This is a genomic window from Psychrobacter sp. Sarcosine-02u-2, assembly GCF_002836335.1.
Lineage (GTDB): Bacteria > Pseudomonadota > Gammaproteobacteria > Pseudomonadales > Moraxellaceae > Psychrobacter > Psychrobacter faecalis.
Window position 1 is genome coordinate 1 of sequence record NZ_PJBX01000166.1, and the last position, 56878, is coordinate 56878.

42 protein-coding genes, 1 tRNA gene and 3 pseudogenes are annotated in these 56878 nt (G+C 43.6%); 27 read left to right on the forward strand and 19 right to left on the reverse strand.

The annotated features are described in order from the left end of the window. Positions 1 to 391 precede the first annotated feature (391 nt). Positions 392 to 1006 carry a BLUF domain-containing protein gene (locus CXF58_RS08810; RefSeq protein WP_227671156.1) on the forward strand — a complete coding sequence of 205 codons (615 nt, stop codon included), beginning with the start codon at positions 392 to 394 and terminating at the stop codon, positions 1004 to 1006. Between the two features lie 324 nt (positions 1007 to 1330). On the opposite strand, the gene CXF58_RS08815 is transcribed toward CXF58_RS08810, so the two are convergent. The 3 genes from CXF58_RS08815 to pyrC form a co-directional block, all read right to left on the reverse strand. Next, positions 1331 to 1406: transfer RNA gene (locus CXF58_RS08815), tRNA-Glu, on the reverse strand. A 353-nt stretch (positions 1407 to 1759) separates the two neighbouring features. Then, the gene (gene rnt / locus CXF58_RS08820) at positions 1760 to 2443 is read right to left on the reverse strand and encodes a ribonuclease T (RefSeq protein ID WP_228706582.1); all 684 of its coding nucleotides are present in this window, start codon (positions 2441 to 2443) and stop codon (positions 1760 to 1762) included. 293 nt (positions 2444 to 2736) lie between these two features. Then, on the reverse strand, positions 2737 to 3807 hold the full coding sequence (gene pyrC / locus CXF58_RS08825; RefSeq protein WP_102077270.1) for a dihydroorotase: 1071 nt from the start codon (positions 3805 to 3807) through the stop codon (positions 2737 to 2739). Between the two features lie 332 nt (positions 3808 to 4139). Here pyrC and CXF58_RS08830 point away from each other — a divergent pair, with 332 nt between their 5' ends. Continuing rightward, a complete protein-coding gene (locus tag CXF58_RS08830; RefSeq protein ID WP_068407105.1) occupies positions 4140 to 5378 on the forward strand; it encodes an argininosuccinate synthase in 1239 nt (412 codons plus the stop codon). A gap of 132 nt (positions 5379 to 5510) precedes the next feature. Here CXF58_RS08830 and CXF58_RS08835 read toward each other — a convergent pair whose 3' ends face one another. Next, entirely contained in the window at positions 5511 to 6803 is a 1293-nt protein-coding gene (locus CXF58_RS08835) for a hypothetical protein (RefSeq protein ID WP_102077242.1), read from the reverse strand. A gap of 155 nt (positions 6804 to 6958) precedes the next feature. Between CXF58_RS08835 and CXF58_RS08840 the strand changes: the two genes are divergently transcribed. Next, positions 6959 to 7498 carry a L,D-transpeptidase gene (locus tag CXF58_RS08840; RefSeq protein WP_102077243.1) on the forward strand — a complete coding sequence of 180 codons (540 nt, stop codon included), beginning with the start codon at positions 6959 to 6961 and terminating at the stop codon, positions 7496 to 7498. Between the two features lie 176 nt (positions 7499 to 7674). Here the strand turns inward: CXF58_RS08840 and CXF58_RS08845 are convergent, their stop codons facing one another. Both CXF58_RS08845 and CXF58_RS08850 read right to left on the reverse strand, forming a co-directional pair. After that, positions 7675 to 9399, reverse strand: coding sequence for a CYTH and CHAD domain-containing protein (locus tag CXF58_RS08845; RefSeq protein WP_102077244.1), 1725 nt, complete (start codon positions 9397 to 9399; stop codon positions 7675 to 7677). A 290-nt stretch (positions 9400 to 9689) separates the two neighbouring features. Next, the gene (locus tag CXF58_RS08850; RefSeq protein ID WP_102077245.1) at positions 9690 to 11276 is read right to left on the reverse strand and encodes an isocitrate lyase; all 1587 of its coding nucleotides are present in this window, start codon (positions 11274 to 11276) and stop codon (positions 9690 to 9692) included. Between the two features lie 744 nt (positions 11277 to 12020). Between CXF58_RS08850 and CXF58_RS08855 the strand changes: the two genes are divergently transcribed. Further along, positions 12021 to 13010 carry a LysR family transcriptional regulator gene (locus CXF58_RS08855; protein ID WP_068407091.1) on the forward strand — a complete coding sequence of 330 codons (990 nt, stop codon included), beginning with the start codon at positions 12021 to 12023 and terminating at the stop codon, positions 13008 to 13010. A gap of 373 nt (positions 13011 to 13383) precedes the next feature. Next, positions 13384 to 14772 (forward strand): NAD-dependent succinate-semialdehyde dehydrogenase, encoded by a 1389-nt coding sequence (locus tag CXF58_RS08860; RefSeq protein WP_102077246.1) that lies wholly within the window; start codon positions 13384 to 13386, stop codon positions 14770 to 14772. A 276-nt stretch (positions 14773 to 15048) separates the two neighbouring features. Here CXF58_RS08860 and purN read toward each other — a convergent pair whose 3' ends face one another. Beyond that, on the reverse strand, positions 15049 to 15750 hold the full coding sequence (gene purN, locus CXF58_RS08865; RefSeq protein WP_228706581.1) for a phosphoribosylglycinamide formyltransferase: 702 nt from the start codon (positions 15748 to 15750) through the stop codon (positions 15049 to 15051). Continuing rightward, on the reverse strand, positions 15750 to 16799 hold the full coding sequence (purM, locus tag CXF58_RS08870; RefSeq protein WP_102077247.1) for a phosphoribosylformylglycinamidine cyclo-ligase: 1050 nt from the start codon (positions 16797 to 16799) through the stop codon (positions 15750 to 15752). The genes purN and purM overlap by 1 nt, the downstream gene beginning before the upstream one ends. 374 nt (positions 16800 to 17173) lie before the next feature. Here purM and CXF58_RS08875 point away from each other — a divergent pair, with 374 nt between their 5' ends. From CXF58_RS08875 to CXF58_RS08885, 3 genes are all read left to right on the forward strand, one after another. Next, positions 17174 to 18280, forward strand: a complete 1107-nt coding sequence (locus CXF58_RS08875) for an AI-2E family transporter (protein ID WP_102077248.1) — start codon at positions 17174 to 17176, stop codon at positions 18278 to 18280. Between the two features lie 217 nt (positions 18281 to 18497). After that, positions 18498 to 19301 (forward strand): DnaA regulatory inactivator Hda, encoded by an 804-nt coding sequence (hda, locus tag CXF58_RS08880; RefSeq protein WP_068407080.1) that lies wholly within the window; start codon positions 18498 to 18500, stop codon positions 19299 to 19301. A 95-nt stretch (positions 19302 to 19396) separates the two neighbouring features. Then, complete coding sequence (locus tag CXF58_RS08885; protein WP_102077249.1) at positions 19397 to 20095, forward strand: DUF2057 family protein; 699 nt, start codon at positions 19397 to 19399, stop codon at positions 20093 to 20095. 159 nt (positions 20096 to 20254) lie between these two features. Here CXF58_RS08885 and CXF58_RS08890 read toward each other — a convergent pair whose 3' ends face one another. Both CXF58_RS08890 and CXF58_RS08895 read right to left on the reverse strand, forming a co-directional pair. Continuing rightward, entirely contained in the window at positions 20255 to 20743 is a 489-nt protein-coding gene (locus tag CXF58_RS08890) for a Dps family protein (RefSeq protein ID WP_102077250.1), read from the reverse strand. A 380-nt stretch (positions 20744 to 21123) separates the two neighbouring features. Further along, complete coding sequence (locus CXF58_RS08895; RefSeq protein ID WP_068407072.1) at positions 21124 to 21789, reverse strand: YcxB family protein; 666 nt, start codon at positions 21787 to 21789, stop codon at positions 21124 to 21126. Between the two features lie 533 nt (positions 21790 to 22322). Between CXF58_RS08895 and serS the strand changes: the two genes are divergently transcribed. The 3 genes from serS (at position 22323) to CXF58_RS08910 (ending at position 26407) form a co-directional block, all read left to right on the forward strand. Continuing rightward, positions 22323 to 23609, forward strand: coding sequence for a serine--tRNA ligase (gene serS / locus CXF58_RS08900; RefSeq protein WP_102077251.1), 1287 nt, complete (start codon positions 22323 to 22325; stop codon positions 23607 to 23609). Between the two features lie 279 nt (positions 23610 to 23888). Continuing rightward, positions 23889 to 25886, forward strand: coding sequence for a transketolase (gene tkt / locus CXF58_RS08905; protein WP_102077252.1), 1998 nt, complete (start codon positions 23889 to 23891; stop codon positions 25884 to 25886). Between the two features lie 314 nt (positions 25887 to 26200). After that, positions 26201 to 26407 (forward strand): hypothetical protein, encoded by a 207-nt coding sequence (locus CXF58_RS08910; RefSeq protein ID WP_102077253.1) that lies wholly within the window; start codon positions 26201 to 26203, stop codon positions 26405 to 26407. A 7-nt stretch (positions 26408 to 26414) separates the two neighbouring features. Here CXF58_RS08910 and CXF58_RS08915 read toward each other — a convergent pair. Further along, positions 26415 to 27696 (reverse strand): annotated as a pseudogene (locus tag CXF58_RS08915) (IS256 family transposase). A 169-nt stretch (positions 27697 to 27865) separates the two neighbouring features. Between CXF58_RS08915 and CXF58_RS08920 the strand changes: the two are divergent. The 5 genes from CXF58_RS08920 (at position 27866) to CXF58_RS08940 (ending at position 34997) form a co-directional block, all read left to right on the forward strand. After that, positions 27866 to 28276 (forward strand): cation efflux protein, CzcI-like, encoded by a 411-nt coding sequence (locus tag CXF58_RS08920; RefSeq protein WP_197707698.1) that lies wholly within the window; start codon positions 27866 to 27868, stop codon positions 28274 to 28276. Between the two features lie 48 nt (positions 28277 to 28324). After that, positions 28325 to 29650, forward strand: coding sequence for a TolC family protein (locus tag CXF58_RS08925; protein ID WP_102077254.1), 1326 nt, complete (start codon positions 28325 to 28327; stop codon positions 29648 to 29650). A gap of 1 nt (position 29651) precedes the next feature. Continuing rightward, complete coding sequence (locus CXF58_RS08930) at positions 29652 to 30881, forward strand: efflux RND transporter periplasmic adaptor subunit (RefSeq protein WP_025644120.1); 1230 nt, start codon at positions 29652 to 29654, stop codon at positions 30879 to 30881. Then, on the forward strand, positions 30871 to 34011 hold the full coding sequence (locus tag CXF58_RS08935) for an efflux RND transporter permease subunit (protein WP_102077255.1): 3141 nt from the start codon (positions 30871 to 30873) through the stop codon (positions 34009 to 34011). The genes CXF58_RS08930 and CXF58_RS08935 overlap by 11 nt, the downstream gene beginning before the upstream one ends. A gap of 86 nt (positions 34012 to 34097) precedes the next feature. Next, on the forward strand, positions 34098 to 34997 hold the full coding sequence (locus tag CXF58_RS08940) for a cation diffusion facilitator family transporter (protein WP_102077256.1): 900 nt from the start codon (positions 34098 to 34100) through the stop codon (positions 34995 to 34997). 27 nt (positions 34998 to 35024) lie between these two features. Here the strand turns inward: CXF58_RS08940 and CXF58_RS08945 are convergent, their stop codons facing one another. Further along, positions 35025 to 35729: an IS6-like element IS1008 family transposase gene (locus tag CXF58_RS08945; protein WP_019383564.1), complete on the reverse strand. Its 705-nt coding sequence runs from the start codon at positions 35727 to 35729 to the stop codon at positions 35025 to 35027. A gap of 63 nt (positions 35730 to 35792) precedes the next feature. After that, on the reverse strand, positions 35793 to 37073 hold the full coding sequence (locus CXF58_RS08950) for a cation efflux transmembrane domain-containing protein (RefSeq protein WP_102077257.1): 1281 nt from the start codon (positions 37071 to 37073) through the stop codon (positions 35793 to 35795). Positions 37074 to 37163: 90 nt separating this feature from the next. Here CXF58_RS08950 and cadR point away from each other — a divergent pair, with 90 nt between their 5' ends. Next, positions 37164 to 37556, forward strand: a complete 393-nt coding sequence (cadR, locus tag CXF58_RS08955; protein ID WP_000550240.1) for a Cd(II)/Pb(II)-responsive transcriptional regulator — start codon at positions 37164 to 37166, stop codon at positions 37554 to 37556. Positions 37557 to 37649: 93 nt separating this feature from the next. After that, positions 37650 to 37817, forward strand: a pseudogene (locus CXF58_RS08960) (IS6 family transposase); the annotation flags it as partial. A 19-nt stretch (positions 37818 to 37836) separates the two neighbouring features. On the opposite strand, the pseudogene CXF58_RS08965 reads toward CXF58_RS08960, so the two are convergent. After that, positions 37837 to 39079: pseudogene (locus tag CXF58_RS08965) on the reverse strand (IS256 family transposase). A 44-nt stretch (positions 39080 to 39123) separates the two neighbouring features. Then, positions 39124 to 39875 (reverse strand): IS5 family transposase gene (locus CXF58_RS08970; RefSeq protein WP_145989806.1). Its coding sequence is split into 2 segments (ribosomal slippage): positions 39124 to 39668 and positions 39668 to 39875, totalling 753 coding nucleotides; the frame shifts between segments, so codons are not numbered across the junction. Positions 39876 to 40383: 508 nt separating this feature from the next. On the opposite strand from CXF58_RS08970, the gene CXF58_RS08975 reads away from it, so the two are divergent. From CXF58_RS08975 to CXF58_RS08990, 4 genes are all read left to right on the forward strand, one after another. Beyond that, positions 40384 to 41631 (forward strand): FAD-dependent monooxygenase, encoded by a 1248-nt coding sequence (locus tag CXF58_RS08975; protein ID WP_180952561.1) that lies wholly within the window; start codon positions 40384 to 40386, stop codon positions 41629 to 41631. A gap of 107 nt (positions 41632 to 41738) precedes the next feature. Next, complete coding sequence (locus tag CXF58_RS08980; RefSeq protein ID WP_102077260.1) at positions 41739 to 43031, forward strand: FAD-dependent monooxygenase; 1293 nt, start codon at positions 41739 to 41741, stop codon at positions 43029 to 43031. A gap of 27 nt (positions 43032 to 43058) precedes the next feature. Then, positions 43059 to 43655, forward strand: a complete 597-nt coding sequence (locus CXF58_RS08985) for an OmpA family protein (protein ID WP_102077261.1) — start codon at positions 43059 to 43061, stop codon at positions 43653 to 43655. 52 nt (positions 43656 to 43707) lie between these two features. Continuing rightward, a complete protein-coding gene (locus CXF58_RS08990) occupies positions 43708 to 44397 on the forward strand; it encodes an OmpA family protein (protein WP_102077262.1) in 690 nt (229 codons plus the stop codon). Between the two features lie 36 nt (positions 44398 to 44433). On the opposite strand, the gene CXF58_RS08995 is transcribed toward CXF58_RS08990, so the two are convergent. Continuing rightward, complete coding sequence (locus CXF58_RS08995; RefSeq protein ID WP_102077272.1) at positions 44434 to 45345, reverse strand: LysO family transporter; 912 nt, start codon at positions 45343 to 45345, stop codon at positions 44434 to 44436. A gap of 223 nt (positions 45346 to 45568) precedes the next feature. Between CXF58_RS08995 and CXF58_RS09000 the strand changes: the two genes are divergently transcribed. Genes CXF58_RS09000 through CXF58_RS09010 form a run of 3 tightly spaced genes read left to right on the forward strand, consistent with a single transcriptional unit; the run spans position 45569 to position 50359 of the window. Then, positions 45569 to 48340: an alpha/beta fold hydrolase gene (locus CXF58_RS09000; RefSeq protein ID WP_102077263.1), complete on the forward strand. Its 2772-nt coding sequence runs from the start codon at positions 45569 to 45571 to the stop codon at positions 48338 to 48340. Beyond that, positions 48333 to 49535, forward strand: a complete 1203-nt coding sequence (locus tag CXF58_RS09005; RefSeq protein ID WP_102077264.1) for a patatin-like phospholipase family protein — start codon at positions 48333 to 48335, stop codon at positions 49533 to 49535. The genes CXF58_RS09000 and CXF58_RS09005 overlap by 8 nt, the downstream gene beginning before the upstream one ends. Before the next feature lie 8 nt (positions 49536 to 49543). Continuing rightward, on the forward strand, positions 49544 to 50359 hold the full coding sequence (locus CXF58_RS09010; protein WP_180952560.1) for an SDR family NAD(P)-dependent oxidoreductase: 816 nt from the start codon (positions 49544 to 49546) through the stop codon (positions 50357 to 50359). 7 nt (positions 50360 to 50366) lie between these two features. Here CXF58_RS09010 and CXF58_RS09015 read toward each other — a convergent pair whose 3' ends face one another. The 3 genes from CXF58_RS09015 to nadA form a co-directional block, all read right to left on the reverse strand. Continuing rightward, positions 50367 to 51260, reverse strand: a complete 894-nt coding sequence (locus CXF58_RS09015; RefSeq protein WP_102077265.1) for a phosphatidate cytidylyltransferase — start codon at positions 51258 to 51260, stop codon at positions 50367 to 50369. A 79-nt stretch (positions 51261 to 51339) separates the two neighbouring features. After that, complete coding sequence (nadB, locus tag CXF58_RS09020) at positions 51340 to 53241, reverse strand: L-aspartate oxidase (protein ID WP_102077266.1); 1902 nt, start codon at positions 53239 to 53241, stop codon at positions 51340 to 51342. 1 nt (position 53242) lies between these two features. Then, positions 53243 to 54382, reverse strand: coding sequence for a quinolinate synthase NadA (gene nadA, locus CXF58_RS09025; RefSeq protein ID WP_102077267.1), 1140 nt, complete (start codon positions 54380 to 54382; stop codon positions 53243 to 53245). 318 nt (positions 54383 to 54700) lie between these two features. On the opposite strand from nadA, the gene CXF58_RS09030 reads away from it, so the two are divergent. Together CXF58_RS09030 and nadC are read left to right on the forward strand one after the other, a co-directional pair. Further along, the gene (locus CXF58_RS09030) at positions 54701 to 55735 is read left to right on the forward strand and encodes an NUDIX hydrolase (RefSeq protein ID WP_102077268.1); all 1035 of its coding nucleotides are present in this window, start codon (positions 54701 to 54703) and stop codon (positions 55733 to 55735) included. A gap of 203 nt (positions 55736 to 55938) precedes the next feature. After that, complete coding sequence (gene nadC, locus CXF58_RS09035) at positions 55939 to 56799, forward strand: carboxylating nicotinate-nucleotide diphosphorylase (RefSeq protein WP_102077269.1); 861 nt, start codon at positions 55939 to 55941, stop codon at positions 56797 to 56799. Positions 56800 to 56878 lie beyond the last annotated feature (79 nt).

Genomic DNA, 56878 nt, shown 5'->3' on the forward strand with positions numbered 1-56878 from the left:
GCTAAGTATTTCACTATAAATTTTCTATTCTCAAGTTCTAAATTGAGATGACTCTTCTCATAGCATCCATTTTTCATCTTTATTTTTCTAAGATTTTAGACCGACTGTTGAATAAAAAAGCATTTATTTATGCTATATGTTGAATATAAATCTCATTAAAGCAACGTTTAGTATTAATAAGTAGTCATTTAAAATAAACATATATTGCTTTGATGACGAAATTAGCCTATGATGTAACCAACTTAATACAATTAATATAAACATTTATAAATCAATAATATAACAAGCCAATTTGTTACTTCTAAATGCCTTGTTGCTCTATTTTTTCTAAAATGAGTATGGTTGTCTTAGCTACATTTACCTGATAATAGGGAGAAGCTGATTGTCAACAGTGAATGATTCGACAAATCCAGTAACGCCAGATCTCTGCCAGCTTGTATATCTGAGCCACATTACGTCGACTGGTCTTGCAAGTGCGAGTACGCTTAATGACATCGCAGAGGTCGCGATTGAGCGTAATCAAGCCGATAACATTACCGGTATCCTTTGCTACGGCAATGGCTACTTTTTCCAATGTGTAGAAGGGTCAGAACAAGCGTTGACCAATCTGAAAAATCGCTTGTTGGTCGATGATCGACATAAAGATTTAAAAATATTGGATTTTTCGGCGATTGCTGAGCGCCGTTTTGCGGGTTGGTCGCTACGCTCGATCACTCTTGAGCGCTGGATGATGAATGAGCCAAAGCTAAAATCTTTTATGCCATTTAAGCCCCATACTTGGGAAGTTAATGGCTGGCAGCAATTTTTAGATATTCTGCAAGGTTATTATGAAGACCAAGAAAAGACTGGTGAGCTTGATACCCAGCCGATAAAATACAGTACGCTAGGGGTGACCTTAGGTAAAGTCGTCGGTCAGCATCAAGCGTTTTTCTTAATTCAAAGCGTCTTAGCGGGCTTAATCGTATTGGCGCTGCTTTGGTTGATGTTAGCCGATAAGATTTGGTAAATTGTTGTAAATAATTAGCGCATAGATATTTAAAAAGCCAGCATTCAGTGCTGGCTTTTTGCTGCGAGAGAATAATGTAAATCATGCTCACTTTATTTATGAGTATTTATAAATATTGATGAAAGACAGATATAGTCAAAATATTCTAAAAACGCTACGGTACTGCTGATATCAATATTAATTTTCACTTACTATAGATATTCGTGAAAAACAAATAGGTATAAAAAAACCCCACTCATATTTCTATGAGCAGGGTTTTGCTGGTGCGCTTATTAGTCTTATTGATGCTGTACAGCAAGTTTGCTAATAAGTGACGCCAAATAGTGGCGTCCCCAGGGGGATTCGAACCCCCGTTACCGCCGTGAAAGGGCGGTGTCCTAGGCCTCTAGACGATGGGGACTAGTAACAACGCTTCAGCTGCTTTCACCATTTATGCCGAAGTGGTGCGTATTTTAATGGCGACTGCGCTTGCTGTCAAGCCTTTTTCGACGTCTTTTTGAAATTAAGTATCTTTTTTTAAGCGCGCGCCGTGGATGTAGGTCTTTTCGCTTTAAATGATGCCGAATCCACAACGACGTACAAGCGCTAATGGTTAACGCCAGTAGCATGTAACCGATAATGGTTGCCCATAATTTAACCTGTGGTTCCATAGCAAAGTCCCTTTTTGTTAAGCTCACCTAATCCATAATAGGTGATTAGCTATAGATAACACTATTCATTGAGTTTAACAATGCAAAGGGCGTATGCTTTATTTTACTTGGCGTCGTCAGCGTTGCTATCGACAGTGCTGTTAGCGGCTGTCTCGGTATTGTTCTGCTCGTTATGGATAGCGTTCGCGAGCATCGGGTAGCTATTTAAAATATGACAAAACAGTTCAGCCGTCTTTTGGGTATCATAGAGCGCTGAATGCGCGTCATTACCATCAAAATCAAGCCCAGCAGCCTTACAAGCACGCGCGAGTACCGTTTGTCCGAATGCAAGCGCAGACAGCGTCACGGTATCGAAAACTGAGAAGTTGTGAAACGGATTATGGTTTTTGCTGTTGGTACGCAACACTGCCGCATTTAAAAACGCTAAGTCAAAATGGGCATTATGGCCAATCAAAACGCATTGACGGCAGTCTTCAGCGCGGCGTACTTCTTTTAAGCCTTTAAAAATACGGCGCAGCGCCGTTTTTTCATCTTCGGCAATGGCTTTACGCAGTGGATTATTAGGATCGATACCGGTAAAGGCAAGCGCGCTTGGCTCAAGATTTGCGCCCTCAAAAGGCTCGATATGGGCGTTAAATGCCTCTCCTGGATAAAATACACCCTGCTCATCAAGTAGTACAGGAATACAAGCAATCTCTAATAAGGCGTCGGTTTGCGCATTAAAGCCTGCGGTTTCGACATCGACGACAACAGGCAAAAACTTACGAAAACGCTCTTTTAAGCGCATGGGTGCTTGTTCATCTGTTGCGCCGTTACTATCGGCAGTAGCGCTTGAGGTAGTAGTAAGACAGGCATTTTCCGTATTAGCCAAATTGTTTCTAGGTAAGCCGGCATCATTTTGAATGGTCATATCAGGTTAAATCGCTTTTATCAGTCGTGCTGTGGTATTGAATGAAATAAACAATAAATATCCTATGATACGAGGTTTACTTTTGCTAAGCGAATTGGCGTTTTAGCAAAAGTGCAGACCTAGCATAGGATATGAAATAAATGCAGGCAAATAGCGTTATGTCACTGCTGTTAAGCTTTAATAGACCAAGGTAACGTCTCTCCCGCCAACAGCGGCTTTAATGACGCGCCATCAAAATAAGGGTAATTGGTCGGTACTTGCATCGGCGTGTTTATCAACGTGATGGTACTCTCATTTGCTGGCAAACCATAGAACTGGGCGCCAAAGCGGCTGGCAAATCCTTCAAGCTTATCGATTTTACCCACACTATCAAAAGCAGTGGCGTATAGCGGTAAGGCATTAGCAGCACTATAGCAGCCAGCACAGCCGCAAGCCGATTCTTTTGCGTTTGTTGCATGCGGCGCCGAATCTGTGCCTAAAAAGAATTTTGGATTGCCACTGGTAGCGACATCCAACAATACTTTTTGATGGCTTTCACGTTTTAAAATAGGCAGGCAGTAAAAGTGCGGCTTGATACCGCCAACCAATAAATGATTGCGATTAAACATTAAGTGCTGCGGCGTAATGGTCGCAGCAATTTGATTGCCTTGTTCTAAGACAAAGTCGGCGGCATCACTGGTGGTTATATGCTCTAGCACAATTTTCATCGTCGGAAATTTGACGATGATTTGTGCCAACACTTCGTCTAAAAAGCGCTTTTCACGGTCAAAAATATCGACATGGTCATGCGTGACTTCGCCATGGAGCAGTAGTGGTAGATTGTATTTTTCTAAGGCTTCAAAGACATCGACGCAGGCATTAATATCGGTGACACCGTCGGCAGAGTTGGTCGTTGCGCCAGCTGGGTAGAGCTTGACCGCTTGCACGATACCTGATTTTGCCGCCATTTCGATATCCTGAGCGGTGGTGTTATCAGTAAGATACAAGGTCATGCGTGGGTCAAAAGCTGCTTTACGCTCCGCACTCAAATCGCTTGCTGCTAAATGCTGCAGGATGCGCTCACGGTAGGCTTGCGCCGCATCGATATTTTTAACAGGCGGTACCAAGTTTGGCATACAGATAACGCGGTTAAAGCTTTGGGCGGCGTGCGGAACGGTAGTCGCCAACGCTTTATCGTCGCGCAAATGAATATGCCAATCATCTGGCTGCAGCAGGGTTAATTCTCTAATCGAATCGGTCATAGTATCATCGCGCTCTATATCTTTATACGGCAGTAAAAGGGAGTCTAGCTGAGCTGCTATCATAACAGATTTGCCTACTTGACTAAATATGCGGCGAAATATCTGTACATAAAAGCGTTATGATTTCGTTGATAAGTAACCAGCGCCTATGTATGCATTCATGCTAATTTTCGGTGAAAACCTAGCACCGAATGGCGCTGATACTTTTGCCGCTCGTAAATATGATGTACACTGAGCAGGCAATCTATTTTTTATTTATTTCATCCTATCCTGCGCATTTTTATTTCTCATTAAATGTATTCGATAATAAATTCTTATATTAGGAGTTATTCATGGCTCAGCTTGATCCAAAAAATATTAATAAAATCGTCTTGGCCTATTCCGGCGGTCTTGACACCTCAATCATCGCCAGATGGCTACAAGAAACCTATGATGCAGAAGTGATTACGTTCACCGCTGACATCGGTCAAGGTGAAGAAGTTGAGCCGGCGCGTGCCAAAGCTGAAGCGATGGGTATCAAGCATATCCATATCGAAGACTTACGTGAAGAGTTTGCCCGCGATTATGTGTTCCCGATGTTCCGCGCCAATGCCATTTACGAAGGCGAGTATCTGCTCGGGACTTCTATCGCGCGTCCTTTGATTGCCAAGCGTTTGGTTGAAATTGCTAAAGAGCATAACGCTGATGCTATCAGTCATGGTGCGACTGGTAAAGGCAATGACCAAGTACGTTTTGAGCTTGGTGCCGTTGCTTTATCACCTGACGTGGTCACCATTGCGCCGTGGCGTGAGTGGGATTTATCAAGCCGTGAAAGCTTGATGAAATATGCCGAAGAACATAATATCGCTATCGATTATGCCGGCAATAAGAAAAAATCTCCGTACTCAATGGATGCCAACTTACTGCATATCTCTTATGAAGGCGGCATCTTAGAAGACCCATACGCCGAAGCAGAAGACGATATGTGGCGCTGGTCAGTCAGTCCAGAAGAAGCACCTGACGAAGCGCAATATCTAGAATTAGAATACAAACAAGGTGATATCGTTGCGATTGATGGCGAAGCGCTTAAACCTTATGAAGTAATGATTAAGCTGAACGAGATTGGCGGCAAGCATGGCATCGGACGCTTGGATATCGTCGAAAACCGTTATGTCGGTATGAAATCACGCGGCTGCTATGAAACCCCAGCCGGTACCATTATGTTAAAAGCCCACCGCGGTATCGAATCATTAACCCTTGACCGTGAAGCGGCGCATTTAAAAGATGAGCTGATGCCACGTTACGCTAAAATTATCTATAACGGCTATTGGTTTAGCCCTGAGCGCATGATGCTACAAGCCTTGATTGACAAATCACAAGAATATGTCAACGGTACCGTACGCGTCAAATTATACAAAGGCGCGGTTAGCGTCGTCGGCCGTAAGTCAGACGATTCACTGTTTGATGAAAAAATCGCCACTTTTGAAGATGATGCCGGTGCTTATGATCAAAAAGATGCTGAAGGTTTTATCCGTTTAAATGGTCTACGTTTGGCGATTGAAGCCAGCCGTGGTCGTGATTTATCGAAGTAAGCATATTTTTTTAGATTGTTCTAAATAAAGTATGAATAAAAAAAGGCGCTAATAAGTTAGCGCCTTTTTTTTGGTTTTTTAAGGGTTGTTCAACTATTTTCGTCTACTTCAAAATTTATCTATGAATTATTCTTATTGAGACGCTTTTGGTTCTTCAGCGCCATCTTCATCATCGTCTACCATAACAATCGCCACATCTTGCTGTTGGCGCTCCTTGATAAGATCTTGCTCGATGACTTCTTCTGTGGCCAATTTGATACCGTCAGATTTTTGGCTTTGATATTTGAGCGCTGCTAGCCCGCCAAGTACGCCAATAACCGCAATAATGATTAGGATAACGGGATTTTTCCAGAGCGGTATAGGCGCGTCGTATTCAATCGGCTTTTCACTGGTGGTGGTCGGCGTATTGTCGTTATTGCCACCAATTAGACCTAAGCTTACCAAAGGTGGTTTTGGTGCGCTGGCAGGCTCGGAGGTAATTCTTAGGCGGTTGCGCTGCAAATATATTTCTGAAATTTTCGCCAGTTGCAACAGCCAACGCTGGTGCGGCAAGCTTATGGCTGACATTTCGGCAAACACCAATAAGTCATTGTATTTACCTTGTTGAGCATTGGCAGGTGAGCGCCCAATGACCTTTAAATAATTGCCCGTCGCTAGTTGCATGTCTTGGACAAGCTCATGGTTTTCAGTTTTAAACGTCGTCAACTCGTGCCAATAAGGGTCAAAAGCGGGCGGAGTATCAGCGAGCTGCGCTGTGCTCAATAAAGTACGTTCTGTGGTGTTTCTTACTTCTGTCTCTACATCTACTTTTAAGTCTGACTGTAAAGCAGTTTCTGTAGAAGTGGTTGTTTTTTCATTCTCATTAGGTTCAGCCCGCTTGGTAGATTCTAACGCTGGTTTATTGGCCACAAAGCGCTCGACGGATAAAAACTGCGGCTGCAAGGCGAACCATTTGTCCAGCTCCTCATTATCAAGCTGGCTATATTCTGCTAAAATCGCCAGTTCACGTAAGACAATCACGCATAAAGAGGTGAGTAGTATTTGCACTTGCGGTGACGTCGCCTCAATGCGCTCTGCAATGTAATCACTGGCTTTGATCACGCGCGCATTCTCATGAAAAATCGCATCGGCCACCTCTTGGCGATAATATAAAGTCGCATTGATGGTCGAAAAATTCATTGAATTATATCGTCTTAGTTCTTTGACGGCGGTACGAGTAAACAGTTTTTTACTCACTGCTTGGCCATCATTATGCTGCTGATAAGCAAGTAAGGCGCTGATAATCGCTTGCAAACTGGCATCCATCGCCAAACGCGCTTGCGGTAATGACAGCTTAGCCACGTCTGCCAATAATGACACCATCGGCTTGGTATCTTGATAGAGAAAATCATACATCGACACACGTGTCGGTGAAATAGTCGTCATAATCTGCTAGCATCAAAAAGTGTGCCCCTATATTACGGTGCCAAAAGCCTTGATACAATCCCTTAATAATAGAAAAACGCAAACATTTCGCTCACTATTTACTCTCAACGCAGTTGATAATAACCGCTGTAGATTTATGAGCGCTGGAAAATCTTATGACAAATAACGAAAGCTTTACCGAAGAGTTTAACGAAAATTCTGATGTGCGACTGGTTATTAACATTGCTCAGCAAACGTTAACGCTATATAAATACGATAAAGGAATGACTCAATATACGGTATCGACCGCTAAAAACGGTATTGGCAGCCAGCAAGATAGCGGCTGCACACCCCTTGGTAAGCACATTATCGCGGCAAAAATCGGCGGCAATGAACCCATGAACGCGGTATTTGTGGGACGCAAACCGACAGGCAAGGTCTATAGTGCAGAGCTTGGTAAACTGTATCCAGAGCGCGATTGGATATTAAGCCGTATTTTATGGTTACGCGGTCTTGAAGAGGGGTTGAATAAAGGCAGTAATGTTCACGGCGGCTGCGATACTTATCAGCGTTATATTTATATTCATGGCACACCAGACAGCGAACCAATGGGCGAGCCGCTCTCTCACGGCTGTATACGGATGCGCAATGAGGATATTTTGGAGTTATTTGAACAAGTGACCGAGGGCACAACTGTGACCATTATTGCTCGTTGATATTTACTCGAAAACACTATGCTTAGAAAACACTACGCTTAAAAAACATCATGCTTAAAAACATTACGCATAAAAAAAGACAACGTACCTGATGGTCGCTGTCTTTTTTTGAATTATGTAAAGGTTAAGTTAATTATAAGTAAGATACAGGGTCAAAAAGCCAGTTTTAGTTTTTATTACCAGAACTTATCCGCAGATTTAAGCTTAGCTAAGCGTTTTTTAGACTTTTTCTGTGTATCTATTAAAGAAGCATTCAACCAGCCTGCGCCGTACAAGGCATTCGAGTCTGTGCTCGCTTTATGTTGATAGCACTGCTGATAATAAGTGGTATCAAGTTGTTGCCTAAGCGCTTGCTGTACTTTTACGAGATGTTTTAGGAAGCGCTTACTTTTCTTTTTAGACTTTTTACTGTTGAGCTTTTTATTTTTGAGATTTTCATTGTTGATTAAGGGCGCTGCAAATTCACTAACGTAGCGCAATTTTTCAAGCTGTCGGTACAGTTTATACTGGGCTTGTTTTTCGTCCTTGGCTGGCAAATCTATATCCTTCGTCTGCAGACTTTGCGGCTCTCTACTTTCTAAATTAACGCCTTTTGATTTAACGCCTTCTAAGTTAATACTTTCTGAACTCACGCTCTCCAAATTGACACCAGTTAAATCTTTGCTATCCGCGTTAGCATTCCTAGCTTCATGGAGCTTACTCTCAGCTTTCAACAATTTTTTATAACGTTTGTCCAATGTTTTTCTAAGCTTATGAGCGGCGCGTTTATTCGCCTGTGGTTCAAGGTTGGGGTTACTCATGGTAAAGGCTATTAGCTCAAGCAACGTCAGTTGTAAATTATTGGCACGTACCGCATCGATAGGAGTGATTTTCGCCGCTTCAATTTCTGCCGACCAATCAACGCTTGGTGCCTCATGCGCTTGTAAGTAGGGCTCGATATGACTGGCAAGATAAGCAAGCTTGCGATAATCAGCCAGTAAAGTCGCTGTTTGTTTAAGAATAATCACCCAGTCAGGATTGAGCTCATCGGAGAAGCCTTTAAATAGCTTAAGCGCGGTACGTAAGCGCCGAATGCCGTTATACAATTGTAAAATATGCTCATTGTCCGTACTGCCTGCGACGATGGCGCTACTATTGGGTAGTATTTGCAATAGGCAATTATGTACGACTGCCCGTATAAATGCCGGCCTGCTGCTATCTTTATCAACAGTTAGATCGCTAAGATTGGCGCTAACCGCTCGGCTATGTTGTTGCCCCGTAATTAATAAGCCACCGCGCTCGGCTTTGGTCACTGTAGACAAGCAGAGTTTATGGCGCTGACACCAGGTTTTGGCAGTCGTAAATAAAAAATCTACATCGCCTGATATCAGCTCAAACTCGATTTCTTGAATACTATCGCGCTGAGTATCATCTCTACCGTGGATAATCGCTCCGCAGTCGTATGCCATTTCAATCTGATTGCTGCTGTCCTTGTCGCTATTATCTGTGAGCAATCGCGTTATACGCTCGACATCGGTGACATATAAGCGGGTGAGCGTTTTAGCCAGTTTCGTTAATTTAAATGGTTCTAGAGCAGGGGCGATGGAAGTGTCTTGATAAATGCTCAAATCAGGCATGAGCGTATTGGTGTCCAACATGGCTTGGACTTGTTGGGTATCTAGTACCGCATTGTGCTCTAAACGCGCTGCAATACCGTCGCCACCCGCTTTGATGGTCTGCACCCACGCATCGCCTTCCTGACGAATACGTAAGCCAATACCCGCCTTAGCGAGCTGCTGATCGGGAGTGTCATAATAATGCGCGGCCAGCTGCGTAAGCTGTGAGGATTTAATATTCGCTTGGCGCATCAAACCTTTTAGGCGCGATTCTGGTACTAGAAACTTCAGCTCTATCTCTTGCATGATGGCTCCCGATTATAGTTATGAATGGTTAGTAATACCTGTTAAATAATTACCATCGTATGAAAGCTATCGAACAATGACAAGTAAAAGTTTTACTTTGGCTGATTAGCGGATACTAGGGCGTGTTCCCAGTTCAATCGATAGACATCTAAATGTGCTAAAAATGGCTATTTAATAACGCTATCGTTTTATACAGGGAAATTATTTAAAGCCAAAAAAAACCGCCCTACTAAGTAGGACGGCTTTTTTATAACGGGTACTTATAAAATATAACTATAAGTGAGCGATTATTAGAACTGGTTCATGGTGTTTTTGCCACCACCAGCTTTAAGGGCGTTTTCACCAGAGAAGATTTCTTTGTGATCATCGCCAAGGTCAGAACCCGCCATTGCTTGGTGTTTAACACAAGCGATGCCTTCACGGATTTCTTTACGTTGGACGCCAGCTGCATAAGCAAGCATACCTTCTTCACCGAAGTAGCCTTTAGCAAGTTCATGAACGCTAAGTGCAGTGGTGTGGTAAGTAGGTAGCGTGATTAGGTGATGGAAGACACCCGCTTCGCGTGATGCGTCACGTTGGAAGTTCTTCGCAGCGATGTCAGCAGCTTCATCAAGCTCAGTACCGTCGTAATCAGCACTCATCAAGTTGTCTTTGTTGTAGCTTGATACGTCTTTGCCTTCTTCTTCCCACTGAGCGATAACTTGCTTACGGAAGTTTAGCGTCCAGTTGAACGATGGGCTGTTGTTGTATACAAGCTTCGCTTTTGGCTGCTCTTCTTTAATACGGTCAACCATCATTTTGATGTGTTCTACGTCTGGAGTAGGTGTTTCGATCCATAGTAGATCAGCACCGTTTTCTAGAGCAGTGACACAGTCAAGTACGACGCGGTCGATGTTGGTTTCTTCACGGAACTGATATAGACCGTTAGCTAGACGCTTAGGACGAACCAATTTGCCGTTGTGCTTAAGAAGGCTGTCATTTTCATTAGCTTCTTCGATGGTCACTTCTTCCATTTCTAGGAAGTCGATATATTGAGAAGCAAGGTCGCCTGGCTCATTTGATACTGGGATTTTTTGCGTGAGTGATGCGCCCTCACTATCAGTACGAGCAACGATAATACCGTCTTCAACGCCCAATTCTAGGAATGCATAACGAATCGCATTGATTTTTGCGATGTAGTCTTCATGCGGTACGGTTACTTTACCCGCTTGGTGACCACACTGTTTTGCGTCAGACACTTGGTTTTCAACTTGGATAGCACAAGCACCGGCTTCAATCATTTGCTTAGTTAGCAAGTAAGTCGCTTCTTCGTTACCGAAACCGGCATCGATATCAGCAATGATTGGCACAACGTGTGAATCGAAGTTTTCGATTTTTTCTAGGATAGCTGAAGTGTCTTGACCCGCTTCTTCTGCAGCGTTTAGCTCACGGAAGTAGTCGTTTAACACTTTAGCATCAGCTTGACGTAAGAAGGTGTAGATTTCTTCGATTAGTTTAGGCACAGACGTTTTTTCGTGCATAGATTGGTCAGGTAGAGGACCAAACTCAGAACGCAGAGCAGCAACCATCCAACCTGATAGGTAGATGTACGTTTTAGCGGTAGTGCCAAAGTATTTTTTCTTAGCGTACATAGTTTGCTGAGCAACAAAACCATGCCATGCACCTAGAGATTGCGTGTACTGAGACGTATCATTGTCATAATCTTCCATGTCTTGACGCATGATTTTTGCAGTATACTTGGCGATATCTAAACCAGTTTTGAAACGGTTTTGCATCATCATACGTGCGGCATCAGTCTCGCTGATATTCTGCCAGTTACCGTGCTTTTGCTTTAGTTCACGTACTAGATCAATCGCTGATTTATATGCAGTTGACATCTATAGTCTCCTTGGTGGGGTGGGGATTAAAGGGGATGTAAATTACTTAAGTAAAATATGCAGATAAGTGTTGCTGGTAAAATAATGTTTCTTGAAAAGAAATACATTGGCAAAAGTAAAGTTCGGGATATAAACCTTTTGCCTGAGCAATCTTTACTAAACTATAAGAAAATGATTATAAAAGCAAATAAAACCTGTCTTATTGGTCAGCTTTTATTTTTTAGATTTAATTGACGCTGTTTTAGTTAAGATGTGCTTGCCAGTTAAACCACTTATTAGCCTAAAGCGTATATAGCATCAATTCAAGCCTAAAAACTGCCGCGAGCAAAACGCCAAATTTATAAAAAACGGCTTGCATAATAAAGCTTACGCAATAAGCTTTCTGACCATCTTTTAGTATAAAAATGCGATAAAATAGCAGGCATCATTGATTCGTTAAAAGCCGTGCTGATGGCATAAGATTTGAAAATGACTTATCAGCGCTTGCTAAGCACTATAGCTAGGTTACCCTGATTTATCTAGTTTATGATTATTATCTTGGGTATTTCATTTGGTTATAGTATAGATATAACAATGGCTTGAGCAGGGTAAACTGGGGTATAATAAGCGTATATTAAAATTATTTAGATAGAAAAACGCTTGATTTAAGCAGTCGCAAAACAATTTTGTAAAATAATAGAACGGAAGATGCCGCGCTTTTTTAAGCTTATGGTGGCATTTATTCTACGGTAAAGAGAAATAGATATGAATTTGCAGCGGGTTGATTTGAATTTGTTGGTACATTTAGATGTACTACTACGTGAAAAAAACGTCACACGTGCAGCTGAGCAGCTCGGCATTACCCAGCCGGCGATGAGTAATATTTTGCGGCGCCTACGTAAGTTGTTTAATGACCCGTTATTGGTGCGCTCATCGGAAGGTATGACGCCGACTGAGCGCGCGCTTGAGCTGCAGCCACGTATTCGTGAGATATTAGCAGATTTGACGCAAGTGCTTGAGCCGCGTACCGAGTTTCGCCCTTATAGTACCTCGCGCGTTTTTCGTATCATGACCTCAGATTATGCTGAGGCGACTTTGGTGCCAAAACTGGTCAAAGCACTACGCTCTGAAGCGCCCAATGTGATTTTGGACTTCTTGACGCCCTCTGATGTTTCCTACCGTGATATGGAGCAAGGTCGCGTAGATTTAGCGATTAACCGTTTTAATGAGATTCCGCAAAGTTTCCACCAAGTATTGGTTTGGCGCGATACATTTAGCTGTTTGTTATCCGCTGAAGGGCCATATGCCAATCGTTTTAATTTAAAAAATTATCTCAAAGCGCAGCATGTTTGGGTGTCCAAAACAGGTATGGGCGTTGGCTTTGGGGTCAATCCAGAAAAATCAGGTGGGCTCGGTTCTATCGATCAGGCATTGCAACGCCTAGGTCAAAAACGCCAAATCAGCGTCTTTACCCGTCACTATCAAATGCCAGCGATGCTTGCCGCCAATAAAGACTTGATTGCGACCTTGCCGACGCGGGTGGCGAGAATGCAGGCCAATAATGACAGTATCATTATGGAAGAGCCACCATTCTTTATCCCTGAGTTTGAGCTGACGATGGCATGGTCGCCATTATTACAGCACCATCCAGCGCATCGTTGGTTACGTCAGCTGATTATGCATGTAGCACGGCAAGTAGTCGCCGAAGAAGAGAATCCGCCACCAGAGATTCCGGTCATTAACCATTTGTTTTAGCACAACTTTTAAAAAACCAGCCCATGATAGATGCGCTGGTTTTTTTATTGCCTCTATTTTTTAGATCAACCTTTTTTAATTTAAAAGCTCCTTAACTCAAAAGATTCTCTAAATTTAGTTTTTTTAAATAAAGCCAGTCTTTATAAGGGTGTCACATTATTAACATCTTAAGTACACTTCTTCATAACTTGTAAAACTACCGCTGGTGCATTTTGTTATGCTAAATGGACATTAAGAAAAAAGACAACTAAAGCGAGCATTGTTAAGTAATTCGATAATATCGACACACTTAACGATAGAGTATTTCTTAGTCATCATGGCTCGTTTATCAAGTATCCATTACAAAATAAGCAAATAAATAAGGACAATTATCATGGCAGATATTACCACTGTGAATCCAGCAACAGGTAAAGACATTAAAAATTACACTTATATGAGCGATGATGAAGTGAACAAAATCATCGATGCCTCGCACGAAGCGTTTTCAAAATGGCGTTTGGTTGGTGCCGATGAGCGCGCCAAAGTCATTAACTCGATTGGCGAGACGCTAATGAAGTATAAGGACGAGCTTGCGAAGCTAATGACTGAAGAGCGTGGTAAGACCTTAGAGGCAAGCTTAGCTGAAGTAGATTTATGTAAAGCGATTTGCGATTTTACCGCGGGTGAAGGCGTTGCTGCTTTAGCTGACGACGAACGCGATATCGAAGGCATTAAAAAAGGCCTGATCAGCTATGACCCTATTGGTATTATTTATGGTATCCAGCCATGGAACTTCCCGGCTTACCAAGTATTTCGCTATACTATTGCTAATTTAATGGCTGGTAACAGTATCCTGCTTAAGCATGCCTCCAATGTGACTGGCTCAGGTCAATTGATTGAAAAAATCATGCAAGAATCTGATTTACCAGAAGGCTTGTTTCGTGCCTTAATTATTAATCATGATCAATCTGAAAAAGTGATCGAGCACGAGAAAGTACGCGGTGTTACCTTAACGGGTAGTGATGTCGCTGGCCGAGTAGTGGCGCAGCAAGCGGCCAAAGTACTGAAAAAGACGGTTATGGAACTTGGCTCGAATGATGCCTTTATTGTGTTAGAGGATGCCGACTTAGACTTAGCAGCAGCAACTTGCGCCCATGCACGTTTATACAATAATGGCGAAACTTGTATTGCAGCCAAACGTTTTGTCGTCGTCGATAGCGTATATGATAAATTCCGAGATTTGGTGATCGAAAAATTCAACAGCTATAAAGTTGGCGATCCAATGGAAGAGTCGACTGACGTAGGTCCGATGTCGAGTAGCAAACAACGCGATACTTTGCACAAGCAAGTGCAAGAAAGCGTGGATAAAGGTGCGACCATTACGATTGGCGGCGAAGTACCTGATAAGCCGGGCGCGTTTTATCCACCAACGATTTTGGAAAACATCAAACCTGATCAACCAGCTTATAAAGATGAGTTATTTGGTCCCGTTGCCGCGCTTATCCGTGCCAAAGACCAAAACGATGCCTTCCGTATTGCCAATGACAGTCGCTATGGTCTCGGCGGTGCTATCTTTTCAAAAGACGAAGAGAAAGCGATTAATTTAGCCCAGCAGCATTTCGATACGGGGATGGTTTACATCAATGGCTATAATTTGGTCAATCCAGGTCTGCCATTTGGTGGCGTGAAGGATTCAGGCTATGGCCGTGAACATGGTGGCTTTGGTATCAAAGAATTTGTCAATATTAAAGCAGTACATGTGGTTGATAAAAAGCCTGCTTAATGATTGAACTGCTTTAATTTATCATTTGAAATGCCTCGTTATTAAGTAACGAGGTATTTTTTTGCTATACAGTCAAAATATCTTAAAAACGCGACGGTATGACTGATATCAATTTTTTGTAGCCTCTGTCTACGCACGCACAGCAAGCAAGAAAAATTGATATCAGCAGTGCGTGATGTATCGATATTACTTTTCACTCACTATATATTATCTTTGACTTAAGCATAAAAAAGCAGAACCCGTTATGGATTCTGCTTTTTAGTTTATTAGAAAAGCTTAAACATCTAACCATAGCTTTAGCGGTAAAGCCGGTAGATAAGATGATTTAGTATCATTAGGTGGATTATCTAAGTCAATAATACCTTTAGCAATCAGTAATAGGGTCCACGGTAAGAGTTGATGCTCACCTTTTTGTACGCGTGCTTGCAGGCTATCCGCAGTGTCTTTGTAATCAACTTCAAGCAGCGCTTGGGTCAACACCGCACCGGCATCAAGCTCGGCGGTGACCACATGAATACTACAGCCATGATGGCGTTCGCCCGCTTGTATCGCGCGCTGATGGGTATCTAGGCCCTTATAAGCAGGCAGCAAAGCAGGGTGCAGGTTAATCATTGGCGCAGGCGCATTATCGATAAATGAGGCGCTTAATACGCGCATAAATCCTGCAAGCACAATCACATCAGGCTGCCAAGCGCTTAGCTGTGCGCTGGCATGGGTTTCAAAAGTTTTGATCCCCATACGTTTGCCGCTCGCAACGTGAGATAAGACGGCAACTGGAATCGCAGCGTCATTAGCGCGTGTGATGGCATAAGCGTCTTCACGGTTACTGATGACGCCAACAATCTCAATCGGTAGCGCGCCAGCTTGCATGGCATTAATCAATACTTGCAGGTTGCTACCACTACCAGATACCAAAACAGCGACGCGTAACGGTTTAGCGGATTGCTTTGCCATGCTTTTTAAATTGTCGTCTGGCATTAACGGTACACCACGGCGTCCGCTTCACGGCTAACCATTTCACCCAATTTCCAAGCGTTTTCGCCTGCATCATTTAAGGTCTTGATAGCCGCTTCTGCTTTGTCTTTAGGTACAACGATGACAAAACCGACGCCGCAGTTAAAGGTGCGGTACATCTCACTTTGCTCGATATTGCCTTGGGTTTGTAGCCACGTAAATAGCTCTGAGAACTGCCAGCTGCTCGTATCAATGCTAGCGGCTAAATTATCTGGTAGTACACGCGGCAGGTTATCGGTTAAGCCCCCGCCGGTGATATGTGACATCGCATGTAAGGCTGAGCTACCAAGGGTATCTTGCAAGGCTTTAATGGCTTTAACATAAATACGTGTCGGCGCCATCAGTGCATCCTGAATAGGCTGACCATCTAATTGCTCATCGCTTGTCGTGACATCAACGCCGCTGACTTCGATGACTTTACGTACCAATGAGTAGCCATTAGAATGCGCGCCGCTTGAAGCAAGGGCAATCAATACATCGCCCTCGCTGACGTTTTCACCGGTGATAACTTCCGCTTCTTCGACTACGCCGACACAGAAACCGGCTAGGTCATAATCATCATCTTGATACATGCCCGGCATCTCAGCGGTTTCGCCGCCAATGAGCGCGCAATTTGATAATTTACAGCCTTCGCCAATGCCCGTGACAACAGTTGCCGCGACATCGACATCAAGCTTGCCCGTTGCATAATAATCTAAGAAAAATAATGGCTCAGCACCGCAAACCAATAAATCATTGACGCACATAGCCACCAAGTCGATACCGATGGTGTCATGACGGTTTAATTGCAAGGCCAATTTAAGCTTGGTACCGACACCGTCCGTACCCGAAACCAACAACGGTGAGGTGTAACCAGTCGGAATACGACAAAGCGCCCCAAAACCGCCAAGTCCGCCCACAACCTCAGGACGAGAGGTGGCTTTTGCCACTGATTTAATACGTTGCACCAACGCATCGCCGGCATCAATATCGACGCCAGCATCTTTGTAGCTTAAAGAAGGCTTGTTACTCATGGTCATCTCACAAATTTTATAAGGAATGAAGGTCGGTCAGTAGAAAAGCGGATCGGTCGTGTTAATTTTGCAGATAGTGCGCGCATTATACCCAAAAATGACCCTTAGCCGCAAAGCAACTTACCAATATTTGGCGGATATTTGCAGAAGAGAGCTAATAAAGCTGTCTTAGGTACAATAAAAAATTAAGAAACAAAAAATGACTGATTTTTTGTTCGACTCTGCGATAATAGAACGCCAAAGTCGTTGGCAAAACCTACGACGATGACGCTGCTAATGACCATGACAAATATAAAGCCGCTGAAGACATATTTCAGTGAACAAACCATTAGACGCCAGAATTTTACATAGACTTAATCGTAGGGTTACCCTTAATGATAAACCAACCAATAGATCCCTTTTTTCGGCGCTTATTTATCGTCGTTGCGATTGTTATAGCGGTATTCTTATTGTATTTGATGATGCCGGTTATCGTGCCGTTTGTCGTGGCTTTTGTACTGGCTTATTTATTTAATCCACTGGTTAAGCGTTTATCAAAATATATCAAGCGTTGGATAGCCATTATCATCGTTTATTCGACGATTACGCTTGGTATGGTGCTGCTGCTTTGGTGGTTAATACCGACTTTATGGCATCAACTGCAAGCGGCGTGGGAATATCTACCCAAAGTATTAAATTGGTATAACCAAGTTGTACGTGAGTGGTTTATCAATAACAGCCGTATTCGTCTGCCAGAACTCGAAGCCAAAGGCTTTTCTGATACTTTGGTTGATTATATGCAGACCAATTATAAATTCGCTGATGCCAGCAGCATGATGAGCCAAATTTTGGTCTCTAGTATGAATTTTATTAATAATACTGGCTTGATTGTACTGGTGCCGATTTTAACCTTTTATTTCCTATTTAATTGGGATCAGCGTCTGCATACTTGGAAAATGGCAATTCCAGCGCCTTATTGCAAAAAGGTGGTTGCCATTGCTAAAGAATGCGATCAAGCCTTGATGGCATTTATTAAAGGTCAATTATTGGTCATGGTATTATTAGGCGTCATTTATGCTGTACAGCTCCAGCTTATTGGGCTTGAGCTTGGTTTGATTATTGGTATGGTGGCTGGTATCGCAAGCTTCGTACCGTATTTAGGCTTTGGTATCGGCTTTATCGCCGCGATTATCGCCTCTTTATTCCAATTTGGTTTAGACTGGACTTATCTAGCCTTAGTGGTTGGCGCGTTTTTGGTCGGACAAGCGGCAGAGGGTTATATTTTACAACCGTTATTGTTGGGCGACAAAATCGGTTTATCGCCGTTATGGGTTATTTTTGCCGTATTGGCAGGGGCAAGCTTATTAGGTTTCGTCGGTATGCTGATTGCGCTACCGGTGTCCGCTGTGCTTAATGTCTTATTCCGTCATTTATACGCCTATTATCAATCGACTGACTTTTATAAAGGCCGTAAACAATTGGCGTTATTCGAAGAAAAATAAATCGCCCAGACATTCTATGAATAATGATAGATTGGGCTTAATGGGTAAAAGACTTGTCAGTCATTTTGCAAATATGTTATATATAGGCGCAGTATTAACGGTATTTACCGTTATTAGGTTGGCTTTGCTAAATGTGAAAGTTAGCAAAGCCAGTTTACAGAATATTAGTCGTTTAGCCTTTTTAGTGATTGCGCTACGCAAACCGAGTTGATGATTCATGGCAGAAGCACAGCTAAGTCTCAATCTGGACATTAAGCATGATGCGAGTCTCAGCGACTTTGCCGGTCCAGGTTGGATGTCTATTATCGATGCAGTGCGGCAGCTACATGTCGGCCTGATAGGTCAGCTGTACCTATTTGGCAGCCCAGAGACGGGCAAGTCGCACTTATTATCCGCCATCTGTGAGTCGTTTATCGAGATGGACAAATCCGCGATTTGTCTGTCATTAAATGAGCTGATTCATACCGATGTCAATGTTCTATCTTCTTTAGAAAATTTTTCCTTGATTGCGATTGATGATTTAGAAGTGCTTGAGCAAAGCAGCCAATGGCAAGAAGCCTTATTTCACCTAATTAATCGTAGCCGAGAAGGACAACGGCAGCTGATTTTTGCCTCCAACAAACCTGCGACCGAATTACCGTTTCAGTTAACAGATCTCCTCACCCGTTTGGCGCAGTCACCAAGCTTTAAAGTGCCAACCGGTCATGATTTGGCAGACCGTCAAGCTTTGCTACAATCTATCTTACGCCGCCGCGGTTGGCAGTTTGATGAGCGTATTATCAATCATTTACTCACCGAAGGGCCGCATCGTATCGGCGCTATGATGGACGTCCTAAATTACATTCAGCCGATGTTTTCTAACCTTGGTCGTAGTAATATATCCAAAGCGGTCATTAGCGATGCGCTGCGCACGATTGATGAGCAGACGCTCGCCGCCGAGCTTGCTGATATCGCCCAAGAAACGCAAGGTGACAATGAGGTCGCTAATCAAGATCAACATACCATGCCGCTCGACTTTTAACCTTTCGTTTTTTGACCTTTAGCTTTTAATAATTAGTTTTTAATGTTCATAGACACGCCCTTTATACCGCTACTTTACTATCCTTGGAATAACTTATGAAACCAAACGCTTCTTTGCTAAAAAAACTGACTGTTGGCTCCTTATTAATTGCTGCAGGCTCAGTATCGATGTTATCGCACGCGGCAGTGACCTTGCTTGTTGATGACCATATCAAAGTGACCGCTATCAATGGGCAAGAAATCCAGCAAAGCCCGTTTCAGCCGCTGACGAAGTCGTTTACCTTAGAGCCTGGTCAGCATGCGATTACCGCTAAATATGATCGTTTATATAACTTGCGCCGTGATGAGCACGATTATTTGCGCTCGGGTAATGTGAGTGTGACGGCAGAATTAAAAGATAATCAGACCTATCGTCTCGTTATGCCAAATCAGCCAGAAAAATATGAAGCAGCAAGAGAGTATGCCAAGCGTCCAACCCTAGCGGTGCAACAGAATAATACGGTAGTTGCCAGTCAGCAAGCTTTGGAAGGCAGCCAAGGTGGTTTGCTATCAGGTTTGGGTAAAACATTGGGTGGTGTATTTGGCGGCGCAAATGATGCTGAGCTACAAAACCAACGTGCCATTGCTGCGTTAGGTCAACCTACTGCCAGCACTGTCAATACAGGTGCTGTGACCACAGTTCAGCAAACGACAAGCGCTGCTGCCTCTACCAGTACTTTAGATCAGTTTATGCAACTTTGGTTACAAGCAACGCCAGCAGAGCGTGAAAAAATACGCCAGTGGATTCAGAAGTAGAATAGGTTCAGCTATTGAAAGAGCTTAACGTTTATCGATTTTTAGCAAAGCGAACACAAAAAAAGCACCTAAATTAGGTGCTTTTTCCTTACTTACTATCTATTCAGTTAATAAACGAATTGAGTGATAAATGGTTTTATGTATTTATCTGTTTAGCCGTTATTTAGCCAAAAAAGCGTTATACATCCAAACCAGCTTTTCTTGTTGTTGTACATACTCATCAACTAAATCGGCTGTACCTTGGTCTTCAGCTCGTTCTGCCAATGCTGACACTTCGCGTTGCTCTTCAATCAGCGCTTGTAGGCCAGTCACCACACCTTGCACACAAGCATTACCGTCTTTAACGTTTTTATCTTCTTGAATGTTGGTATGTTGACTAAAGTCGCTATAAGCATGCAGTGGCGTGCCACCCAAGGTTAAGATACGCTCAGCGATTTCATCAATTTCTACTTGCAAATTGGTATATAGCTCTTCGAACTGTGGGTGCAAGGTGAAGAAATGCTCACCTTTTACGTTCCAGTGATAACCACGTACGTTGATATAAAACATATGATAGCTTGATAATAAGTCGTTTAACTTATCAATCACTTCGCTCATATCTGCTTTTTCTAGACCGATTTGGTTGGTTGCATTATTAGTATTACTCATAATATTATCCTTATAGTTTGAGTGTTGATTTAAGAGATTGGTTATTTTTATAAACTTAGACTTAATCATCTAAGGCAAATGTAGAAGTCTAAGAGTGTAGCAAGTCATATCCTGCATTGCTATGCTCGTTATATATCTTCTACAGGTTTTTAGGTATCTATACCTTGTCTGTTTATGCTTATTATAATAGCAAAGATACTATGATAAGTTAAATTCAATTAATCTAAGTCTGTGATTGATTTGATAGAATTATAAAGTCACAATATCCACGCTATTCATACTATTTTATAAAGCCAACACCTATACAAGTTTAATGCTGAATTATAAAAAACGACTAACCACAGCACTCTAAAAGCCACTTCTTAATTTAAAAGTCACTTTTATAGTTTTGCAGGTGGCTGTAAGTTTTCAGGGTTTAAGCCTTTAACGGCAATGACTTCTTGTAGGTGCTGACGTACGGTATCGATTGGGAATTTTTGCGCTTGTAAACGCTTAGGAATGATTTGGCTGCCCTGTTGACCTTTTAGCTCAAACATCATGAAGATGTAGTCATCGGTTTCATCCCAGCTTTTGACGGCGCTCCAAGGAATAACCGCTTGCTGAGTGCTACCAGCACGCATCTGCATACCGCGCATCTGATTGCTATTAAACATGTCAGGCTGATTGACTGGCATTGCCATGACTAAACCATGCTTTTGCACGCCCAATTTCATCTGACGCATCTCATCAGGCATTTCTTGGTCAGCAACTTGTTTTTCAAACTCTTTTTTGACATACCATTTAAAGCCAAGGGTACGTACCAATAGATAAATGACCACCGCCGCTAGCATAAGCCAAAAGATAATGGTCGAATAACCAGTTAAAAAAACCAAGCCCGCGATGGCTAATATGACGACGACTGCCATAATAATCCACTCTTTCATCTTAATACTCGACAGACCAAACGACGGGCTGGCACTGGCAAATAGCTCATATTGGGCTTGATGAAATTCGGCCTCGGTTAGGTTTAAGGCGACAGGTTGAAGCGTGTAGGGGTACAGGGCCATAAAGGTTTCTCAGATACGTATTTTAAAAGCGTGGGATGAAAAGCGCCAAAGCGAGGCTGCGATGCCATACTTAGCGATGCTTGGCGGAAAGTAGAATAAAGATATGCGCTTATCTTACCGAAAACTGCTCTTAAATGAAACATATAAGCGGGTCTGTCGACCAATAGCTCGGTTATTTTTCAGATAGCATCCTTATTTATACTAAGGTCAATGAGAGAACTTGATGTATAAGAGCATGATGTGACTTTTATTATTTGTTATTTAACCCATAAAGCTTGTGCAAAGAAAGTGCTAGACTGTGGCAAAATATAGCCAAAACATGGTCAAATCTGCTCGGTATTGGTATGATAGTGACTATTATTTATTATTCAGATTGACGTGGCCTTATGGCAAAGCTTTATAGTGGTTTTATAAGGCTTTGCGCGCTATTCTTTGTTTTATCTCATTTATGGCTAGTGATATCTAAGCACTATACTTGGCTACTATTTTCCCTTTTTATTTCTTACTCACTTTTGGCGCTACAGGCAACTATTATGATTGACCCAAAACTCTTACGCGGTGATTTAACGGATTTACAACAGCAGCTGGCCACGCGTGGTTATGCGCTTGATATGGCGTTTTGGCAAAGTATCGAAAACGAACGTAAGTCTTTGCAAGTCAAAACCGAAGAGCTGCAATCGCGTCGTAATGCCGGTGCTAAGCAAGTGGGTGCGCTAAAAAAATCGGGCGCAGATGCCAGCGAACTGTTGGCTGAGATGCAAAGTGTCAGCGGTGAGATTAAGACAGCTGAAGATGAGCTGCGTACCTTGCAAGAGCGTATTAGCCAAGCGGCCATGCAAGTCCCAAATATCCCAGCCGCCGATGTGCCAGTCGGGACATCAGAAGATGATAACGTCGAAGTGCGCAAATGGGGAACGCCGCGCGCGTTTGATTTTGAGATTCAAGACCATACTCATATCGGTGAGACGCTAGGTATGCTTGATTTCGAAGCCGCTGCAAAGCTGACTGGTAGCCGTTTTAACGTCTTAAAAGGTCAGCTTGCGCAACTGCATCGTGCCTTGATTCAGTTTATGCTCAATACCCATACCATCAAGTACGGCTATACTGAAACCTACGTGCCTTATATTGTGAACGCTGAGAGTTTAAAAGGTACGGGTCAATTGCCGAAGTTTGAAGATGATTTGTTTAAATTGACCAATCATACCAATAACGAAGGTACAGATTTTTATCTGATTCCAACGGCCGAAGTGCCCATGACCAACTTGGTGCGCGGTGAGCGTTTGGATATCAAAGAGCTGCCGTTAAAATTTACCGCCCATACGCCATGTTTCCGTAGTGAAGCGGGCTCGCATGGTCGCGATACCCGTGGTCTAATCCGTCAGCATCAGTTTGAAAAAGTTGAGATGGTCAATATCGCTACCGCTGAGCAATCAGATGACTTACTTGAGGCGATGACGGCACAAGCTGAGTACATTTTGCAGCAGTTGAATCTGCCGTACCGTGTGGTCAAACTATGTACTGGCGATATGGGCTTTGCCGCTCAAAAAACTTATGACATCGAAGTGTGGTTGCCAAGCCAAGATACTTATCGTGAAATCTCAAGCTGCTCAAACTGTGGCGACTTCCAAGCTCGCCGTATGGGCACGCGCGTTAAAGATGGCAAGCAAACCAGCCTAGCGCATACGCTAAATGGTTCAGGTTTGGCAGTCGGTCGTACGTTATTGGCAGTGATGGAAAATCATCAAAATGCTGATGGTAGTATCACCATTCCTGAAGTATTGCGTCCGTTCATGGGCGGAGTTGAAACCATTTTAGCTTAATGATTTAGTTTTTTATCTAAACTGCGGGTTGGTTGCTGACTCGCGGTTTTTTCATACGTATTGGTTTAATAAAACTGATACGAATGATTGTTAAATACAAACGCTTCTGTCAGCGCATTTTTAGATTGCCAGATGGCAAATATGTTAATATTGCATGTGATTTTATAGTCTATCTTTTGATGACATCCATTGTATTTTTGTCGTATTTCTGATGGATTGCCCTCTGAGTAACCCTTTCTCTTATGCTCCATACTTTTCATTCGAATATTAGGACACTCTATGCCGACCCCAATTAATGAACGCAAACTTGCCAATGCCATCCGTGTACTGTCGTTCGACGCGGTTCAAAAAGCCAATTCTGGACACCCAGGCGCGCCGATGGGCATGGCTGATATTGCCGAAGTATTGTGGCGCAAATTTTTAAAGCACAATCCTGCTGACCCGCAATGGCACAACCGCGATCGCTTTGTACTATCAAACGGTCATGGCTCGATGCTCATTTATTCCTTGCTGCATTTATCAGGCTATGATGTCAGCGTTGATGATTTAAAAGGCTTTCGTCAGCTGCACTCAAAAACTCCAGGCCATCCTGAACTTGGCTATACGCCAGGGATTGAAACCACAACGGGTCCACTAGGTCAGGGTATTGCCAACGCCGTTGGTTTTGCGATTGCAGAAAAAACCTTAGCAGCGCAGTTCAACCGTGACGGCCATAACATCGTCGACCATCATACGTATGCATTTCTAGGTGATGGCTGTTTGATGGAAGGTATCAGCCATGAAGTTTGCTCATTGGCTGGCACGTTAGGTTTGGGCAAATTGGTCTTTTTCTATGATGACAATGGTATCTCAATCGATGGCGATGTCGAAGGCTGGTTCACTGATGATACGCAAGCGCGTTTCGAAGCTTATGGCTGGCAAGTGATTAAAGTTGACGGTCATGATACCGATGAGATTACCAAAGCCACTGAGCAAGCCATTGCTGAGACCGCTAAGCCAAGCTTAATTATTTGTAAAACGACGATTGGTGCGGGTAGCCCGAACAAGCAAGGCTTAGCCGCCAGCCATGGTGCGCCGCTTGGTGATGATGAAATCGTCTTGACCCGTGACGCTTTAGCATGGACTCATGCGCCGTTTGAATTAGATGATGAAATCTATGAAGCGTGGGATGCTAAAGCTAAAGGCGACGTACAGCAAAAGAACTGGGATGCGGACTTTGAAGCCTATAAAAAAGCCTATCCAGAATTGGCAAGCGAGCTACTACGCCGCTTAAACGGTGAATTGCCAGCGGATTTTGAAAGCCAAGCACAAGCCTATATTCAGCAAACGCAAGAGCAGGGCGGTGATGTTGCCAGTCGTAAAGCCAGTCAAAATGCGATCAATACCTTACAGCCGTTACTACCAGAATTGTTGGGCGGTTCAGCGGATCTGGCAGGTTCAAACCTTACGCTATTTAAAGGCGCGAAAGGCATCGAAAAAGATGCTGATGGCAACTATATCTATTATGGCGTGCGCGAGTTTGGTATGACCGCGATTGCCAATGGTATCGCGTTGCATGGCGGCTTTATCCCTTACGTGGCAACCTTCCTGATGTTTATGGAATACGCGCGTAATGCGGTACGTATGGGCGCACTCATGAAGCAGCGCGTGATTCATGTTTATACTCATGACTCTATCGGTCTGGGTGAAGATGGCCCGACGCATCAGCCAGTTGAGCAATTAACGAGCTTACGTACCACACCAAATCTACGCACATGGCGTCCGTGTGATGCGACCGAATCGGCCAGCGCTTGGGTTGAAGCGATTAAGTCTGAACACAATCCATCAGCACTTATCTTTAGCCGTCAAAGCTTGCCACATCAAGCACGTGATAGTGAGCAAGTCGCTAACATCGCTAAAGGTGGCTATGTGTTAGCGAAAGAGGAAGGTGAGCTACAAGCGATTATCATCGCGACAGGTTCGGAAGTTGGTCTTGCTATGCAAGCGCACGCAACATTGAGCGCAAATGGCGTTGGCGTCCGTGTCGTCTCTATGCCATGTGCCGAGATTTTCGTAGAGCAAGATGCTAGCTACCGTGACGCTGTATTGCCAGCTAATATCCGTGCTCGCGTCGCTGTAGAAGCCGCGCATGTCGATTACTGGTATAAGTTTGTCGGTCTAGATGGCAAAGTCATTGGTATGACGACTTATGGTGAATCCGCGCCAGCTGAGGAGCTATATCAAGAGTTTGGTATTACTACGGAAGCGGTGGTTGATGCAGTAAATAGTTTGGTGTAATAAACCTAACTTAGTTAGCGTTTAAACAAGAAAGAGCTACTAGAGAAATCTGGTGGCTCTTTTTTTTGTGATTAACTTTTGGTTTTGAAATATTATAAAAGCCCTGTAAATAGATTGCTGGGTAGGTTAGTGTCGAAACATAATGCACCATGAGTCGTTAAATGGTAACGCAAAGTTCGACCAGCCGCTCTATAACCAAGCTTGATGTGTTGTTTTATAGTTGACCGTTGTTAGTGTTATATCTGGTTCGCTAATTTAAAGGGAGCTTAAGGGCATGTAGCCGTTTTGTACTGGCACGTTGATTAATAGACAAGGTGCGTCAAAAAGAGCTGGATAAAGTAGACAAGCAGCGTCAAAAAGAACAGGATAAAATTGATAAGAAGATTCAAGCAATGATAGACGATATCAACCAAAAGGCGATAAAAAAGCAAGAAAAAATAGATACTAAAATTCAGAAAAGAAGAAATAAAATAGATAAGACTGGTATAGCAGAAGAGGAGACCATCCCAGATTCTGTGTAACTGCCCTTTAGATTAAATGCCTGCTAATACGATCATCAAACATAATCATAAAGCGATTTAAAGCAGACGTCCAGTTACGAATCGGCATCGACCACCTTGACGATGCCTGCTGGGTTGCTAGGTAGACTACCTTGAATGCTGCCTGATCAGACGGGAACACCTTACGTTTATTCACCGCTGTCCGAATCACGCTGTTTAAAGACTCAATAGCATTGGTGGTATAGATGGCTTTTCTGATATCTTTCGGATACTCAAAGAACACCGTTAAGCCCTCCCAGTTATTGCGCCAAGACTTGATGACATGCGGGTACTCTTTGCCCCATACTTCATCAAAGTGCTCAAGGTTGGCCTCTGCCATCTCAAGGGTATCAGCACCGTAGATGGCCTTTAAATCAGCTGCTACGGCCTTCTTGTCCGTCCAAGGTACGAACTTCATCGAATAGCGCACCATATGCACGATACACAGCTGAACCTGAGCGTTAGGGTAGACCGTATTGATGGCATCAGGGAAGCCTTTTAGGCCGTCTACACAGGCAATAAGAATATCTTGAACCCCGCGGTTTTGTAATTCAGTGAGAACGCCTAGCCAGAATTTAGCGCCCTCGTTCTCTGATAGCCACATACCAAGCAGCTCTTTTTTACCATCAAGAGCAACGCCTAAGGCCAGATAGATCGCCTTGTTGATGATCTGCTTATCTTGACGTACTTTGACGACAATGCAGTCTAAGTAGACGATAGGATAAACACTGCTCAGCGGCCGGTTCTGCCAAGCGGTGATGTCGTCTAAGATATTATCGGTGACTCTTGAAACTAAGCTACTGGAGATATCGACATCGTAGAGCTCTTTAATGCTCTCTACAATCTCGGTAGTGGTTTGACCTTTGGCGTATGAGCGAGGATCAGCAAGTGTCTGGGAGACACTTGCCCGAAGCGCAAGACGTAAGGCTATGCCTGTAGTGAAATATGATCTTGTCATCAAGGCCACTAATACGACTTTGATGCTTACTGACAAGTACAGGCTCAAAGCTACTGTCGCGGTCTCTTGGGGTAGAGATCTCAAGATCGCCGCTATCACTGCGGACGGTCTTTTTAGTGTGCCCATTGCGCTTATTAGGCTTGTCTGCTTTCTCATGCTTAGGATAGCCAAGATGCTCTTCCATCTCAGCTTCAAGGGCAGTATCAATAAAAGATTGCATGAGCTGCTTTTGAAAGTCTTTGATGTCATCGAAGCTTTTCATGCTGCTGGCCATTTGCTCAGCCAGTTTCTTGATATCAGATTGAGTAGTCATTGCTTATTCTCCTGTTAGTGGATTATAAGCAGTTACACAAAGTTTGGGAAATTCTCATGGAAAATTGCCTTTTGAGTTTGAAGCAATGTACAATGATAAGATTAACCCGTTAGGTCAGGTGGCCTAACTTAAATAAAAAGTCTCCGACAAACCCGGTACGGTTCAGATGATGCGTTCTACTACATGGATTACAGTCTTGGTTGGATTGTTCATGTTCCAAAGCTTTTGGAATGTGGCGGCGGCCTTTTGTGTCCATGAACAACAGCCTCAATCACAGCAGAGTTATCATTTTGGTCATCACCAAAATACCTTGTGTGCCAGCGATAGTCGTCAACACGATCATAATGGACAGTCAGAAAACATAAAAACATTCAGTAGCGATTTAGAAATCGGTGAAGATCATCAAGATCATCTACCATCGATGATGCATTTGATTGTACAAAATGAAAAAGTAGATGTGTTTCATCCAAGCTCTGAAGTTAAAGTGAATCCACAATTTCATTGGAAAAACAGCTATCAGGCTCCTGACCTGTTTCAACAAAGCCCACCTCCCGAATTTTCCCCGCTCATGGTGGGGTAGCCTAAAACATTCCCACCACTTTTATTATTTAAATAAGTGGGAAAAATCATGTCTTCACAATCAATTATACTCTTGCGTCATAGCTTGGTTGCTTGTATATGTGCAGCGGCTATGCAATATAGCTATGCTGAAAACGTTACCAGCTTTGAATCCGCTTTAGCAAAAGTACAAAGTTACCAGACTCAAGACAAGCCGTGGCAACAAGTTCAGCAAATATCTGAATTGAATATTCAGCAAAGTCGGTTATGGCAGAATCCAAGTATAAGTTTAGAACAGTCTGGCTTTGGCTCAGGTCAAGAACAGGAATTCAATGTTGGCGTTAGTCAACCTCTAGATCTATTTGGTCAGCGTAAGCTGAACCGGGTGATTGCCAATACCTCGAATCAACAAATCCAATTGCAACAGCAATTATGGAAGGCACAAAGCCAACTGATTGTTAAATTTGCATGGTCGCAATTTGCACTTGCTGAGGTTGAGCAGTCTGCTTATTCAGTACAGTTAAAAACAAGTAAAGCCAATCTGGACAGTGCCCAGAAACGCTATCAGGCAGGCAGTATTGCCCTGGTTGATTTTGAGCGTGCCCAAATTGAAGCGCTAGAAATCCAACGACTTTATCAGCAAGCGATGCTGAATAAACAAGCTGCCGGTCGTCAGCTGTCTAATTTGTGGGGGGGAGAAACATCTTCACATCTTCAATTGAATAAAACCGCTATCCCTTGGCCAGAGCAAAGTCTCCAAACTGTGCAACGGTATATTGCTGAAGGGTGGCTAGAAAAATTCTATGCCTTGAACATTCAGCAATCGGATCATCAAATTGAAAATTTAAGAATTCAGGCACGTCCCAATCCGACTTTAAATGTAGGCATGAAACGTAGCAAAACCCCTAATGAAAGCAACGATACGACTTTAGCAATCGGCGTGGCTATTCCACTGAATATTTTCAATCGCCAGCAATATGCGATCCCGATGGTCCAGCAACAGCAAATATTGCTGAACCAACAGCAGCAGCGTGAGCTGAAGCAACAAATACTCGATATTGCCAACAGCAGGCATCAGCTCAAAGGTTTACGTAGCCAGTTCGATGCCACAACAGCACAAGTTACTTTGGCGACCAAAGTTCAGAGCCGTACTTTACTAGGGTTTCAGGCAGGGAAACTGTCCATTACCGACGTTCAGCAAGCAACCACCCAACTGCAGAATCTTCGATTGGGTCAATTACAAACTCTACGTCAAGCTTGGCAAACTGCCCTAGCAGCTGAGGCACTCAGTATTGGCACAAGTTATGAAGAAATTAGCCGTTCGGATGCCTATACACAACTGAATAAAAAGGCAGTCGAAGCATCGCAAAATTTAATCAATGGGGGAGCACGATAAAATGAACGCCAAGCAAAACGGAAAAATATCCCAGTCTCTCATGATTGTAGTTTTGATTCTGATTACGGTCTTGGTCAGTCTGGCTATTTGGTTAAGTTCAAAAAAAACTGAATCTGAGGGGCAGGGTTATGATGAGGGAAATGCCGAATATTCTGATGAAGATAGTTCTGAAGAAGGACATGCTGAAGAAGGCGAAATACAACTGACCAGCCAACAAATGGTTGAACAAGGTTTAAAAGTTGCTGTTGCATCCACAGGATTGGTTGAAAAGCTGACAACCCTGCCAGGTAAATTGGTGGTGAATACCGATCAACAAGCGCATATATCGCCTAATTTTAGTGGTTATGTCGAGCAGATCAATGTGGCTTTAGGACAGAGCGTGCAAAAAGGACAAACGCTGGCTGTACTAACCGTGCCTGAACTGATCGACCAACAGGCAAATCTGCGTATGGCACAGGTGAATCTGGATTTGGCCCGTAAAGATTACCAGCGCGAACAGCAACTCTGGTCACAGGGGGTTTCTGCCAAACAGGATTACCAGCGTGCCGAAAATGCCTACCGTCAAGCGCAGATTACTGTCCAGTCCTCACAAGCACGTTTAAATGCATTAGGTGCAAGTGGCAATAACAATGGGCGTTTTCTGATTAAAGCACCGATCTCTGGGGTGATCAGTCAAAAAGATATTGTGGTCGGTGAAAATGTGCAACTGGCTAATCAGCTCTTTGTCATTGAACAGCTGAAAGATTTATGGCTTGAGTTTAATTTGCCGAATCAATTCTCAGGTCAACTGCAAGCCGGGCAAAAAATTGACTTTAAAGTGAATGATTCAGATCAAAGCTATAAAGCTACTGTACAAAGCTTAACCTCTCAGGCAGATGTACAAACAGGGCGTCTGGTGGTGCGCGCAAAACTCGATGCGCAAGCTACTGAGTTGCGTTCTAATGTGTTAGTGAGAGTGTTGATTCCGGAAGCTACAGCAAAATCAGCCCTTCGGATTCAAAAGTCTGCGCTGCAAAGTATTGAAGGTGAAGACAGTATTTTCATCGTAGATTCAGAACAAAAAGGTCAAGTCCACTTAAAAGCACAGAAAGTGCAATTGGGGCAGGCTTCAAGTGATGGACAATGGCTTGAAGTGATTTCTGGGCTGACTGAAGGGCAGAAGTATATCGCTCAAGGCAGTTTCTTGTTGAAATCTGAATTAGAAAAAGACGAGGCAGGCCATGGACATTAATTCTGATCTACCAAAACCAGAAGGTTTATTCGAACGAATCATTCAGTTTTCCATACAAAATGCGATTTGGGTGTTGCTCTTTGTCTGTACCTGGATTGCGGTCGGGGTGTATAGCTATCAGAAACTCCCGATTGATGCTGTACCCGATATTACCAATACCCAAGTCCAGATTAATACTCAAGCCAAGGGTTTTACTGCGCTTGAAGTCGAACAGCTGATTACCTATCCCATTGAAAATGCCATGGCTGGCATTCCGGATCTGGAGCTTACCCGTTCCATATCCCGTTATGGACTCTCTCAAGTCACCATTATCTTTAAAGATGGGACTGATATTTATTGGGCCCGTCAGCAGATTAACCAACGGATACAGGAGGCGCAATCTGAGTTGCCTGCACAAATCGCACCGACGATGTCCCCCGTTTCTACGGGTCTCGGTGAGATTTATCAATGGGTACTGAAGGCAGATCCGAATGCGAAAAAGCCGGATGGAACTGCATACACGCCGATGGATTTGCGTGAGATTCAGGACTGGATTGTGCGTCCTCAACTGCAACGTGTTAAGGGAGTTGCAGAGGTCAACAGTATTGGTGGTTTTGAAAAAACCTATGTGGTCTCTCCCGATTTAAACCGGATGCAGCAACTGAATATCTCATTAGAACAACTGCAACAGGCTTTAGCGCAAAATAATGAGAACCGAGGTGCAGGTTATATTGAAGACAATGGTCAGCAACTGACGGTACGTGTACCGGGTGCATTCAATGGGCTTTCTGATATTGAGAACACCATGCTGGGTAGCCCAAATGGCAGCCCAATTCGGGTTGGTGATATTGCGCAAGTCTCTATTGGGCATGATTTAAGAACCGGTGGGGCAACCTATAACGGCAAAGAAACCGTTTTAGGGATTGTCATGATGGCGATGGGTGGAAATAGCCAGACTGTTTCTAAAGCTGTGGATGCCAAGCTTCAAGATATTCAGAATAGTTTGCCTAAAGGGGTAGTGATTGAAACGGTGTACGACCGTACTATCTTGGTTGAGAAGGCGATTAAAACCGTTCAGAAAAACTTGGTAGAGGGAGCAATCCTGGTCATCATCATTCTGTTCCTGTTTTTAGGGAATATCCGTGCTGCCTTGATTACTGCCTGTGTCATTCCACTCTCTATGCTGTTTACCTTAACCGGGATGGCACAGCAAAATATCAGTGCCAATCTGATGAGTTTAGGTGCACTCGATTTCGGCATCATTGTCGATGGTGCTGTGGTGATTGTCGAAAACTGTATCCGGCGTTTAGCCCATACACAGCAACTGTTAAAACGACCTCTCACACAAAGTGAACGCTTTAAGGAAGTTTTTCTGGCTGCCCGCCAAGCACGTCGTCCTCTTATTTTTGGTCAGCTTATTATTTTGGTGGTGTATTTGCCGATTTTTGCTTTAAGTGGTGTGGAAGCAAAAATGTTCCATCCGATGGCATTGGCAGTGGTACTCGCCCTTGTTGCAGCCATTATTTTATCGATCACCTTTGTGCCTGCTGCTGTGGCATTGTGGGTCAAAGGCGATATTCAAGAAAAAGAAAGTCGTTGGATGTTATGGCTAAAAGCTAAATATCAGCAAACTCTTGATATTTCGTATCAATACAAAGCAGTTGTGCTGACTTTTGCACTGTGTTTATTAGTGATTACGGGATTTATCAGTACCAAACTCGGCAGTGAATTTGCACCACAGCTCAGTGAAGGAGACTTTGCGATACAACAGTTACGTTCACCAAGTACAGGCTTAGAAGAGTCTTTACGTATTCAGGAGAATACTGAAAAACTTCTTTTAAAGAGTTTCCCTGAAATTAAGGCAGTATTTGCCAGAACGGGTACAGCCGAGGTTGCAACAGATGTCATGCCACCCAATATTTCAGATGGCTATATCATGTTAAAGCCTCGTTCAGAATGGCCAAATCCTAAAGAAAGTTTAGATGAATTACGTGGCCGTATGGTGACGTATTTAGCCACGATTCCAGGCAATAATAGTGAATTTTCACAACCGATTGAACTCCGATTTAATGAATTGATCTCAGGTGTGCGTAGTGATGTTGGTGTGAAAATCTTCGGTGATGATATGAATGTCCTCAATACTGAGGCGACTAAAATCTCCAAAATCATTCAGCAAATATCGGGTAGCAGTGCCGTGAAAGTTGAGCAGACCTCAGGTTTGCCATTACTGAATGTCGAGGTAAATAAAACTTTGGCTGCACAATATGGTTTGAGTGTGCGTTCAATTCAAGACCTTGTGGCAACCAGTATTGGTGGACAAAGCGTGGGAGAGATTTTAGAAGGCGATCGTCGTTTTGATTTTGTTATCCGTCTTGGAGAGCAAGACCGTAGTGTCGCATCTGTTTCCCAGTTACCTATTCAGCTTCCAAATGGTGGCAGTATTTTATTGTCGGATGTCGCGCAAGTCTCGACCATTGAAGGAATCAACCAAGTCAGTCGAGAAAATGGTAAACGCCGAGTTGTGGTTACAACGAATGTTGAAGGGCGTGATTTAGGGTCTTTTGTTTCTGATGTACAGACACAGCTCAAAGCATACACTTTGCCAAGTGGTTATTGGATAGAATATGGCGGTCAGTTTGAAAATTTGGCTTCAGCCAAAGCACGGATGCAAATCGTGATTCCACTGGCTTTAATCACTATCTTTATTTTACTGATGGCGGTCTTTCACAATGTCAAAGAAAGTCTATTGGTCTTTACCGGGGTACCCTTTGCCTTGACCGGTGGTGTGCTGTTCCTTTGGCTAAGGGATATTCCATTATCGATGTCAGCTGGAATTGGCTTTATTGCCTTATCTGGTGTTGCAGTCCTCAATGGACTGGTAATGCTGACCTTTATTAAGGAATTAAGGGACAAATATCCAGTGCATAAAGCCGTGTGGCAAGGGGCTATTTTGCGCTTAAGACCAGTGTTGATGACAGCTTGTGTGGCTTCACTGGGTTTTGTACCAATGGCGCTGGCAACCGGAACAGGGGCTGAGGTTCAACGGCCACTGGCAACCGTAGTGATTGGCGGGATTATCTCTTCAACATTACTAACTTTGGTGCTGTTACCCGTGCTTTATCGTTGGATAAATGAAAAAAAAGTTTCTTAATCCAATAGATTAGTCGATTTACAGCAGAGATATTGGCTGTTATCCAATATCTCTGCTCATCATAAATAGAATAAGGAAAATATTTTATGTCAGAACATCATGATCATAGCCATGCGGTTGTTACTGAAGAAAATAGTAAGAAGTTAATGGTTGCCTTAGGTTTAACGACTACTTTTTTAATAGTAGAAGTTGTCGCTGCTTTTATTACCCAAAGTTTGGCTTTGTTATCTGATGCAGCTCATATGTTTACTGATGTAGCCGCTTTAGCTATTGCTCTTGCCGCTATCAAAATTGGTAAAAAAGCCGCAGATGATAAAAGAACTTTTGGCTATCAGCGATTTGAAATTTTAGCGGCTCTGTTTAATGCGGTGATGCTTTTTGTGGTAGCAATATATATTGTATATGAAGCTTATCAACGTTTTACGAATCCTGCTGAAATTCAAAGTGTTGGAATGATGATTGTCGCGGTTGGTGGTTTGGTCATAAATTTGATTTCAATGAAAATCCTTTCTGCTAGTGCTGAAGGAAGTCTAAATATAAAAGGTGCATATTTAGAAGTTCTTAGTGATGCTCTAGGATCGATAGGCGTGATTATCGGAGGAATAGTTATTTATTTTACCCAGTGGATGTGGGTTGATACCGTAATCGCTGTGTTAATTGGCTTCTGGGTCTTACCTCGAACTTGGATTTTATTAAAACAAAGTATTAATATTCTGCTTGAAGGAGTTCCTGATGAGATTGATATTGAGTCGTTAAGAAATGATTTATTGAAGCTAGAGGGCGTTGAAGGGATTCATCAGTTGAAAGTCTGGGCTATATCCTCAAGAAATATTCATTTAACTGCTCATTTGGTTGCTCCGAATAGCAATACAGATCAACTCTATCAAAAGGCCTTAGAAGTTCTAAAACATAATCATAATATTACTGAAATTACGTTACAAATAGAAAATACGAAATGTAAGGCACTGTTGCAAATAGAGATTTGAGTCGATGATGTTCCCTTTAAAAAGTACTTAGAGACCGAAAACCCTGTTGATTAGACACACTTCACCCTGAGGCTGACCATAATAAAATGACGATGCTTGTCCTTTACGTAGTGCACGCATGACTTCAATACCTTTAATTGTGGCATAAGCCGTCTTCATAGATTTGAATCCTAATGTGGCCCTGATGATCCGCTTTAACTTACCATGATCACATTCAATGACATTATTTTTATACTTAATCTGCCTGTGCTCAATATCTACTGGACATTTTCCTTCTCGCTTTAATCGTGATAAAGCATGGCCATAGGTCGCTGCTTTATCTGTATTGATGACCCGTGGAATTTGCCATTTTTTCACCGTATTGAAGATCTTTCCTAGAAAACTATAGGCTGATTTACTGTTCCGTCTAGCGGAAAGGTAAAAGTCAATCGTATGACCCCGTTGATCAACTGCACGATACAGGTAAGTCCATCGCCCCTTCACTTTGATATAAGTCTCATCCATATGCCATGAATGTAAATCTGTAGGATTACGCCAATACCAGCGTAAACGTTTTTCTATTTCAGGAGCATAACGTTGAACCCAACGGTAAATAGTCGTGTGATCAACATTCACACCCCGTTCGGCCAGCATTTCCTGCAGTTCACGATAGCTAATGCCATATTTACAATACCAGCGCACAGCCCAAAGAATGATTTCGCCCTGAAAATGCCGACCATGGAAAGGATTCATATGCTGCACCTTTAGCTAAAACAGTCTTCAGCTTACCATTCGTGGTTATTTGCAACAGTGCCCTTACTTCAAAGCCAAAATCTTTCGAGCACCATTAAGCACGAATAAAGAAACCAGGATGCCAATGATTAAGTCTGGGTAAGCTGATCCCGTCCACGCCACGAGTACACCGGCAAATATAACGCCCATATTTACGACAACGTCATTCGCCGAGAAAATCCAACTGGCTTTCATATGTGCGCCATCTTCTCGATGACCAGAAATAAGATATAAGCATGTCACGTTAGCTATAAGTGCGAGCAGGCCAATAACAATCATGAGCGTTGATTCTGGCTCGCTTCCAAACATGAATCGTCTAATGACATCAATAATCACGATGACAGCAAGTAATAACTGAATCCAACCTGCGAAATGGGCTGCTTTCACTTGATATTTCGCAGCTTTTCCGACGGCATATAGCGCAATACCATAAACGGCTGCATCGGCAAACATATCTAGAGAATCAGCAATCAATCCTGTAGACGCAGCAATAATTCCGCTGATGAATTCTATAAAGAAAAGTAGAGCATTAATGCCTAATAACAGTTTAAGTACTTTAGCTTGTCTCACAGGATCAGGTTCATTAGGTATATCGCCTGAAGAAAGCTGTGTTTCATCAAGTTTCGCCCCAAAACCCAGTCCTTCAAGTTTGGCCGTAATTTGCTGACTCCCTTCATTATGGAAGACTTTCAGTTTTCGATTGGGAAGATCAAAAGTAAGACCTTTAACTGCTTCAATATCTGCAAGAGCCATACGGACCATTTGCTCTTCAGCAGAGCAATCCATTTTAGGAATGGTATAGGTACTTGTTTGCTTAGCCTGTTGATTGCTTATATAAGTTTCAGTCTTCACAAGCTTTGCACCAAAACCCAAAGCTTCAAGTTTGGTGGTTATATTTTCATCTTTTTGATTATGTAGAACCTTTAAAGACCGGTTAGGTAAATCAAAGATGAGTTTTTGAACACCATCAATTGAAGATAGCGCCATACGAACCATCTGTTCTTCCGCAGAACAATCCATTTTGGGAACTAAGTATTCACTCATGTAGTGCGAATCTTTTAAAACGTTTTCAGTGCTTAAATTTTCTTTGGGATCAGAACCACAACAGGATTGAGCGGTATCTTCACAACTGTTTGGAGTGTTACAGCAAGGAGATGAAGATTTTTCTTCTTCCTCTTCACCACAACAGCTAGGCGTATTATCACAATTCTTTGAATTGCTTGCTTCTGCAATTGATGGATGATTTTCTTGTTGAGATTTCTTATCTTCGTATGGTGTTTCTTTACTACATCCACAGCCACTCATAGTTATACCCATTAAAAAAATTTATAAACTTTGAATATTAGAATCCCTATAGTTACTATAGAGTCAAGAATCTTTGGAAATACCAACTCAATGCATTTAAAAATTGGTGAACTCTCTAAAAAAACCTCATGTTCAGTATTAACAATTAGGTTTTATGAAAAGGAAGGTTTAATTCCGGAACCGGAAAGAACGGAAGGAAATTACCGCCTTTACGATGTAGGCTATGTTGAGCGAATTAAATTTATTTTGAATTGCCGAACTTTAAATATGAGTTTGAATGAAATTCGTCAATTACTTACCTATAAAGACAAACCTGAGAAAAATTGTTCAGATGTGAATGAATTAATTGACTTACATGTCAGTGCTATCAGAGAAAATATAATCAAGCAACAAAAGCTTATTGAACAATTATCTGATTTAAGAGGTACTTGTGATGGTTTATGTACAATTGACCAATGTGGAGTTTTAAAAAATCTAGCTTGATTATCTAGACCTATGCTTTTTTCAAAAAATCGGCACTGTTGCAAATAACCACGAATGGTAAGCTGAAGACTGTTTTAGCTAAAGGTGCAGCATATGAATCCTTTCCATGGTCGGCATTTTCAGGGCGAAATCATTCTTTGGGCTGTGCGCTGGTATTGTAAATATGGCATTAGCTATCGTGAACTGCAGGAAATGCTGGCCGAACGGGGTGTGAATGTTGATCACACGACTATTTACCGTTGGGTTCAAGAGACCATCCCGAATTCTGTGTAACTGCCCTTTAGATTAAATGCTTGCTGATACGGTCATCAAACATAATCATAAAACGATTCAGAGCAGACGTCCAGTTACGGATTGGCATCGACCACCTTGACGATGCCTGCTGAGTTGCCAGATATACTACCTTGAATGCTGCCTGATCAGATGGGAACACCTTACGCTTATTCACCGCCGTTCGAATCACACTGTTTAGCGACTCTATCGCATTGGTGGTATAGATCACTTTTCTGATGTCTTTAGGATAACCAAAGAACACCGTTAAGCCCTCCCAGTTATTGCGCCAAGACTTGATGACATGCGGGTACTCTTTGCCCCATACTTCATCAAAGTGCTCAAGGTTGGCCTCTGCCATCTCAAGCGTATCAGCACCGTAGATGGCCTTTAAATCAGCTGCTACGGCCTTCTTGTCCGTCCAAGGTACGAACTTCATCGAATAGCGCACCATATGCACGATACACAGCTGAACCTGAGCGTTAGGGTAGACCGTATTGATGGCATCAGGGAAGCCCTTTAGACCGTCAACACAAGCAATGAGGATATCTTGTACCTCGCGGTTTTGTAGTTCAGTGAGAACGCCAAGCCAGAACTTAGCGCCTTCATTCTCTGATAGCCACATGCCAAGCAGCTCTTTTTTACCATCAAGAGCAACGCCTAAGGCCAGATAGATAGCCTTGTTGATGATCTGTTTGTCCTGACGAACTTTGACGACAATGCAGTCTAAGTAGACGATAGGATAGACGCTGCTCAGTGGCCGGTTCTGCCAAGCGGTGATGTCATCCAAGATATTGTCAGTGACTCTTGAGACAAGAGAGCTTGAAATGTCGACGTCATAGAGCTCTTTGATGCTCTCTACGATCTCAGTAGTGGTTTGACCTTTGGCGTATGAGCGAGGATCAGCAAGTGTCTGGGAGACACTTGCCCGAAGCGCAAGACGTAAGGCTATGCCTGTAGTGAAATATGATTTTATCATCAAGGCCACTAATACGGGTTTGATGCTTACTGACAAGTACAGGCTCAAAGTCACCATCACGGTCTCTTGGGGTGGAGATCTCAAGCTCGCCTGTGTCGCTACGGACTCTCTTTTTAGTGTGCCCATTGCGCTTATTAGGCCTGTCTGCCTTTTCATGCTTGGGGTAGCCGAGATGCTCTTCCATTTCTGCTTCTAGGGCAGTGTCGATGAAGGACTGCATGAGCTGCTTTTGAAAGTCTTTGATGTCATCGAAGCTTTTCATGCTGTTGGCCATTTGCTCAGCCAGTTTCTTGATGTCAGATTGGTTAGGGCGTGTCCTCAATTCATCTTGCAATGAATGATAGTACACGCCAGATAAAGCATTGACTTAAAATTACGAGCCAACTTCTCATAGCGAGTGGCTATACTACGGAAGTGCTTGAGTCTCGCAAACATATTTTCTACTAAATGGCGCAGTTTGTATAAATAGCTATCAAACTCTGGATTAGGCTGTTTGGCATTTTTCCTTTTAGGGATGACAGGTACCATATCGTGGGTACGGGCTTTGTCTCTGATGGCTTCTGAGTCATAGCCTTTATCAGCGATAAAGTAATCTGCCTGTCCAATCATGTCAATCAATTCACTTGCAACTTGACTGTCGTGGACGTCACCCCCAGTGATTTTAAAATGGAGCGGATATCCATCGGCATCACAGGATAGGTGTATCTTTGTAGTTGCTCCGCCACGGCTTCGTCCAATTGCTCGATCTTCACCACGCCGAGCTCCACTTGCATGCTGGTGACACCGTATATAACTTCCGTCGATGAATACCCATTCCGTATCAACTTCTTTTCGTAGGCTAAAAAAAATTTCTCCCACAAACCCGTTTTTGACCATCGATTGAAACGGTTGTAAGCGGTTTTCCATGGGCATAATTCTTCAGGTATGTCACGCCAAGGAGCACCTGTACGTAGTTTCCAAAGAATGGCTTCCATCACGTCACGATTCTTATCTTTTCGGTAGCAACCATGTTGTGCCATAGTCACTTGTAGCTGTTCCCAGAGATTATCGGTCAATGCTTGTCTGGCCATCTTTCTTATATACCTCTTATTTTATAAAGTGTATGCTTTATTTTAGAAGATATATACTTTTTTGCCAATTAGGGACACGCCCTAGGCGAAATTCACCTCCACCCTAATGTCGGGTGGAGTCCTCTTTCGCTTTTAGATAGAATTTAAAATTCAAGCCATTTACAGGCGGGCAGGGCTTTGTTTTTGTATGGTGATTGCAACTGTAGATGATACACCTTAGAGCGAAAACGGCAACAAAACTAAATAGCCACTATGGTTATGGTCAGGAGCACAGAATGATGAATGATTTGTGGTAATCTAGAGCTTAGATAATGGCGGTGTAAAAGCTAAGTTTGTAAAGGTAGAAGAACAAGATATTTTTTAGAAAAATAATATTTTTTGAATGTAAAGTCATCGCGTCTAAACGCGTGCTAAATGGGTCATAATAGGAATAATAACCATGCAACATACTGAAGCAAATTTATCAAAAATCAATCCTGCTAAATCTGAACAGGCTAATAAAGCGGCTATGACTGAGCAGCAAGTCCTTATCGCCGGCGGCGGCCATGTCGGTTTGTCGTTTGCGTTGTTGCTTGCTCATCATGGTATCGCTAGCACTCTGCTAGAGAAAAACAGCTATCCAACCATCAGTCCAAATGACGACGCTAAACGCACGCATTATTTAGACAGTCGAAATACCGCACTGTCACGGCGTACGGTACAGATTTATCAAGAGATTGGGCTATGGGATGAGCTACAAAGTCATGCTTGTCGCATTGATGCGGTAAAAATTAGCGAGCAAGGTAGCTTTGGGCGCGCACAATTAAATAAAGCTGAGGAGCAAGTCGAGTCATTTGGGCAAGTGATGGAAAACGCGTGGCTTGGGCGTAAGTTGTTATTGGCTGCCCAGCAGGAGCCGCTGATTACGCTGATTGATAATGCCAATGTGATAGCCGTTAGCCAACAAAACGATGGCGTGACGTTAAGCTTTAGCTATTACGGTGAAGAAGAGCATGAGCAGCAGTTGCAGGCCAGTGTTTTGGTTGCCTGTGATGGTCGCGACTCTACCGTGCGTCAATTGTTAAATATCGGCACTACGACTTATGATTATAAACAAACCGCTATCGTTGGGGTGGTAGAGACCGATCAGCCACATCAACATATTGCTATCGAGCGTTTTAGTCCGGCAGGTCCGCTTGCAGTGTTGCCATTGACCGATCCAGAAGGCGACGGCAATGATGAGTACCAAAAAGGCTATCGACGCTCGGTAGTTTGGGTTTGTCCAACGGGTGAAGAAACGCAATATTTAGAAGATGATGCGCATTTCTTGGCAACCTTGCAGCAAGCCTTTGGCACGCGCGCTGGCACGTTTAAAAAAGCCGGTCGCCGCGGCGCTTATCCATTGACACGGGTTTTGGCAGACAAACAAGTCGATGGTCGCTGCGTCATCATGGGTAACGCGGCTCACACCTTACATCCGGTCGCTGGACAAGGGTTTAATCTATGTATGCGTGATGCGCATGTACTGGCGCAAATGATGAATCGGCAGGTGCTCAAAGGTGAAGATATCGGCGATCCAACTTTGCTTAAACACTATGAAAAAGCCCGTCAAACCGATCAAAAACGCGTCATTCGCTTTTGTGATGCAGTAGTACATGGCTTTACTCATCCTAATCCAGCGGTGAAACTGGCACGTAACGTGGCTTTGGTTGCCTTTGATAAACTGCCAAACATTAAGCCATTGATTGCCAACTATGCGATGGGCTTAAAATCTTAGTTCAACATACTGGTAAGTTATTAAGCAAATAAAATCCAACATTTCAGCTGCTGCTAAACCACATAAATATGAGCGGATAGCATGAATAACGCGACAAAGGATGTTTTATGAAAAATAACCATACGCTCATTATCGGCGGCGGTATCGTCGGTGCAACCCTTGCGCTAAAACTGGCACAAGCTGAGATGCCAGTGACGCTTATCGATGCCCGCCCGCAACGTAGCGAGGCAGATTGGCAAAAGGTGCTTGGCAAGCGGGATGCGCGCGTTTATGCTTTAAGCCTTGCCAGTATTGGTTTGCTAAAAGACGTGGGCGCTTGGCAAAAGATAGCGGCATCAGAGCGCAAAGCCGATTATACCCAAATGCAGGTGTGGCAGTTAAACGGTCGCGGTGAGTTATTGTTCGGCGATAGTGATGATGCTAATAATAGTAATGACGGCAATAACAGCAATCAAAACTCTGAGCCAAAAATGCTCGGTAGTATGGTTGAGCCCGCCGTTATCGAATACGCATTATGGCAGCGTTTATCTGCATCTGATGTCAGTCAATATTTAACCGTTATCGATGGGCAGAAGGTTGTCGATATGGACTGGCTTGGTAGCGCGCAAGGTTACCGTGTGACGCTAGATGACGGCACGGTGATTGACGCACGTTTATTGGTGGGTGCTGACGGTCGCGGCTCGTTTGTGCGTAAGCAGGCAGCAATTGAGCTCGATGTGCTTGATTATAACCAAACCGCGATTTGCTGTGCCATTCAAACTGACAAGCCGCACCGAGCAACCGCCCGTCAAGCCATGCTACCAACTGGTACGTTGGCATTGTTGCCGTTAGCTGATATTTCTGATGAAGATAAAGCCAATCCAGAGCATTGGCAGTCGATTGTATGGACATTGCCCCGCAATCAAGCACTGGCATTGTTGGAAGAAACGCCGCGCTATATCGCTGATAAATTGGCTGCTGCCAGTAATTATGAGCTGGGTGCTATCCGCGAGATTGAATCCATCGCCAGCTTTCCGTTGGCCGCGCAGCAAGCAAAAAGCTATGTCGCCGATAATCTAGTCTTAATTGGGGACGCCGCACATGGTGTGCATCCGCTGGCAGGTCAGGGATTGAATTTGGGCATGCTCGATGTAAAGGCATTAAGTGAGCAACTGACCCATGACTATGCGCGCAGTGGCAATAAGCTGTGGGGTACGAACCAAACCTTGCGTAGCTATGAGCGTCTGCGCCGTCCGCATAATAGTCTGATGATGCACAGCTTTTCGGCGCTTAATTGGCTGTTTGCAGGTTCCCTTGCGCAGATGCGTCCGATTCAACAAATTCGTAATGAAGGTATGTATCGCGTCAGCAAAATTAAACCATTGATGCGTCTGTTTGCTAAGCAGGCGAGTGGGGTTTAGCGTTCTAGACTTAAGGAAGAGTAAAGTATGAACGTGAAATTACGGACAATAACGCTGATGATGACAGGCGTTTTAGCACTGACAGGTTGTCAAACTGCTGACCTGTCTAAGCAAACAAGTCAAACTATCAACATGCCAACGGTTGTGGTTAATGTAGATAGCGACGGTGATGGCGTTCCTGATGACATCGACCAGTGTCCTGCTACGCCGTGGAATGTAGTCATCGATGAAAGAGGCTGTCCTTTAGCGCCTATAGGGGTAGGTCTAAGAATGGAATATCGTGCTTTTTTTGACAAAGACAGTAGTAAGCTTTTGCCAAAGTACCAAGATGAACTGGATAAGGTCGGTATGAAAATGCAGGAGTACAAAGGCGCTATCCTATGGGTTGAAGGTCATAATTCAAGAACGGAGGTTGATAGCGCCGATTTAAACAATCCCAGTCCGTTAGCGCAAGCTCGAGCTGATAATGTTAAAAACTATTTAATTTCAAAGTTTAACTTCGCTCCTGACCGCATCACTACGATTGAGTATGGGGCAAATAGACCGATTGCGCCATCCGATACTGAAGAAGGCAATATGCTTAATCGGCGAGTTTATGCGCTTGCGACTGAACCTGATAAATAAAAAAAGTAGTTTTTATTAAAAGGACAAAGTAATCATTAAGAAGGACCTTACCATGACATCAAAAGCGTATTTAGCCATTAGTATTTTTAGCAGTGTTTTTACGTTATCAGCTTGTCAAACTGCGCTGCAATCGGTAACGGCTGATCAGCAATCGCCTATCGTAGCGCCCGTCGTTCCGGCAATTTTGGATTCAGACGGCGATGGAGTGCTTGATGATATAGACGAGTGCCCTGACACGCCACCTAACGTAGTAGTTGATGCTAAAGGCTGTGAAATAATAATTGAGGGAGGTGAGGCACTGGAGATGGAATTACGAGGATTTTTTGCACCGCTGAGTAGTCGATTAATTAATACATATGATAAAGAGTTTGCAAAAATTGAAGAAAAGCTTAACGAATATCCAGATGCTAATGTTTTTATCTTTGGGCATTTGTCATCGAATGAGCTTGCATTATCAAAGACCAATGACAACTTATCACGCCAACGTGCACTTACTATTAAAAACAGACTTATAACCGAGCATCATATCGAATCTGACCGTATTACTACTTATGACTGCTTAGATCGGTATCCTTCTACCAATATAGATCTGAGTTATGATGATCCTGAACAGATGGAATCCAAAAACAGAAGAGTCGTTCTTAAGGCAAGTAGACAAGTCAAAAATTTATCGAATCTAAAATACGCGAGTTATACAGAGAGTTATGGTAAGTACGCCAAGCACTGTGAGCTCTTTGAATAATAACGACTGATTTTCATCAACCTTTAAAACTTAACCTTACCCCAACGCCGAAAACAGTACCATCAGCACTGGCGAGACAATATTAATAATAAAACCAAAACTAATCGCCAGTGGTACGACTTTTAACCCGCCAGATTGTTGAATAATAGGCAGGGTAAAGTCTAAACTGGTCGCGCCGCCAAGACCGACCGCTGCTGATGGATATTTGCGCATAAAGACGGGGATAAATAATAGCGCAAAGAACTCACGTATTAAGTCGTTAAATAGCGCCACACTGCCCCAAACGGCGCCATAAGCATCGGTCATGATAATCGCTGATAGCGAATACCAACCAAACCCTGATGCCAGTGCCAAGCCTTTCGTCCATGATACATCGGTAAACATCAGCGCGAAAACAAGTCCGCCAACCAGAACTGCTAGTGTAAAGATGATACTCATCTCGACACCACGTTTATTGAGTAGTACTTCTTTAAGGGTAATTCCCGAGCCTTTCAAGCCAATACCAACCAGTAAAATTAATACCATCAGCATTGCGGTCATGGTGTTTTCAGGTGGCATATAATCGGCTGGCAAAAAATAGCCAATCACCATACCAATCGCCACGCAAAATACTTGTGCCAAGCTGCCGCGTATACTAACGCGGTGCTCTTTAGATTTGACGCTAGGTTTTTTGGCATGCCATGGACGCAGACGGTCAAACAGCATCAAGGCAAATAAGCCGGTGCCAATCGTTAGTATCGACAATATAGTGACATATAGCGCAATTTCACCTATTTGACTGCCAAGCCCTTCCACTTGCGACAGCTCAATACCAATCAAGGTGAGGATAATAAAGACCAAATAAGACAAGCCTTTATCGGCAAGCTTAGTCATGGTTGGGTTTGAGGGAATGGCAAAGCCAATAAACATTGGCATTAATACCAAAACAAGGGTAATCAGGCTTTGCATGTCGGCAGACTCGTCATTTTTAAACAAGGCGTTTTTGGGAGGGCATTTCTCAGAAGCTGGGGATTGTATCATATTAGCTCGTAAATATGGCTATCAGCACATCATATTCATCGCAAAATATGACGGTTGTTTGAGTAGTAAATGACCTCTAAGTGGCTGGTTATTCTTTACCTGACAAACTTTTGTTGCTACATTGAAGGCATCAAACGTTTTGGCACGTATTATGTCGCTATATCAACTCAAGTCTCAATTCCAAGATCAATTGCGTCCTATAAGCGATACTCTAGCTGGGCAAGGTGTTACCGCCAACCAAGTGACGGTTTCAGCAGTATTGTTGAGTGTGGGAACGGCCTATGTGATAGCTAAGCCCGCAGCCAGAAATCAAGCGCTATGGCTGTTAATGCCGTCATCATTGTTTGTGCGTATGGCGCTCAATGCTATTGATGGTATGATGGCGCGTGAGCACGGGCAGGCATCCAAACTTGGTGCAGTGCTTAATGAATTGGGCGATATTGTTGCCGATACAGCATTATTGGCCAGTCTGTTGCCGCATATTGATAATCAAGAAACGCCCGTTGGGCTGATAAATATCGCAGAAAACCTATCTCACAGTCAGCGCCATATTGTCGGTTTGATTGGTTTTAGTATTGGTACCGAGCTACTGGGCATAGCCAGTAATACAGCGCTAGGTACTCGAGCCAACCATGGGCCATTAGGCAAAAGTGACCGTGCTTTTTTGCTGGGTGTGCTTGGCATCTTGGTTGGTGTCAAAGTACCGTTATCGCTATCACCTATAAGAATAGGGCAGCTGTGCCTACTGACAGAAGCAATGCTCTTAAAAACTTGCCTCAATCGCTTGCGTTATATGGTGAATTTATACGTAATGCGTAAACCGCCAGTGCCTAAATCAACACTGAGTGCCTTAAATACTTGTCATCATTCAAACATTTCCAACCATGCTGAATTTTCTCCTAGCGTCATTGATGGTTTCATCGCTCATAACGCTTTACCTCATTCTTCTACTAATGCTTTTCTTTTGGAATCCAATATTATGTCAGCGACCTCTAATAGTGCAGAAAATAAAATAAATCTGCTTAACGATAGTAATCATAAAGACCCATCCCAAAAGACGTCATCAAAGAAACTCTCATCAAAGCAACCTTCATCAAAGCAGTTCTCACCCAAAACTATTCATGGTGAAAGTAGTTATAACGCTTATGATGGCACGGCAATATATTATCGTTACTGGCTGACGATGCCTCTAGAGGCTATAAAACAAATCAGTCAGCAACACACACAACAGCGCCAAGTCATTCTGTTACATCGTGGTCATGAGCATTCAGGACGATTGGAAGAGTTAGGACAGCAGTTTGCTGCGGCTGGCTATCAGGTATTTGCTTGGGATGCACGCGGTAATGGGCGCTCAGGCGGTATCAAAGACCATGCCGAGAGCGTCACCGAGCTAGAGCGCGATTTAAACGACTTTGTGCAATTGGTCGTTGCTCAAACTGGCATTGCCATTGACGATACTTTACTCATCGCCAGTAGTATCGGTGCGGTACTCGCGGCAGCATGGGTACATGATTACGCGCCCAATATCCGCGGGATGATTTTGGGTACACCTGCATTGAAGATTCGTTTGTATCTACCCTTTGCCATACCGTCGTTAAAGGTGGCTCGCGCGCTTGGACTGATGTCACGCGTGAGTAGCTACGTCAAAGCGCAAGTGCTGACCCATGATAAAGACGCACAGCACGCCTACAATGCCGACCCGCTTATCTCCAATAGCATCTCGACTGACTTGCTCATTGATACTCATGCGACGGGTCAACGCTTGCTCGATGATGCTGGTGCCATTACCGTACCGACGTTTGTATTGTGCGCAGGCAAGGATTATGTGGTCGATAAGCAGGCTGAACGCGATTTTTATGACGCGATTAATACGACTACTAAGCGTTGGCAATTATATCCAGACAGCTATCATGCGATCTTTCATGAAACCAATAAAGCAGACGTCTTCGCTGATTGTATCGAGTTCGCTGAGCAGGTATTCAGTACGGACGTTAAAGCATCGGATTTGAGCGCCGCTCATCTAAACAGTGCCAGTAAGGATAAGGTTGATCGCTTAGCGATTAAACCTTTTAACCCAAGCTTTGCCATTACCCGATTTGCCATGCAAAAATTTGGTCATGTCAGCGATGCCATTGCCACAGGGCTTGCGCATGGCTTTGATTCGGGTCATTCGCTCGATCATGTCTATTACAATCAGCCGAGTGGTCAGAATAAATTTGGTCAGGCAGTCGATAAATTTTATCTCAATAATATCGGTTGGCAAGGGATTCGTATCCGCCGTGAGCATATATTAGAGCTAACACGTCAAGCTTTAGCAGATATTGAAAATAAGAACCAAAATAGTGCTAAGTCATACCAACCAAGATTGCTAGATATTGCTAGTGGGTATGGCTTTTATGCGTTTGATTTGTTGACAGAATTTGCAGACTTGCATGCTGAGCTACGTGATTATGAGCAGCATAATATTCAAGCGTTACAGTCGAAAGCGCAGCAGCTAGAAATTACTGATCGCGTGATTGCCTGTCAAAAAGATGCCTTTGACCCTGCCAGTTATGTTAATGAGCAGAAAGAGACTGGCAGTGCCGATGAAACAAAGTTCGATATCGCCATTGCCTCTGGTGTTTTTGAATTGTTTTCTGACAATATGCTACCAACGACGGCTTTGGCAGGCATTTACGATAGTTTAAAATCTGGTGGTTATTTGCTTTATACCAATCAGCCTTGGCATCCTGAACAAGAATTTATCAGTAAAACCTTAAACAATCATCGTGGCAGCAGTTGGGTGATGCGTTGTCGTTCACAAGCAGAGATGGATCAGTTGGTTGAGAATGCTGGCTTTCAAAAAATAGCGATGCGTATTGATCGCTTTGGTATTTTTACCGTGTCATTGGCAATTAAAGTCGCCTCAACCAATCATGAATAATACGCATGCCAAACCCTATGAGCGTGTACAGCTTTTTTCAGGGGGCGGTTCACGTTTTGGCTATTATTTAGGTAGCTATGCAGCATTGGTGGCTCATGATTTGACGCCGGATATGATTGTTGGCACCTGCGGTGGTAGTCTATCGGCTTATTTGGTTAATTTAGCGCCCGATCCCAAGGATTTGCAGGAGCTCATGTGCAGCCGTGAGTTGTATCGTGTCATTACTGCCATCAGACATGTCGCGCCAGCCGAAGCAAGTAAGCGATTAAAAATACGTTGCATGACTCAGGCTTTCAAGCGCTGGCGACTCACAAAACAAAAAGCTAACGGACAAAGACAGCAGCAAGCAGATAACTATGAGCGGATTTTAGATGAATTACAGCAGCTAGCGATATTTCGAGTCGATAATGAGGAACAATGGCTTGACGAGTTGTCTGGTTTTTCTCTCAAGCACAATAATAATTTGTTTAATCCTACCGCGCCAGAGATAGCCATTATCGCCAGCCGCCTGTATCCAACAGCTAATCAAGGGACTACTGCTAGTAATTCTGTTCACAATGATTTTAGGCTACAAGAATTATTATTTGCCCCGCCGCGATTGGCAGTATTAGATCTCATTGCAGAAAAACTGAATTCACCGGCTCATACATTTGCTAATGGACGTATAACTCAGTCTGTCAGAACGCTGACCAAATGGGATTTTGCCCCTGCGATTCGTGCTTCTATGGCAGATATGTATTACCTACCACCGACGCATATCGCAGCCCTTGGTTGGTGTTTAGGCGGAGTGATTAATCTCACACCCATTGAGCTGGCGTGTCAATTGGGTCATAGCGTATTTGCAGAAACCAAGGCGGGTTATGATTCATGGCTTGCCGCACCAGCCATTCAACGTGTTTTTGGTTTTGACCCCAACGAGCGTTTGGCACAGGTGCAGGGTTTTGATTCAACAGAAACGCTGCCACGCGCTGATTCTGTTGAAACCAGTCCTCGAGTGAATCAACTACATTGGTTACCTTTTGCAGATAATGCTCAGCAGTTGGCAAGGCAGCATGTACAAAAGCGTTTTAACATCAGACAAATGACCGTTGAGCTGATTCACAGTGACTATGATGGCTTTGTACAGCAAATGCAGGCGCAATGGCAGTATGGCTATCAGCGTACCACTGACTATATACAACAGCACGGGCTATGAGTTCGCAAATGAAAGACCTTACACAATCTACTTCAGCTCATAAGTCATCGCATATCATCGTTTTCGGCGGTACGAGTGGACTTGGTTTGGCACTGGCGCTGCATCATCAGGCGCTTGGCTGGCAAGTGAGCGTGGTTGGTCATAGTATGGAGAAGATAGATAATACCAATAGTCAGCATCCTAACATTATTACTTATTGCTGTGATTTGACTGATAACGTGCAAACACAAAGTTTGTTAGAGAGCTTGTCAAATATCAGTTTTCAAAGAGTGATTTATAGTGCGGGTAGTTATACCAATGAGCGTGTTCACCATCTGAGTCAAGCGGACAGCGATCAAATGCTAGCAATTAATCTGCAAGCGTTTGAGCAGGTTTTTAGATGGGCAAGTGAGCAATTAAGGCGGCAAAGCTGTGCGTTGGATTTCAACGAAAACAGCAGCCTAAGCCTAATTTGTATTGCTTCTATCGCCGGTACAATGGATTATCCTTACGCCAGTCTTTATGCCAAAAGCAAACGCGCGATGATTGCCAATGCTAGCGCCTATCGTGCAGCACTTGCGCCTTATGATATCCAAGTAAACTGCATCGCCTCAGGCTATATCGATACCCAAGCATTACGTGATTTAAATAATGGTGATGCTAGCCATAAGCCATTCATAATAAAAACACAAACGGCGGTTGAGAAGATTATGCAGGCAATTGATAAAGATATTGAGCTGGCCATATTTCCACGCTCTATGGGCTATATCATTCGGGCGCTAAACCATTTACCTAAGCCTTTGCTTAACTGGATATTGCGTAGTAAATTGGATAAAACCACTTGATAACAGCTTAGCCAAGCAGCCAATAAAACAAGGTAAATAATGGCACACCAATCAGCAGACTATCTATTCTATCCAATACGCCGCCATGTCCAGCGAGCATAGTACCCGTGTCTTTTACTCCGTGCTGACGTTTAAAGGCGGATTCTAATAAATCTCCAGCGATACCACTTACCGCTAAACCATAGGCGGCCAATAAGCAAATCCACCAGCTAAAAGAAGTGAGCCAGATGCCTAATAGTGTGGCCAATATCGCTGCTAATACACTGCCAAAGAGAGCACCTTCGATACTTTTATTCGGGCTGATGGTTGGAGCAAGACCGCGCTTAAAGATTTTGTGACCAAGCAATCGTCCGCATAGATACTGGGCAATATCATTAAATTGGCTGGCGAATAATACAAAAAACAAAATGCCATATTGTTCGCGCTGCCACGTTAATTGTTGTAAGGCAATCAAGCTGATAATCAATGCGGTAAAGACAGAACTAAACAGCAAGTCTAGGAATTTTAAACGTGTATAGGCTCGCTTAGAATCACAAGGGGTTTTGATAAAAGGCTGAGTATTTGGTTGCAAGCCACGCGCTTGAAGTTTACTAATAAGCCTAGCTTTACTAGGTAGGTGCCATAATCGTTTAATCTCGTAGCCGCCACGCACACCAATTAACAAGAAAAAAGCGATCAGCAACCACTGATAGGGGTATGTGCGAGAGTGTAGGTGTTGACTATTATCAGTTATCTTAGCGATAACATAACAAGCGCAAAGCGCTGCTAACATGAGCCACCATGAGCGTGCTATCAAGTAGATTTTCGGTAAGCGCTGACGCAAGCTAGGTAGGGCAAGCATAGCCCAAACCGAACTCACGACTATCATTAGAACCATCACAAACCGTAAGTCAGAAGCCATGTTTTTAGCACTTTGAGGTCGATAGAGAACGGTAACCCACCGTTTTTTTTATGGCTGAAGTGGCAACGCTTAATTGCTGTTAGGCGTTAGCAACTGTATATACCGATTCAGCCTCTGTATCATCGATTATAGGCTGAACCAACCAATCGATACCACCCTCTTTCAACTTTGATAATGGTTCAATCACACTGGTCCGAGGTGTGCTCGTTAAGTTGGGATAGTCTTTTCGGTAATGGCCACCGCGGCTCTCAAGTCGTTGATAAGCGGACTCGATAACTAAGGTCGCTAATTGCAACTGTCTGGCTAACTGAAAGTAGGGCAGCTCATTTAGAATAGTAGGGTTATCTTTATTATCGATATCTAACTGATTAGAGTCATAGCCGTTAAGCTGCTGTTGCCATTGCTGTATTTGCAAAAGTGCTTGTTCTAATTGTTTAGCATCCCGGGTAATGCCCATATGAGACGTCATCAAAGCTTTTAATCCTGCGGTTATTCCAGTGATATCAGCATTTATATTGACGTGGATGTTGTGATTGTCATTTTTATTACAGTTACTTTCATATTCAACAGACGATGGCAAAGTAATGCGCTGACTATTTTTAAGCGTTGGCGCTGTCCACGTATCATAGATTGATTCATTTAAATCAGAATCAGGTAAAGTTGTTTCTAGCGTTCCTATTGCTGCTAAATAACGCGGTAAATCAGCAGCGATATTGCGCCCAACCACCACACATTCCAACAATGAGTTACTTGCTAAGCGGTTTGCTCCATGCAGACCTGTATAAGCGACTTCACCCGCCGCATAAAGTCCTACCACATCGGTTACGCCATTGGCATCTGTGACCACACCACCACAACTATAATGAGCGGTCGGCGCAACGGGGATAGTGTGTTTTGTAATATCAATGCCAAGCTCGAATAGGGTTTTATAAATCTGCGGAAAATGCTCGCGCAAAAACTCCGCTGGCAAATGACTGACGTCAAGATTGACATAACCAAGCCCATTTTGATTAATCTGCTCAGCGATGGCACGGGCAACAATATCTCTTGGAGCTAGTTCTGCGCGCTCGTCAACCTCTAGCATAAAACGCTTACCTGTCTGCGGGCAATATAATCGTCCACCTTCACCGCGTAGTGCTTCAGATATTAGAAAGCTACTGTCATCTAAGGCCAAACCAGTTGGGTGAAATTGGATAAATTCTAGATTTGCCAAGCGGCAGCCGGCTTGCCATGCCATCATCACGCCATCGCCGACACAGACGTTCGGCGCGCTGGCACGCTTAAATAATTGCCCTAAACCGCCACTGGCTAAGACAACAGCACGGCTATGAAAGGTGAGTTTACGTTGATTGAAGTGATCAAAAACAAGCGCACCTTGGCATTGCTTATTTGGATTGGCGCTATTTGTTAAAAGTCTCAACGCTTCATGAAACGGTAGCACAGTAATGTTGCTTGCCGCTTTTACCTTGACTGTTAAAGCTTCCATCACGTGGCGACCAGTTGCATCATCAGCGTGGGCGACCCGCCGACAGCCATGACCGCCTTCTTTGGTTAAATGCAAATTACTGGTCTGTAATGCTGCTAAAGGATTTGCATTATCATGCTGCTGTCTTTCCTGCTTAGGAATCAAGGTAAAGGGCACGCCTTGCTCACATAGCCATTGTACGGCTTGCTGTCCCGCGCTTAAAATGCTGCTGGTATTGTCAGCTTCGCATAAGCCTGCGCCTGCAATGAGCGTATCAGCGATATGGTCAGCGACACGGTCATTCTTATCTAGACTGGCTGCAATTCCGCCTTGCGCATAATGGCTTGAGCAAACCTCCAATGCCGCTTTGCTGAGTACCGTAATATTTAGAGACGTTGGTAAGGCAAGAGCAGTACTTAAACCGGCAAGTCCAGCGCCAATAATAAGCACGTCTGTCTGTATAATATCTGTAGAATTATAAGTATTTACCTTATCCGCTGACTGTGCCTCGCTCATATTAGGCCGCTCCGACATTGGCAAATAATTCGCGGTCTTTGACGATATCTCCGCTCGCGGTCACCCGTTGCTTTTGCGCTTCGGCAAAATCAAGCATGCGTTGTAATGGTTTTCTAGCTGCTGCTGCAAGCTCAGGCGTCATGAGCACTTCGCCGCTACGATTGGTCAAGCACTGTTCAATACCTTGCAGGCCATTCATTGCCATCCATGGACAAAAAGCACAGCTTTTGCAACTGGCGCTTTCACCAGCCGTTGGCGCCGCTAAAAAGCGCTTGTTTGGCGAGCGCTTTTGCATCTCGTGTAAGATGCCCAAATCGGTAGCGACGATAAAGGTCTCAGCATCCATCTCATACGTTGATTGCAACAGCTTACTCGTCGAGCCGACCACATCAGCCAGTGCTACGACGCTATCAGGTGACTCAGGATGTACCAATACTTTGGCGTTTGGGTGTTCTTCTTTTAGTTGCAGCAGCTCGGTCGCTTTAAACTCATTATGCACGAGGCACGACCCCTGCCAGAGCAGCATATCCGCGCCAGTTTCTTGCGCGATGTATTTACCCAAATGGCGATCAGGACCCCAAATAATTTTTTCACCATTCGCATGCAAATGGCGAATGATATCGATGCCAACCGACGAGGTTACCACCCAATCAGCACGGGCTTTCACAGCAGCACTTGTATTGGCATAAACCACCACTGTACGCTCAGGATGGGCATCACAAAAGGCAGAGAATTCATCAGCAGGGCAGCCCAAATCAAGTGAGCATTCAGCCTCCAAATCTGGCATCAGTACCGTCTTCTCCATACTCAGTATCTTTGCTGATTCACCCATAAAGCGGACACCAGCGACGACCAAGGTTTGCGCACTGTGCGCTTGTCCAAAGCGCGCCATCTCTAGCGAATCACCAACGCAGCCGCCGGTTGCCAAGGCCAAATCTTGGATAAAAGGATCAACATAGTAATGCGCAACCAATACCGCATTATGCTCTTTTAATAGCTGCTTAATATTCTCTTCAACCGCAAGTCGTTCCGCACGTGGCAAATCCGCTGGGATTTTCGCTTTGGCGTATTCGATATTCATCTGAGTGGCAATGCGATTATCAGTGCTCATGATGGGCGCGTCGTATGGATAAGTTTTCATAAGTGCAAACCTTTGCTGCGATAACGGCAAACCAATAGCCGCTAAAAGTGAGTCAGTTAAATGTGGTTAAATAACAAGTTTTAATAATTATGCTCATTTTGAGCATAAATACAAGTATTTTTTATAATCTGCTTGTAAAATGATACATAATTCGTCAAAACTTACTTTCCTGGCTATCTTTTTTATGGCCTTTAATAATGTCTATTTACAACGGCAGGCTATGATAGTTTTCGATTCACGCTATACTAAGCGTGGTCAGAAACACTTCATTTTAAAACTCTCATTTTACGTTTAAACATAAAGGAAACCTTTAAAGCCATGACGTTGTCTTATTCGCATTCGCATCAACAAGGTAGCGGCACCACAGAAGTGGTCGCCGTGCTGGTAGCGATTACTGAGCACACCGCGCGCGTTTTAACGGTTGATCAAGGCAAGCTCTTGCCCAACGGGCCATTGATGCCATTACATCGCTCCTTGCAAGCGGGCGTACGCCAATGGGTCGAGGAGCAAACGCAGCAGCCACTTGGTTATTTAGAGCAGCTTTATACCTTTGTCGATACCAATAGACGCAATGTCGATGGCCATGCGCTTGTCTATGTGAGCTACCTAGGCTTGGTGCAAGAAGCGCAAATGCAGGAGCTGCCAAGCCAAGCATTATGGCGTGATTGGTACGATTATTTTCCGTGGGAAAATCACTTGGATGGTATGCCGAGTATGATTATGAATCATATTGTGCCGGCGTTATTAAGCTGGGCAGATAGCGCAGCAGAAACGGTTGTCCAGCAGCGCCGCCGTCAACGTATTGGTTTATGCTGGGGAATCAGTGAGGAAACTTTCGACGTTGATAGGTTTAAAGATACGGACAAAGCACCAAATGCTGATAAAGCTTATGAAAATAGAGAATGGGTGGCTGAGCATGTCTTGCTGCGTTATGAGATGCTGTATGAAGCAGGTTTAATCCCTGAAGCGCCGACTTATCCGCCCAGTTATCAGCTGCAACTACCGACAAGTTGGTCGCAGTTAATCGGCGTACCGATGTATTACGACCATCGCCGCGTGATTGCGACTGCCATCTCAAGGCTGCGGGCAAAAATCGAATATCGACCGCTTATCTTTGGTTTGATGCCGGATGTGTTTACCTTATCTCAGCTGCAACAAAGCGTCGAAGCGCTCTCAGGCGTACCTTTACATAAGCAAAACTTCCGCCGTCTACTTGATGCGCAAAACCTTGTCATGGAGACGGGTCAGAGTAGTAGCGCTCAGCGCGGTCGCCCTGCCAAGCTTTATCGCTTCCGCCATGATATTGAGCTACAAAGTTTACTGATGGATAGTAAATTGCCTAAACGAAAATAGCATCAACTGCACAAGCCTTCCTATACCGACGCTAAATACTCATATCAAAGCGAAATCATATTGGTTCATTTTATTAATTTACACCCTTTTCTTGCGAGGCTTTGTACTTTGCGCTATATTTATGCTCATTTTGAGTTTAATTAAAGATGTTTTACTAAGTGTATCGAACGCATATAAATATCAGGCAAAAATAAGGGTCAAATATGACAGTTAAACAAGAGCCAGCATTGGCTGAAGTATTGCTTAAACCTTTGGTGAAAGCGGCGTTAACGGAAGATTTGGGCAGGCGCGGTGATGTGACATCACAAGCGACTATTCCTGCTGATATGCGAGCGCAACTACAGATTAAGGCGCGCCAAGCAGGTGTGATTTGTGGTATGGATTTAGCGCGTTTGTCTTTTGCTTTGATTGACGAGCAAATCGAGTTTATTGCCAAAGTCAATGACGGTGCGACGGTCGAAGCGGGTACGGTACTGGCAACAGTGCGTGGTAACGCGCGAAATTTATTAACCGCAGAGCGTACCGCGCTTAACTTTATGACTCATCTCAGTGGTATTGCGACAGATACCAAAAAAATTGTCGATAGCGTCGCAGAATACCCAACGCAAATTACCTGTACGCGTAAAACCATTCCTGGGTTGCGTATCATACAAAAATACGCGGTGCGCTGCGGCGGCGGGCGCAATCATCGCTTGGGCTTAGATGATGCGATTTTAATCAAAGACAACCACATTGCCATTGCAGGTAATATAAAAACCGCTATTCAGCAAGCGCAAAACTTTGCTGGGCATCTCATTCCGATAGAAGTCGAAGTCGATACCTTGGGTCAATTAGAGCAAGCCTTAGAGGCTGGCGTGAATTTGGTACTCTTAGATAATATGGCACCTGAAGTTTTGTCAAAAGCCGTTGCTATGTGTAAGGGTCGCGCCAAAACCGAAGCCTCTGGTGGTATCACGCCTGAAACCGTGCAAGCGGTAGCAGAGACAGGCGTTGATTTTATCGCGATGGGTTATTTAACCCACAGTACGACAGCATTAGATATTGGCCTCGATTTTAGCGCTTAAGATTAACGGTCGGTCTACATCGATGCTAAAGCTTTTGATTAATTTTATGGCATAAATCTCGGTTAGATAAGTTATTAAA

What these genes read in the sequence shown, in the direction of transcription:
- CXF58_RS08885 (WP_102077249.1), top strand. Translation starts at nt 19,397, where the DNA reads ATGAAACCAAACGCTTCTTTGCTAAAAAAACTGACTGTTGGCTCCTTA.
- CXF58_RS08995 (WP_102077272.1), bottom strand. Translation starts at nt 45,345, where the DNA reads ATGCAAAGCCTGATTACCCTTGTTTTGGTATTAATGCCAATGTTTATT.
- CXF58_RS09030 (WP_102077268.1), top strand. Translation starts at nt 54,701, where the DNA reads ATGACGTTGTCTTATTCGCATTCGCATCAACAAGGTAGCGGCACCACA.
- CXF58_RS08845 (WP_102077244.1), bottom strand. Translation starts at nt 9,399, where the DNA reads ATGCAAGAGATAGAGCTGAAGTTTCTAGTACCAGAATCGCGCCTAAAA.
- CXF58_RS08940 (WP_102077256.1), top strand. Translation starts at nt 34,098, where the DNA reads ATGTCAGAACATCATGATCATAGCCATGCGGTTGTTACTGAAGAAAAT.
- tkt (WP_102077252.1), top strand. Translation starts at nt 23,889, where the DNA reads ATGCCGACCCCAATTAATGAACGCAAACTTGCCAATGCCATCCGTGTA.
- CXF58_RS08980 (WP_102077260.1), top strand. Translation starts at nt 41,739, where the DNA reads ATGAAAAATAACCATACGCTCATTATCGGCGGCGGTATCGTCGGTGCA.
- hda (WP_068407080.1), top strand. Translation starts at nt 18,498, where the DNA reads ATGGCAGAAGCACAGCTAAGTCTCAATCTGGACATTAAGCATGATGCG.
- CXF58_RS08950 (WP_102077257.1), bottom strand. Translation starts at nt 37,073, where the DNA reads ATGAGTGGCTGTGGATGTAGTAAAGAAACACCATACGAAGATAAGAAA.
- CXF58_RS08920 (WP_197707698.1), top strand. Translation starts at nt 27,866, where the DNA reads ATGCGTTCTACTACATGGATTACAGTCTTGGTTGGATTGTTCATGTTC.
- nadC (WP_102077269.1), top strand. Translation starts at nt 55,939, where the DNA reads ATGACAGTTAAACAAGAGCCAGCATTGGCTGAAGTATTGCTTAAACCT.
- cadR (WP_000550240.1), top strand. Translation starts at nt 37,164, where the DNA reads ATGCATTTAAAAATTGGTGAACTCTCTAAAAAAACCTCATGTTCAGTA.
- CXF58_RS08925 (WP_102077254.1), top strand. Translation starts at nt 28,325, where the DNA reads ATGTCTTCACAATCAATTATACTCTTGCGTCATAGCTTGGTTGCTTGT.
- CXF58_RS09010 (WP_180952560.1), top strand. Translation starts at nt 49,544, where the DNA reads ATGAAAGACCTTACACAATCTACTTCAGCTCATAAGTCATCGCATATC.
- CXF58_RS08935 (WP_102077255.1), top strand. Translation starts at nt 30,871, where the DNA reads ATGGACATTAATTCTGATCTACCAAAACCAGAAGGTTTATTCGAACGA.
- CXF58_RS08840 (WP_102077243.1), top strand. Translation starts at nt 6,959, where the DNA reads ATGACAAATAACGAAAGCTTTACCGAAGAGTTTAACGAAAATTCTGAT.
- pyrC (WP_102077270.1), bottom strand. Translation starts at nt 3,807, where the DNA reads ATGACCGATTCGATTAGAGAATTAACCCTGCTGCAGCCAGATGATTGG.
- CXF58_RS08990 (WP_102077262.1), top strand. Translation starts at nt 43,708, where the DNA reads ATGACATCAAAAGCGTATTTAGCCATTAGTATTTTTAGCAGTGTTTTT.
- purN (WP_228706581.1), bottom strand. Translation starts at nt 15,750, where the DNA reads ATGCCAGACGACAATTTAAAAAGCATGGCAAAGCAATCCGCTAAACCG.
- nadA (WP_102077267.1), bottom strand. Translation starts at nt 54,382, where the DNA reads ATGAAAACTTATCCATACGACGCGCCCATCATGAGCACTGATAATCGC.
- purM (WP_102077247.1), bottom strand. Translation starts at nt 16,799, where the DNA reads ATGAGTAACAAGCCTTCTTTAAGCTACAAAGATGCTGGCGTCGATATT.
- CXF58_RS09015 (WP_102077265.1), bottom strand. Translation starts at nt 51,260, where the DNA reads ATGGCTTCTGACTTACGGTTTGTGATGGTTCTAATGATAGTCGTGAGT.
- CXF58_RS08945 (WP_019383564.1), bottom strand. Translation starts at nt 35,729, where the DNA reads ATGAATCCTTTCCATGGTCGGCATTTTCAGGGCGAAATCATTCTTTGG.
- serS (WP_102077251.1), top strand. Translation starts at nt 22,323, where the DNA reads ATGATTGACCCAAAACTCTTACGCGGTGATTTAACGGATTTACAACAG.
- CXF58_RS08850 (WP_102077245.1), bottom strand. Translation starts at nt 11,276, where the DNA reads ATGTCAACTGCATATAAATCAGCGATTGATCTAGTACGTGAACTAAAG.
- CXF58_RS08830 (WP_068407105.1), top strand. Translation starts at nt 4,140, where the DNA reads ATGGCTCAGCTTGATCCAAAAAATATTAATAAAATCGTCTTGGCCTAT.
- CXF58_RS08875 (WP_102077248.1), top strand. Translation starts at nt 17,174, where the DNA reads ATGATAAACCAACCAATAGATCCCTTTTTTCGGCGCTTATTTATCGTC.
- nadB (WP_102077266.1), bottom strand. Translation starts at nt 53,241, where the DNA reads ATGAGCGAGGCACAGTCAGCGGATAAGGTAAATACTTATAATTCTACA.
- CXF58_RS08930 (WP_025644120.1), top strand. Translation starts at nt 29,652, where the DNA reads ATGAACGCCAAGCAAAACGGAAAAATATCCCAGTCTCTCATGATTGTA.
- CXF58_RS09000 (WP_102077263.1), top strand. Translation starts at nt 45,569, where the DNA reads ATGTCGCTATATCAACTCAAGTCTCAATTCCAAGATCAATTGCGTCCT.
- CXF58_RS08890 (WP_102077250.1), bottom strand. Translation starts at nt 20,743, where the DNA reads ATGAGTAATACTAATAATGCAACCAACCAAATCGGTCTAGAAAAAGCA.
- CXF58_RS08855 (WP_068407091.1), top strand. Translation starts at nt 12,021, where the DNA reads ATGAATTTGCAGCGGGTTGATTTGAATTTGTTGGTACATTTAGATGTA.
- CXF58_RS08975 (WP_180952561.1), top strand. Translation starts at nt 40,384, where the DNA reads ATGACTGAGCAGCAAGTCCTTATCGCCGGCGGCGGCCATGTCGGTTTG.
- CXF58_RS09005 (WP_102077264.1), top strand. Translation starts at nt 48,333, where the DNA reads ATGAATAATACGCATGCCAAACCCTATGAGCGTGTACAGCTTTTTTCA.
- CXF58_RS08835 (WP_102077242.1), bottom strand. Translation starts at nt 6,803, where the DNA reads ATGACGACTATTTCACCGACACGTGTGTCGATGTATGATTTTCTCTAT.
- rnt (WP_228706582.1), bottom strand. Translation starts at nt 2,443, where the DNA reads ATGCGCTTAAAAGAGCGTTTTCGTAAGTTTTTGCCTGTTGTCGTCGAT.
- CXF58_RS08985 (WP_102077261.1), top strand. Translation starts at nt 43,059, where the DNA reads ATGAACGTGAAATTACGGACAATAACGCTGATGATGACAGGCGTTTTA.
- CXF58_RS08895 (WP_068407072.1), bottom strand. Translation starts at nt 21,789, where the DNA reads ATGGCCCTGTACCCCTACACGCTTCAACCTGTCGCCTTAAACCTAACC.
- CXF58_RS08860 (WP_102077246.1), top strand. Translation starts at nt 13,384, where the DNA reads ATGGCAGATATTACCACTGTGAATCCAGCAACAGGTAAAGACATTAAA.